The organism is Methylomonas sp., from assembly GCF_023228165.1.
Classification (GTDB): domain Bacteria; phylum Pseudomonadota; class Gammaproteobacteria; order Methylococcales; family Methylomonadaceae; genus Methylomonas.
In genome coordinates this window covers 172,762-230,432 of record NZ_JALOBS010000003.1, presented here as the reverse complement: position 1 = coordinate 230,432, position 57,671 = coordinate 172,762, and the positions used below count along the sequence as shown (strand labels likewise).

The 57,671-nt window shown below is 50.9% G+C and carries 50 protein-coding genes (2 of these 50 only partly in view); 33 read left to right on the top strand and 17 right to left on the bottom strand.

The window, feature by feature from the left end; all coding sequences use genetic code 11:
- The 5 genes in view from cobT to M0R33_RS03715 are tightly spaced (at most 7 nt apart) and all read right to left on the bottom strand, a layout consistent with a single transcriptional unit that may run on beyond the window.
- On the bottom strand, nt 1-524 hold the 5' portion of the coding sequence (gene cobT, locus M0R33_RS03735; protein ID WP_292565256.1) for a nicotinate-nucleotide--dimethylbenzimidazole phosphoribosyltransferase. The gene continues 520 nt to the left of window position 1, outside the view; 524 of the gene's 1,044 nt are visible here — the first part of the coding sequence; the start codon lies at nt 522-524; its stop codon lies beyond the left edge, outside the window.
- Nucleotides 525-1,046: a bifunctional adenosylcobinamide kinase/adenosylcobinamide-phosphate guanylyltransferase gene (cobU, locus tag M0R33_RS03730; RefSeq protein WP_292565254.1), complete on the bottom strand. Its 522-nt coding sequence runs from the start codon at nt 1,044-1,046 to the stop codon at nt 525-527.
- Nucleotides 1,039-1,479: a universal stress protein gene (locus M0R33_RS03725; protein ID WP_292565251.1), complete on the bottom strand. Its 441-nt coding sequence runs from the start codon at nt 1,477-1,479 to the stop codon at nt 1,039-1,041. The genes cobU and M0R33_RS03725 overlap by 8 nt, the downstream gene beginning before the upstream one ends.
- 7 nt (nt 1,480-1,486) lie before the next feature.
- Nucleotides 1,487-1,999, bottom strand: coding sequence for a hypothetical protein (locus tag M0R33_RS03720; RefSeq protein ID WP_292565249.1), 513 nt, complete (start codon nt 1,997-1,999; stop codon nt 1,487-1,489).
- Between the two features lie 3 nt (nt 2,000-2,002).
- Complete coding sequence (locus M0R33_RS03715) at nt 2,003-3,892, bottom strand: ATP-binding cassette domain-containing protein (RefSeq protein WP_292565246.1); 1,890 nt, start codon at nt 3,890-3,892, stop codon at nt 2,003-2,005.
- 556 nt (nt 3,893-4,448) lie between these two features.
- Here M0R33_RS03715 and M0R33_RS03710 point away from each other — a divergent pair.
- Both M0R33_RS03710 and M0R33_RS03705 read left to right on the top strand, forming a co-directional pair.
- On the top strand, nt 4,449-4,619 hold the full coding sequence (locus M0R33_RS03710; RefSeq protein WP_292565244.1) for a hypothetical protein: 171 nt from the start codon (nt 4,449-4,451) through the stop codon (nt 4,617-4,619).
- Between the two features lie 149 nt (nt 4,620-4,768).
- Entirely contained in the window at nt 4,769-5,287 is a 519-nt protein-coding gene (locus M0R33_RS03705) for a transposase (protein ID WP_292565241.1), read from the top strand.
- Nucleotides 5,288-5,410: 123 nt separating this feature from the next.
- Here the strand turns inward: M0R33_RS03705 and M0R33_RS03700 are convergent, their stop codons facing one another.
- On the bottom strand, nt 5,411-7,579 hold the full coding sequence (locus M0R33_RS03700; protein WP_292565239.1) for a zeta toxin family protein: 2,169 nt from the start codon (nt 7,577-7,579) through the stop codon (nt 5,411-5,413).
- Nucleotides 7,580-7,711: 132 nt separating this feature from the next.
- A complete protein-coding gene (gene hemF / locus M0R33_RS03695; protein ID WP_292565238.1) occupies nt 7,712-8,626 on the bottom strand; it encodes an oxygen-dependent coproporphyrinogen oxidase in 915 nt (304 codons plus the stop codon).
- A gap of 100 nt (nt 8,627-8,726) precedes the next feature.
- Between hemF and M0R33_RS03690 the strand changes: the two genes are divergently transcribed.
- The 5 genes from M0R33_RS03690 (at nt 8,727) to M0R33_RS03670 (ending at nt 14,856) form a co-directional block, all read left to right on the top strand.
- The gene (locus M0R33_RS03690) at nt 8,727-9,314 is read left to right on the top strand and encodes a DUF3365 domain-containing protein (RefSeq protein ID WP_292565236.1); all 588 of its coding nucleotides are present in this window, start codon (nt 8,727-8,729) and stop codon (nt 9,312-9,314) included.
- A 294-nt stretch (nt 9,315-9,608) separates the two neighbouring features.
- Nucleotides 9,609-10,049: a hypothetical protein gene (locus tag M0R33_RS03685; protein WP_292565234.1), complete on the top strand. Its 441-nt coding sequence runs from the start codon at nt 9,609-9,611 to the stop codon at nt 10,047-10,049.
- Nucleotides 10,050-10,341: 292 nt separating this feature from the next.
- Nucleotides 10,342-13,098 (top strand): DNA polymerase I, encoded by a 2,757-nt coding sequence (gene polA / locus M0R33_RS03680; protein ID WP_292565231.1) that lies wholly within the window; start codon nt 10,342-10,344, stop codon nt 13,096-13,098.
- A gap of 15 nt (nt 13,099-13,113) precedes the next feature.
- Complete coding sequence (locus M0R33_RS03675) at nt 13,114-13,956, top strand: HDOD domain-containing protein (protein ID WP_292565229.1); 843 nt, start codon at nt 13,114-13,116, stop codon at nt 13,954-13,956.
- 12 nt (nt 13,957-13,968) lie between these two features.
- Nucleotides 13,969-14,856, top strand: coding sequence for an MBL fold metallo-hydrolase (locus tag M0R33_RS03670; protein ID WP_292565226.1), 888 nt, complete (start codon nt 13,969-13,971; stop codon nt 14,854-14,856).
- Here M0R33_RS03670 and yihA read toward each other — a convergent pair.
- Nucleotides 14,853-15,470 carry a ribosome biogenesis GTP-binding protein YihA/YsxC gene (gene yihA / locus M0R33_RS03665; RefSeq protein WP_292565224.1) on the bottom strand — a complete coding sequence of 206 codons (618 nt, stop codon included), beginning with the start codon at nt 15,468-15,470 and terminating at the stop codon, nt 14,853-14,855. The two genes, M0R33_RS03670 and yihA, sit on opposite strands and share 4 nt — an antisense overlap.
- 110 nt (nt 15,471-15,580) lie before the next feature.
- Here yihA and M0R33_RS03660 point away from each other — a divergent pair, with 110 nt between their 5' ends.
- The 6 genes from M0R33_RS03660 (at nt 15,581) to M0R33_RS03635 (ending at nt 23,064) form a co-directional block, all read left to right on the top strand.
- On the top strand, nt 15,581-16,264 hold the full coding sequence (locus M0R33_RS03660) for a c-type cytochrome (RefSeq protein WP_292565222.1): 684 nt from the start codon (nt 15,581-15,583) through the stop codon (nt 16,262-16,264).
- Nucleotides 16,265-16,328: 64 nt separating this feature from the next.
- Entirely contained in the window at nt 16,329-18,317 is a 1,989-nt protein-coding gene (locus M0R33_RS03655; RefSeq protein ID WP_292565219.1) for a cytochrome c biogenesis protein ResB, read from the top strand.
- A complete protein-coding gene (ccsB, locus tag M0R33_RS03650) occupies nt 18,298-19,494 on the top strand; it encodes a c-type cytochrome biogenesis protein CcsB (protein WP_292565216.1) in 1,197 nt (398 codons plus the stop codon). The genes M0R33_RS03655 and ccsB overlap by 20 nt, the downstream gene beginning before the upstream one ends.
- Nucleotides 19,494-20,099, top strand: a complete 606-nt coding sequence (locus M0R33_RS03645) for a thiol:disulfide interchange protein DsbA/DsbL (RefSeq protein ID WP_292565213.1) — start codon at nt 19,494-19,496, stop codon at nt 20,097-20,099. Before ccsB ends, M0R33_RS03645 begins: the two co-directional genes overlap by 1 nt.
- Nucleotides 20,100-20,212: 113 nt before the next feature.
- The gene (locus tag M0R33_RS03640; protein ID WP_292565210.1) at nt 20,213-21,736 is read left to right on the top strand and encodes a GGDEF domain-containing protein; all 1,524 of its coding nucleotides are present in this window, start codon (nt 20,213-20,215) and stop codon (nt 21,734-21,736) included.
- Between the two features lie 11 nt (nt 21,737-21,747).
- On the top strand, nt 21,748-23,064 hold the full coding sequence (locus tag M0R33_RS03635) for a GGDEF domain-containing protein (protein WP_292565206.1): 1,317 nt from the start codon (nt 21,748-21,750) through the stop codon (nt 23,062-23,064).
- 11 nt (nt 23,065-23,075) lie between these two features.
- On the opposite strand, the gene M0R33_RS03630 is transcribed toward M0R33_RS03635, so the two are convergent.
- Both M0R33_RS03630 and M0R33_RS03625 read right to left on the bottom strand, forming a co-directional pair.
- Nucleotides 23,076-23,762 carry a hypothetical protein gene (locus tag M0R33_RS03630; RefSeq protein ID WP_292565202.1) on the bottom strand — a complete coding sequence of 229 codons (687 nt, stop codon included), beginning with the start codon at nt 23,760-23,762 and terminating at the stop codon, nt 23,076-23,078.
- A 214-nt stretch (nt 23,763-23,976) separates the two neighbouring features.
- The gene (locus M0R33_RS03625) at nt 23,977-25,680 is read right to left on the bottom strand and encodes an exo-beta-1,3-glucanase (RefSeq protein WP_292565199.1); all 1,704 of its coding nucleotides are present in this window, start codon (nt 25,678-25,680) and stop codon (nt 23,977-23,979) included.
- 236 nt (nt 25,681-25,916) lie between these two features.
- On the opposite strand from M0R33_RS03625, the gene M0R33_RS03620 reads away from it, so the two are divergent.
- Complete coding sequence (locus M0R33_RS03620; RefSeq protein WP_292565196.1) at nt 25,917-27,644, top strand: multicopper oxidase domain-containing protein; 1,728 nt, start codon at nt 25,917-25,919, stop codon at nt 27,642-27,644.
- 76 nt (nt 27,645-27,720) lie between these two features.
- On the opposite strand, the gene M0R33_RS03615 is transcribed toward M0R33_RS03620, so the two are convergent.
- On the bottom strand, nt 27,721-29,397 hold the full coding sequence (locus tag M0R33_RS03615; protein ID WP_292565192.1) for a multicopper oxidase domain-containing protein: 1,677 nt from the start codon (nt 29,395-29,397) through the stop codon (nt 27,721-27,723).
- 235 nt (nt 29,398-29,632) lie between these two features.
- Between M0R33_RS03615 and M0R33_RS03610 the strand changes: the two genes are divergently transcribed.
- Together M0R33_RS03610 and M0R33_RS03605 are read left to right on the top strand one after the other, a co-directional pair.
- The gene (locus M0R33_RS03610; protein WP_292565189.1) at nt 29,633-32,266 is read left to right on the top strand and encodes a UPF0182 family protein; all 2,634 of its coding nucleotides are present in this window, start codon (nt 29,633-29,635) and stop codon (nt 32,264-32,266) included.
- A 78-nt stretch (nt 32,267-32,344) separates the two neighbouring features.
- On the top strand, nt 32,345-33,169 hold the full coding sequence (locus tag M0R33_RS03605; RefSeq protein WP_292565186.1) for a hypothetical protein: 825 nt from the start codon (nt 32,345-32,347) through the stop codon (nt 33,167-33,169).
- Between the two features lie 76 nt (nt 33,170-33,245).
- On the opposite strand, the gene M0R33_RS03600 is transcribed toward M0R33_RS03605, so the two are convergent.
- The 3 genes from M0R33_RS03600 to M0R33_RS03590 all read right to left on the bottom strand — a co-directional run bounded on the left by M0R33_RS03600 (nt 33,246) and on the right by M0R33_RS03590 (nt 35,206).
- Nucleotides 33,246-33,629 (bottom strand): hypothetical protein, encoded by a 384-nt coding sequence (locus M0R33_RS03600; RefSeq protein WP_292565183.1) that lies wholly within the window; start codon nt 33,627-33,629, stop codon nt 33,246-33,248.
- A 156-nt stretch (nt 33,630-33,785) separates the two neighbouring features.
- On the bottom strand, nt 33,786-34,622 hold the full coding sequence (locus tag M0R33_RS03595; protein ID WP_292565180.1) for an SDR family oxidoreductase: 837 nt from the start codon (nt 34,620-34,622) through the stop codon (nt 33,786-33,788).
- Nucleotides 34,619-35,206, bottom strand: coding sequence for a DUF4124 domain-containing protein (locus M0R33_RS03590; protein ID WP_292565177.1), 588 nt, complete (start codon nt 35,204-35,206; stop codon nt 34,619-34,621). The genes M0R33_RS03595 and M0R33_RS03590 overlap by 4 nt, the downstream gene beginning before the upstream one ends.
- A gap of 254 nt (nt 35,207-35,460) precedes the next feature.
- Here M0R33_RS03590 and ileS point away from each other — a divergent pair, with 254 nt between their 5' ends.
- The 4 genes from ileS to M0R33_RS03570 all read left to right on the top strand — a co-directional run bounded on the left by ileS (nt 35,461) and on the right by M0R33_RS03570 (nt 43,146).
- The gene (gene ileS / locus M0R33_RS03585; RefSeq protein ID WP_292565174.1) at nt 35,461-38,292 is read left to right on the top strand and encodes an isoleucine--tRNA ligase; all 2,832 of its coding nucleotides are present in this window, start codon (nt 35,461-35,463) and stop codon (nt 38,290-38,292) included.
- Nucleotides 38,285-38,764 carry a signal peptidase II gene (gene lspA / locus M0R33_RS03580; protein ID WP_292565341.1) on the top strand — a complete coding sequence of 160 codons (480 nt, stop codon included), beginning with the start codon at nt 38,285-38,287 and terminating at the stop codon, nt 38,762-38,764. Before ileS ends, lspA begins: the two co-directional genes overlap by 8 nt.
- Nucleotides 38,765-38,855: 91 nt before the next feature.
- Nucleotides 38,856-40,868: a DNA helicase Rep gene (gene rep / locus M0R33_RS03575; protein WP_292565171.1), complete on the top strand. Its 2,013-nt coding sequence runs from the start codon at nt 38,856-38,858 to the stop codon at nt 40,866-40,868.
- A gap of 202 nt (nt 40,869-41,070) precedes the next feature.
- A complete protein-coding gene (locus tag M0R33_RS03570) occupies nt 41,071-43,146 on the top strand; it encodes a GAF domain-containing protein (RefSeq protein WP_292565168.1) in 2,076 nt (691 codons plus the stop codon).
- A 72-nt stretch (nt 43,147-43,218) separates the two neighbouring features.
- On the opposite strand, the gene M0R33_RS03565 is transcribed toward M0R33_RS03570, so the two are convergent.
- Nucleotides 43,219-44,568 carry a DegQ family serine endoprotease gene (locus M0R33_RS03565; protein ID WP_292565166.1) on the bottom strand — a complete coding sequence of 450 codons (1,350 nt, stop codon included), beginning with the start codon at nt 44,566-44,568 and terminating at the stop codon, nt 43,219-43,221.
- A gap of 141 nt (nt 44,569-44,709) precedes the next feature.
- Between M0R33_RS03565 and M0R33_RS03560 the strand changes: the two genes are divergently transcribed.
- Nucleotides 44,710-46,038, top strand: coding sequence for a cyclic nucleotide-binding domain-containing protein (locus M0R33_RS03560; protein WP_292565163.1), 1,329 nt, complete (start codon nt 44,710-44,712; stop codon nt 46,036-46,038).
- A 65-nt stretch (nt 46,039-46,103) separates the two neighbouring features.
- Here the strand turns inward: M0R33_RS03560 and rpmG are convergent, their stop codons facing one another.
- Nucleotides 46,104-46,259 carry a 50S ribosomal protein L33 gene (gene rpmG, locus M0R33_RS03555; RefSeq protein ID WP_013816853.1) on the bottom strand — a complete coding sequence of 52 codons (156 nt, stop codon included), beginning with the start codon at nt 46,257-46,259 and terminating at the stop codon, nt 46,104-46,106.
- Nucleotides 46,260-46,270: 11 nt separating this feature from the next.
- Nucleotides 46,271-46,507, bottom strand: coding sequence for a 50S ribosomal protein L28 (gene rpmB / locus M0R33_RS03550; RefSeq protein WP_292565339.1), 237 nt, complete (start codon nt 46,505-46,507; stop codon nt 46,271-46,273).
- A gap of 139 nt (nt 46,508-46,646) precedes the next feature.
- Here rpmB and gshB point away from each other — a divergent pair, with 139 nt between their 5' ends.
- From gshB to M0R33_RS03490, 12 genes are all read left to right on the top strand, one after another.
- On the top strand, nt 46,647-47,609 hold the full coding sequence (gene gshB / locus M0R33_RS03545; protein ID WP_292565153.1) for a glutathione synthase: 963 nt from the start codon (nt 46,647-46,649) through the stop codon (nt 47,607-47,609).
- Between the two features lie 2 nt (nt 47,610-47,611).
- Nucleotides 47,612-48,502, top strand: coding sequence for a TonB family protein (locus tag M0R33_RS03540; RefSeq protein ID WP_292565150.1), 891 nt, complete (start codon nt 47,612-47,614; stop codon nt 48,500-48,502).
- A gap of 17 nt (nt 48,503-48,519) precedes the next feature.
- Nucleotides 48,520-49,086: a YqgE/AlgH family protein gene (locus M0R33_RS03535; RefSeq protein ID WP_292565147.1), complete on the top strand. Its 567-nt coding sequence runs from the start codon at nt 48,520-48,522 to the stop codon at nt 49,084-49,086.
- Entirely contained in the window at nt 49,079-49,525 is a 447-nt protein-coding gene (gene ruvX / locus M0R33_RS03530; protein ID WP_292565144.1) for a Holliday junction resolvase RuvX, read from the top strand. Before M0R33_RS03535 ends, ruvX begins: the two co-directional genes overlap by 8 nt.
- A 98-nt stretch (nt 49,526-49,623) precedes the next feature.
- On the top strand, nt 49,624-50,142 hold the full coding sequence (gene pyrR, locus M0R33_RS03525) for a bifunctional pyr operon transcriptional regulator/uracil phosphoribosyltransferase PyrR (protein WP_292565141.1): 519 nt from the start codon (nt 49,624-49,626) through the stop codon (nt 50,140-50,142).
- A 2-nt stretch (nt 50,143-50,144) separates the two neighbouring features.
- A complete protein-coding gene (locus tag M0R33_RS03520; protein ID WP_292565138.1) occupies nt 50,145-51,110 on the top strand; it encodes an aspartate carbamoyltransferase catalytic subunit in 966 nt (321 codons plus the stop codon).
- Nucleotides 51,107-52,393 carry a dihydroorotase gene (locus M0R33_RS03515; RefSeq protein WP_292565133.1) on the top strand — a complete coding sequence of 429 codons (1,287 nt, stop codon included), beginning with the start codon at nt 51,107-51,109 and terminating at the stop codon, nt 52,391-52,393. The genes M0R33_RS03520 and M0R33_RS03515 overlap by 4 nt, the downstream gene beginning before the upstream one ends.
- Before the next feature lie 116 nt (nt 52,394-52,509).
- Entirely contained in the window at nt 52,510-53,226 is a 717-nt protein-coding gene (locus M0R33_RS03510; protein WP_292565130.1) for a TIGR00730 family Rossman fold protein, read from the top strand.
- Between the two features lie 47 nt (nt 53,227-53,273).
- Entirely contained in the window at nt 53,274-54,254 is a 981-nt protein-coding gene (locus M0R33_RS03505; protein WP_292565127.1) for a MoxR family ATPase, read from the top strand.
- 75 nt (nt 54,255-54,329) lie between these two features.
- Nucleotides 54,330-54,806: a CreA family protein gene (locus M0R33_RS03500; RefSeq protein WP_292565123.1), complete on the top strand. Its 477-nt coding sequence runs from the start codon at nt 54,330-54,332 to the stop codon at nt 54,804-54,806.
- A 3-nt stretch (nt 54,807-54,809) separates the two neighbouring features.
- Entirely contained in the window at nt 54,810-55,727 is a 918-nt protein-coding gene (locus tag M0R33_RS03495; RefSeq protein ID WP_292565120.1) for a DUF58 domain-containing protein, read from the top strand.
- 87 nt (nt 55,728-55,814) lie between these two features.
- On the top strand, nt 55,815-57,671 hold the 5' portion of the coding sequence (locus tag M0R33_RS03490; RefSeq protein WP_292565117.1) for an EAL domain-containing protein. The gene runs 2,196 nt beyond the window's last position; 1,857 of the gene's 4,053 nt are visible here — the first part of the coding sequence; the start codon lies at nt 55,815-55,817; its stop codon lies off the right edge, out of view.

Below are 57,671 nucleotides of genomic sequence, written 5' to 3'. Positions count from 1 at the left end.
GCTATGCCCATTTCGCCGCCGATAAAAATATCGGCCTTCCCGACCAGCGCCCGGCTGACGGCAGCTCTGCCCGCCGCCAGGGCAATCTGCAGTTGCGCCTCGCTCATCGCCGGCTTGATTTTGAAGTTTTCGGTACCGGCACCGGCCCGTTGCCTAATCACGCTGGGCAGCTCGACGGGATTAAGCAACCCCACATCCACCACTTCAAAGTGGGCATTGAGCTGTCTGGCCAGTACATTGACCGCCGCGCCGCCGGCAGCGAAATTTTTCACCATCTCCGCTGTCACGGCCTGCGGAAATGCCGACACGGCTTCGGCGGCGATACCGTGGTCGGCGGCAAAAATACTGATATGGATGTTATCCAGTGCCGGTTGGTCGCGGCGCTGCAAGGCAGCCAGCGCAACCGCTAGCTGTTCCAGCCTGCCCAGCGAACCGGGCGGCTTGGTGAGTTGCGTTTGCCTGTGCAGCGCCCGCCGGTAAAACTCCGCATCGGGGGCAGCAATCGGTAGGAAAAGTGTTTGCATTTATTTAAGCCGTTGCGGCAAACCGGCGGTGACCAACACCACCCGGCCGCAAATTCGCGCCAGATCCTGGTGCAAAAAACCGGCTTCGTCGACGAAGCGGCGGGTCATGGTATCGGCCGCCACCACACCCATACCGACTTCGTTGCTGACCATGATCACTCGGCCCCTGCAATCCCTCAGCGCCGCCAGCAAGGCGGCGCGCCGGGTCGCAAACTGCTGCTCCTGGATGCTGCCGTGCCGATCGAACAACACATTGCTCAACCACAGCGTCAGGCAATCTATCAACAGGCAGCGTTCGGGATTGGCGTGGGTTTGAATGGCGGCAGCCAATTCAACGGGCTCTTCCAGGGTTTGCCATTCGGATGGCCGCCGTTGTTGGTGATGGGCGATACGAGCCCGCATTTCGGCGTCACCGGCTTCCGCGGTGGCCAGATAAAGCACCGGTAATCCGCAGTGAATCGCTTGTTGCTCAGCATAACGGCTTTTACCGGAACGCGCTCCGCCCAACACCAGTTCAATCATCGGTCAGGCGCACCGCCAATACATCGCATTTGGCATGATGCAAGACGCCGTTGGCGGTGGAACCCAGCAGCAAAGCCAAACCATGCCGGCCATGCGAACCCACCACGATCAAATCCACGCCGTTTTCTTCCGCTACCCGGACAATTTCCATTTTGGCGCTACCCATTTCCAGCCATTGCTGTTGTTCCGGTACGCCCAGTTCGATGCCCATTTTGCCCAGCCGTTCCTTGGAGGCATCCAGCCATTCCTGGGTCAGATCGACATCGAACGGAATCGGCCCATAGGCGGCATCGGTGATGGGCAGGTTTTCCACCACATGCACCAGACTCAATTTGGACTGATTGCGTTGCGCCATATCCAAAGCCTTGCTCGAGACCTGTTTGCCGTGTTCTGAAAAATCCACTGCCAATAAAATATGTTTATAGTTATTCATAATCACCTCATTGCGGAGAACCGGTAATTTCCGGAAACAGCGCCGCCATTATTTGGGACGACAACATGATATACAAAAGCGCCAGCCCCAAACCGAAAAACAGGGAGCGGTCCAACGCGTGCCGTATGATATGCCCGCTGACCAGCCAATGCCACAACACTAAAGCCAGCATGGCAAAATAGGCCAAATCGTTGGCATGGGTATTCAGGGTGGCAATGGCGGGCAGGGCGAAAAAGCTGATCACCACATCGGTGCCCAGCATGGCCGCCAGGGTTTGCGGAAAGCGGGCGATTTTGCCGGACGTATACAACAACGGCCAACTGAACAACACGATCAGCCCGAAATCCACCCCGATCTGTAGCACCGCCGTCGAGTGCGCGCTATTCAAAAATAAAATCAAATAATTAATCGCCACATAGGCCGGCAACAACAGCCGTAACACAAACGGCGACGCCGGTACGTCCTGCGGGCCTTTTTGGAAGGTGGCGATCTGAAAAAACAACAGGATCAACTCATACATGTATTACTCCGCTTGGGACAGATTTTCTTCGGCAGCCATCCAGTCGAGTTCGGCCTGTTCCAGCGCGTCATCGACCTGGGCTTTCCGACTTAACAGTTTTTTCAATGCGTCCTTGTTTTCTTCGCTATAAATAGCCGGATCGGCCAATTGCTGTTCCAGTTCCTGCTGGGCCTTGTGGTATTTTTCCACCGCCGCCTCGGCCTTTTTTACCGCATCCAGCAAGGGTTTCAGGCGCTGGCGGCGTTCGGCATCCTGCTTGCGCTGATCCTTGCGCGATAGGTTATTGCCGGCGGCAGCTTGGGTATCCGGCTCCTCGCTGCCTTTCTTTTGTTCCGCCAGCCATTGTTTGTAGTCGTCCAGGTCGCCATCGAACGGCTGCATCTTGCCGCCCGCCACCAGCAATAGCTGATCGGTCACCGAGCGCAGCAAATGCCGGTCATGTGAAACCACCACGATGGCGCCCTGGTATTCCTGCAAAGCCACGCTCAAGGCATGGCGCATTTCCAGATCCAAATGGTTGGTCGGCTCGTCCAGCAGTAGTAAATTGGGGTTTTGATACACCAATATCGCCAGCACCAGCCGGGCTTTTTCGCCACCGGAAAATGGCCCGATGGGGTCGTTGACCTTGTCGCCGCGAAAATCGAAACCGCCTAAAAAATTCCGCAAATCCTTTTCCAGCGCCTGCTTATCCAGTTGCTGCAAATGCCACAACGGCGATTCGTCCAGCCGCAATTGCTCTAATTGATGCTGGGCGAAATAGCCGATATGCAAATCCTGCGCATTGGTTAACTTACCACGCAATGCCGGCATTTGCCCGGACAACACTTTGATCAGGCTGGATTTACCGGCCCCGTTCGGCCCCAGCAAACCGATGCGGTCGCCGGGCGCAATGGACAGCGAGGCGTTATGTACCACCACGTTTTCGCCATAGCCGATGTCGGCTTCTTCCAGTTTGATTAACGGATTGGGCATTTTTTTCGGCGGCGGAAAACTGAAGCCGAACGGCGAATCCACATGGGCCTGGGCAATCAATTCCATCCGCTCCAGCGCCTTGATGCGGCTTTGGGCCTGACGGGCTTTAGTAGCCTGAGCCTTGAATCGATCCACGAAGCTTTGAATATGGGCGATTTCGCGTTGCTGCTTTTCGAATGCGGTTTGTTGCTGGGCCAGTTTTTCGGCCCGCATCCGTTCGAAGTCGGAATAGTTACCGGTGTAAATCTCGGCCTTGTTTTGTTCGATATGCACGATGTGGTCGGTGATGGTATCCAGGAAATCCCGGTCGTGCGAGATCAGCAACAGGGTGCCGGGGTATTTCACCAGCCAGTCCTGCAAATAAATCACCGCGTCCAAATCCAAATGGTTGGTGGGTTCGTCCAGCAGCAACACATCGGAACGGCACATCAAGGCCTGGGCCAGATTCAAGCGCATCCGCCAGCCGCCGGAAAACGAACTGACCGTCCGGCTTTCCTGTTCGGTGCTAAAACCCAAACCGTTCAACAACCGCGAGGCGCGGGATTGTGCCGTGTAGCCGCCGGCATGCTCCAATGCCACATGCAGCTCGGCCAGTTTCAGGCCGTCATGAGCCTGCTCGGCATCCTGCAATTGCCGTTGCAAGGCTCGCAACTCGCGGTCGCCGTCCAGCACGTAATCGATGGCCGAACATTCCAGCGCCGGGGTTTCCTGCGCCACATGCGCCACTTCCAGATTCGGCGGCATGGAAAACTCGCCCTCGTCGGCATGCAACTCGCCGCGCAGCATCGCAAACAGACTGGATTTGCCGGTGCCGTTGGCTCCGGTCAAACCGATCTTCTGGCCTTTATGAATCGTGAAAGAAGCCTCGCTAAACAGCAAACGGCTGCCGCGACGAATGGCGATATTTTTGAAATTGAGCATGGTGTCGGTTAAAAAACGGTTGAATTGGGGTCAAGGCAGTTAGCCCGGCAATGCGGAATTTTAACGCGGCCGGGTTTTTCGGGTGCGATGAATTTTGGCGGGGTTGGGTTGTTATGAGGAATGGCTGTCTGCTAGGCTTTGCGGCATAGCTGGGGTGATAGACCACCTTTCAAAAAGCCCCGACCTGCTTTTTGGGCCGCCTGAAATATTGTTTTTACTCGCCCGTCAGGTTTTTTTATGCAAAATCTCAAATTTACAATTACTTACATTTTGTCGGCCTTTTTAGACGACAAATGCGCCAAAATATAAAACAAGTTATGTTGCATATATCATTTTAGGTGCCTCAATGCCAACGATACCCAAACATTGGAGCTACTTTCTAGTCCGGTAGGTCACGTTGCCGCAATCGCGGTTACGTGACAATTCGGAGCTCATGGCGTTGAATTTGTCAGGGAACGCTATCGCGCACCCTGACCTACGTTCTAAACTACTGGGGTTGGTTATTTTGATAGCATCACACCGAGTATGATTTCAAAATTCACAATTGAGGGTAAACATGAAGGCCACAGTTCAGTTACACAACGGCGACGAACGCACATACGAACAGGCGGATCACGTTGCAGAAAAAGACAAGTATTCTATTTACATCTATGGTGAGGACAATCGAGTTTTAGCTATCCTCAATAAGGACGATATTAAAAATCTTCTCACAGATGAAACACCATAGCCCGGTAGGTCACGTTGCCGCGATAGCGGTTACGTGACAATTCGGAGCTCGTGGCTTTGAGTTTGTCAGGGAACGCTATCGCGCACCCTGACCTACGTTTGGTTTATATTCGCGGCTTCTTATTATTTCAAAATGTTCCCTGAATACCCATGACCGAAATTCGCAGATACCCCGCCGACAACCGACCGGTTTTCATTACGGCGGTTTGTCATCAACGAAAGCCTATCTTGGCGAATGCGTCGGAAAAGGAATTGCTGCTTTCAGTAATGCGGGAGGTAAAAGCGGAAATGCCGTTTCGGCTGTTAGCTTATGTGATTCTTGACGATCATCTTCATTGGCTGATCAAGCCGGAACCGGACGTTGCGTTTTCAGCTATTGCGCAGTCGGTCAAACTGCGTTTTACCCATCGTTACAAACGGGCGCAAAACTTAACCCAACCCGTCAAGCTTTGGCAACGGCGGTTTTGGGACCACCTGATTCGCGATCAAGACGATGTGCATCGTCACATGGATTACATTCATTACAATCCCGTAAAACACAATCTGACCAGCGATCCTGCCAGCTATGCATGGTCGTCATTTATAACCTACCGAGCCAAGGTCAGCTATCCAAGCGGCTGGGGCGCTGCGCAGCCGCCCGACGGCATAGAAAACCTGAATTTCGAATAGCCTTAGCGGCAGGCGGCCCGAATGGATCTTTGCGGATCGGGTTAAAAGTATCTTCCCAATTGATTCCCGTATTTCGCTGCGCTGCATACAGGCTACCGATTGCGATTTTTAAATTACCGGGCCTTACTCCACCGTGCCCTGCAGGCGGGTAACCCAGGCCTGTTTGGCCTGCGGGTCGACATGAAAACCCAGCGCCCAGGGTTTATGCAGCAAGCCGTCCTCGCCGGAGGCATTGGGGTTGAGCTGGCGTTTTTGCACGAAATCCACCATGCGCCTAAGATTGTAGATGGCCAAAACCCGGTTGTGCTCGCTGCCCCGATACACCAAATAGCCGACATTGTCCTCGCTCAAAGACGGGTTGCGGTCGATCAGGGCCTTTAAGGCACCATCGTAATGCTGGGCCATATTTTTCAACACCGAGTCGTGATGGCGACTCATGATGGTTTTAAAATGCGGCGCCAAGCTGCCGGCAATTTGTTGCTCGTGCAGATGTTCGATGTCTTCGTCGTACATTAAAAAACTTTCCGCCACCAGATAATGCTGGTCGCGCTCGCCGTCGTTGGCGAATAGCGACAGTTTCGCCAGAGCGTTGTCTTGCAAAGCCAGCAGAAAAGCCTGCGGCGACCGGATGTGCTTGTCTATGGTCACCACCCACGGCAGGGCGCGGCCGGTGGCTTCGTAGCGCGACTTGACGCTACCGATCACGCCGGCCCGCGACAATTCTTCTTCCCGCCCGGCCGGTTTGACCAAAAACGCATCCACGGCGGTGATTTGGGTATGAAAGCCGGCGCTTTGAAACTGGCTAATCACGGTTGAATAACGCGGTTGATACGGAATGCCGGTACCGTCGTATAACAGGTTGATGCGATTCTGGCGGGCATGGTCGGCCACCAAGTCCCGCAAACGGTTGGCGAACGGCTCTACATAGACGTAATCGTCGCTATGGTGATTGGCGGCGGTCAGCAGGCAGTACAGGTCGCTAAGTTTACGAAACTCGTCCAGCGAGGCCACCACAAAATTGTCTCCGCACTGTGCGCGGGCAATTTCCTCCACCGCGGTTTTACCGGCCCCGGCCCCGCCCATGCACATGAAAAGTTTCGGCCTATCGACGGCGGTTTTACCGTTAAAAATGTTTTTTAGCGCGGTTTGCAAAGCCAGGTTGATTTTACCCAAGCGTTTATAGGCAATTTCTATGGTGCGTTGCAAACGGCTTTCGCCGTAGGTGGCCGCCAGCATTTTGTGTTTTAAGGCCGGATTGTCGGCCAGCACAAATACCTTGGCCTGTTCGCCGGCAAATTGCCTGATCAAATCCAGCAGCTCGGCATGACTGGGCGGACGCAAGCTGGTCAGCATGTTGATGTCCAGGCAGAACAACGGCGCCACGCCGTCCCCGCGAATCGGGATGGCGTCGATTTCGGTTTTGCCGGGCGCGCGCAAATCCTCTGTGCCGGGCAAATAACCGATGATATGCTCAGATACGCTTAACGAGTTATCGGCAAAATGCTGACCGGTAATAAATTGATCGACCTGAATACTTTCCAGCGGCACCAACCCGCCGGTAACGGTAACCAGGCAATCGATGCCATCCGCTGTGGTATGGGATAAAAACGGAATCCCCTGCAAAAAACGCTTGTTTTCCGGCCATTTGCCATAGCCGTTGGCATTGTTGATCAGACTATGGGTGCGGGTGGGATCGAGTGCATGACTAAACCCTAGGGTGATGTCGGCATGGTCGCTGTCCGGATCGTGCAAGGCAACCGCATCCGCATGCGTCAGACGGCGAAAGTCTATGCCTTGTTCGTATACGGCTTTGAAAGCCGGCAAATTTCCCAATGCGGTAATAAAAAGATCCAGGGTAATGCGATTGCCGAAGGAGTAGGGGCGAATGACTCGTAGTTCCTGATAAAAACTGGCCAGACGGCCGGCAATGTCGTCGCATTGCATGACAAAACCGTTGTTGTCGAAAATCGCACTGTCCTGATTGCTGTCGCCATCCAGCACCAGGCGTTCGATGGCAATCCGGAAGCGTTTGCGCTTTTCCTTCTCCAGCATGGTACCCGGCCTGTGGTTGACCGTGATCTGCTCCTTCCAGTCGCTGAACATCTCCCGATGGATACGGGTGTACAATTCGGTCATGTAGGTGACGCGCTTGGTCTGGTCGTGGGAGACGGTGGATTCCAGTTCCTGCAGCAGCCGCGACAACAGCCGGCTGCCTTGGGCGATGGCTAAAGCGGTTCGTAAACGCTTTAACTGCCGGTAGCCTGGTATACCTCGATTCGGGTTTCGGTTCATGGTTATCCCTCTGCATTGCTGGCCCTGCTCTTGAACGGCGGGCTCCGCTGGTTTTAATAATTTTTATGCCGGCCTTTTCCTTGGCCCTTTTTGCTAGCTAATGGCCGCACCGCGCCGGCCCATGCTGCGCCATTACATGTTCAACCAATTTTGCGGTTTCAAATAGCTGTCGTAAAGTTCCGCTTCCGGGCTGCCCGGCTCCGGTTGCCAATTATACTGCCAGTGAGCGACCGGCGGCATGGACATTAAAATCGATTCGGTTCTGCCGCCCGATTGCAAACCGAATAAGGTGCCCCGGTCATAGACCAGATTGAATTCGGCATAGCGGCCACGCCGATACAGCTGAAAATTGCGTTCCCTTTCCCCGTATGCAGTATTTTTGCGCTTTTGCACAATCGGCAAATAAGCCGGAATGTAGTGATTGCCGACACTTTGCATGAAACCGAATGCCGAGGCGAAATCCGGCTCGCTCAAGTCGTCGAAAAACAGACCACCGACACCGCGAGTTTCGCCGCGATGTTTCAGGAAAAAATACTCGTCGCACCATTTTTTATAGCGGTCATATACGTCCGCGCCGAAAGGCTGGCAAGCCTCGCGGGCGGTCCGGTGCCAATGCACCACGTCTTCCCGGAACGGATAAAACGGCGTTAAATCAAAACCGCCGCCGAACCACCAGATGGTGGGTTCGGCGTCTTTTCTGGCGACGAAAAACCGCACATTGGCATGCGAGGTGGGCACATAAGGGTTGCGAGGGTGAATCACTAATGACACCCCCATGGCTTCGTATTGGCGATTGGCCAATTCCGGGCGTTTAGCGGTCGCCGAAGGCGGTAAGCTGAAGCCGGAAACATGGGAAAAATTCACACCGCCCTGCTCGATCACCTCGCCATTCGCCAACACCCGCGTGCGCCCGCCTCCGCCTTCTTCGCGCCGCCAGGCATCCTCCACGAAGCGCGCCTTGGGTTCTGCCGTTTCCAATGCTGCGCAAATTTGATCTTGCAAATTCAGCAAATAATGTTTGACTTGGGTAATATCGTTTTCGGTCATGATAAGGCTGGGTATTGTCGGTGATCGTCTAAGCGGGCGAAACTAACAGCTTTTGCAGGGCTTGCGCAAATTTTAGCGCCATCAGGGTGAGGAGAAGGCCATGAAATCAAAGTTTACCTGTCGTTTGTTACCGTTGTTGTTCGTTGCGGCGCCGGTGCTGGCTGTTGCCGCCGATAATTCGGACTATTTACAACAAAGCCGCCGGATTGCGCAGACGTTCATGCAGCGTTTAGGCGGCACTTTGAAAAGTCAATTGGCAAGCGCCGGTCCGGCCGGGGCGATCGGCGTTTGCAAACTGGTCGCGCCGGCCCTGGCGGCGGAATATTCCCGGGACGGTTTTCTGGTCAGCCGGGTATCGTTGAAAACCCGCAATCAGACGCTGGGCAGCCCCGATGCCTGGGAGCGTAACATGTTGGAAAAATTCGACCGACAACAGACGCAAGGCACCGCGCCGACGGAGATCAGCGAGGTGATCGAACAGGCCGATGGCCGCTGGTTTCGCTATCTGAAAGCCATACCGACCCAGCCCATGTGCCTGCAATGCCACGGCCAGCCGGCTGACATGACCTCCGAAGTCAAAACAATGTTAGCCAGGGAATATCCGCAAGATCAAGCGGTCGGCTACCGAGTCGGCGATATTCGCGGTGCCATCACTATCAAGCGCAAGCTGGGGGATGCGGACGAATAAGCGGTCATTATGAGTGCGCGGGATGGCATACATGAGGGTACTCTTTCGAACCAGCCCGGTAGGTCACGTTGCCGCGGTTAGCGGTTACGTGACATTTATAGCCATGAACTTCGATTTTGTCAGGGAACGCTCCGCGCACCCTGGCCTACCGTCTGTGCGCCTAAAAATCCAGGTGACAGCTGTGATTTTTCCGATATCATCGCATTGTGAGCCGAAGGGCAACAGACCGAGGAAGTTCTTAACCAGCGTTCAAGCATTTTAAGCTATAGCTGACCAACAAGTGGGAGAGAAAAGATGGCGTTTGAAGCAGATTTTTACATTCCGGAAAACATAATCGGGTATACGGGAGACGTTGACCAAAAACCGACGGTGTATTTTAAGCGGGTTGAACCAAATGGGACGATAACCTTCGGACATATTACTCAAAACTGGTTTGACGGGACGTTCGGTAAAAGTAATAGTCCTAACGTCGGCAGAGAAGTGTTGCGGAACGCCGACGACTACACCATCGAGAATGTGAATGGCGCCATGCTGGAGCAAGCGCCCAGTATCGGCTTCCGTCATCCGTCGCGAAACCAGATCACCTTGCTGGATAGAGCCACGAAAGCAAGTACCCGCTATAAGTTGGGTCTTGCAATTGCAAACTTCACCTGTCAGAAACATTGGGAACGTCTCACGGCAGACGAACAAGAACAATTCACTAATGGCGCAAAATACCTTTATAGCAATGAATAAAGGTGTCATAAGCTAGGTAGGTTACGTGACATTTTAAGCCGCGAACTCCGATTTTGTCAGGGAACGCTTCGCGCACCCTGACCTACAGGCTCCGGACTCGGACGGCATGCCGGCAATACAATGGGGCTGTTCATCACGGCAAACCATTTTATGCGGGTTATTTTTAAGCTCATGACCAACATGGCATCAACAAAACTTTAACCGTAGCATTGTTTGCAAAAGCCATTCTTTGCTTGCAGCTACCGGGCTCGAACTGTATCGTTGCCGATTTGAACATTATGCCGCAACCCGCATGTCCGAACATTCCGCAAACAAACTGATTCTGGTCGACGGCTCGTCGTTTTTATTCCGCGCCTTCCATGCCGTGCCGCCCTTAAGCAATGCCCAGGGCCTGCCGACCAATGCCGTTTACGGCGTCTCCAACATGCTGCGCAAACTGCTCAACGACTACGACACCCCCTATGTCACGGTGGTGTTCGATGCGCCCGGCAAGACGTTTCGGCACGATTTATACGATCAATACAAGGCGCACCGGCCGCCGATGCCCGACGATTTGCGGGTACAGATTCAACCCTTGCACGAGCTGATCCGCTCGCTGGGTTTACCGTTAATTATCGAACATGGCGTGGAAGCCGACGATGTGCTGGGCAGTCTGGCGCAAAATGCCGCCCGCCAAGGCTTTGAAGTGGTGATTTCCACCGGCGACAAGGACATGGCGCAACTGGTTACCGAACAGATCACGCTGGAAAACTCCATGACCAATACCCGCATGGATATTGCCGGGGTGGAGGAAAAATTCGGCGTCAGACCGGAGCAAATCATCGATTATCTGGCCCTGATGGGTGATGCGGTGGATAACATTCCCGGCGTGCCCAAGGTCGGCCCGAAAACCGCCGCCAAATGGCTGCAACAATACGGCACGCTGGACAACCTGGTCGCGCATGCCGACGAAATCAAAGGCAAGATCGGCGACAATTTGCGCGAGGCCTTGCCGCAACTGCCGCTGTCGCAGGAATTGACCACCATCAAATGCGATGTGGCGTTGCATTACAGCCTGGCCGATTTGAAACGCCGGGAACCGGATATCGCCGCCTTGAAACAGCAACTGGGCAGCCTGGGTTTCAACAGCTGGTTGAAGACGTTGAATGGCAATGGCTCACCCCCCTCTACAGCCGGAGAGAGTGAGAAAAAAACTTCTTACCCTGCTTCCTCAACGGAGCAGGAGCCGGCTTCCGCATTAAGCCGCGATTATCAAACCCTGCTCAGCCAGACCGATTTCGACGGCTGGCTGGCAACACTTCAACAAGCCGAATTGTTTGCTTTCGATACCGAAACCACCAGTCTGAATTACAGCGACGCGGAGATCGTCGGCGTCTCGTTTGCGGTAACCGCCGGGCAGGCGGCCTATGTACCGTTGGCACACGATTATCCGGAGGTGCCGACTCAACTGGACAGACAGACCGTGCTCGACGCTTTACGGCCGCTGCTGGAAGACCCTGACAAACCCAAACTGGGTCAAAACCTGAAATACGATGCCCACGTGCTGGCTAACCACGGCATCAGCCTGCGCGGCATCCAGCACGACACCATGCTGGAGTCTTATGTTTTAAACAGCACGGCCAGCAAACATAATATGGACGATCTGGCCAAGCATTATCTGAGTGTCGAAACCATTCATTATGCAGATGTGGCGGGCAAGGGCGCCAAACAGATCGGCTTTCAGGAAGTACCGATCGAACAGGCCGGCCAATACGCGGCGGAGGATGCCGATATCACCCTGCGCTTACATCAAACCCTGTCGGCCCAATTGCAACAGCAGCCGCGTTTATGGGATTTGTACCGGGAAATTGAAATTCCGCTGATCGATGTGCTGGTACGCATCGAGGCCAACGGGGTTTTGATCGATAACGCCATGCTGGATCAGCAAAGCCTGGAATTGGCCAGTCGCATGGCAGGCATAGAGCAGCAGGCTCATGATCTGGCCGGCTCGGCGTTTAATTTGGGCTCGCCGAAACAAATTCAGGAGATCTTGTACGACCGTCTAAATTTACCGGTACTGAAAAAAACCCCCAAAGGCCAGCCGTCTACCGACGAATCGGTATTGCAGGAACTGGCGCTGGATTATGCCTTGCCCAAGCTGATCCTGGAATTTCGCGGCATGAGCAAGCTGAAATCCACCTATACCGAAAAACTGCCGCAACAGATCAACCACCGTACCGGCCGGGTGCATACCTCTTATCACCAGGCGGTAGCAGCCACCGGACGCTTGTCGTCGTCCGACCCCAACTTGCAGAATATTCCGATCCGCAGCGAAGAAGGTCGCAAAATACGCCAGGCATTTATCGCTCCGCCGGGTTACAAAATCGTCGCCGCCGACTATTCGCAAATCGAATTGCGGATCATGGCGCATTTATCCGGCGATGCCGGTCTACTGGCGGCATTTTCGCAGGGGGTGGATGTACACAGCGCTACCGCCGCCGAAGTATTCGAAGTGGATCTGGATCAAGTTACCCATGATTTACGCCGCTCCGCCAAGGCCATCAACTTCGGTTTGATCTACGGCATGTCGGCTTTCGGTCTGGCTCAGCAACTGGGTTTGTCGCGGAATCAGGCTCAAGCTTATATTGATCTATACTTCAGTCGCTACCCCGGAGTGAAACAGTATATGGATAACATTCGCGAACAGGCTAAACAGCAGGGCTATGTAGAAACCATTTTCGGCCGCCGCTTGTATTTGCCGGACATCAATGCCCGCAATGCCGCGCAACGCCAATATGCCGAGCGCACCGCCATCAACGCGCCCATGCAAGGCACTGCCGCGGATATTATCAAACTAGCCATGATTGCCTGTGATGCATGGATTCGTGGTAGCGGCGCCGATCTAAAAATGATCATGCAAGTGCACGATGAATTGGTGTTTGAAGTGGCCGAGCCGCAACTGGCCGATTGCATGGCCAAGATTCGCGACCTCATGTCGGCCGCGGCCGATTTGCATGTCCCGCTGCTGGTGGAAGTGGGTTACGGCGAGAACTGGGACCAAGCGCATTAAACGGGGAATAATATTTTGACCAACCTAGATGAAGAACAACTCTTAGTATTCGTCGACAAAATGCCTGCCTTCCGCAGCAGTGTGCAACGCTTGCTGCTGTTGGCGGCCGATCTGAATGCCGATGGCCGGGAAATCGTCCAAGTTATCGAATCCGACCCGCTAATGACAGTAAAAATTCTGAAGGTGATCAACTCGCCGTTCTATGGCTTGGCACAAAAAATCAGTTCCGTCCAGCGCGCCGTCGTACATCTGGGTATCAACACCATTAAAAATCTGGCTCTGTCGGTTGCCGCCATCGGTGTTTTGCCTACCAAAAATCAGGCCGGCTTCGATACGCATGCTTTTTTATTGCATTCGTTGACCACCGCGGCTCTGTGCAAATTGTTGGCCGACCGCCTGAAGGTCCCGCTCATGCAAGGCAGCGATTATTTCGTGGCCGGTTTATTGCACGACTTCGGCAAAATCGTGTTCGCGGAATTTATACCCACTGCCTACAAACAGGTTTTGGATACCGCCAAAGAACAGGAGATAAACCTGTTTCAAGCCGAGCTCGATATTTTAGGTACCGATCATAGCCAGGCCGGCAAGTTACTGGCCGAACACTGGGGACTGGCCAATGAGTTGGTTGAGGCCATCGATCATCACCACAGCGAGCATCTGCATACGCAACTGGGCGATTGTCTGTTTGCCGCCAATCAAATCAGTAAAAAGCTGGGGTTCGGTTTTGCCGGCAACCCGGTGGTCGATGAGTTACCGCCCGACACTGCACACGTTTTTGGCATGAATTTGGAGGATTTGATCATCGATCTTGGTGATTTATCAACCATTAAAAACGAAGCGCTGGCGTTTATTGATTAGGTAGGCATGGCGATGAAATTTAAATTTTGGGGTGTCAGAGGCTCCATTCCAACCCCTGGCCCCCGAACAGTCAAATACGGCGGCAACACCACTTGTATAGAAGTTAATAACGCCAGTAACGACCTGTTGATTTTAGATGCCGGCACCGGCATCTTTGCCCTGGCGCAAACCTTGTCGGGCCAATCGCCCATCGTGGCCCACATTGTGATTACCCATACGCATTGGGACCATATTCAAGGCCTGCCGTTTTTCCTGCCTTTACTGTCCCCGCAAAATCAAATCCATCTCTACGGCGGCTTGGATCCGGTCACCCAATTGGGTATTGAACGGGCTTTAACCGTGCAATTACAATACAGCTACTTTCCCATCATAGAAGCGCAAGTAAAAGCCAGGGTTCACTACCACACCCTCAGGCCAGGCGAACCCATTCAAATCGGCAGCACCACGATAACCCCGATAGTATTAAATCATCCGGTGTTGAATTTCGGCTATCGGTTGGAGGACAGCGATGGCAGTTCGTTGTTTTTTACCGGCGATTACGAAACGCCCAGCAATCCCTATTCCGCCGATGATCCGGATTATGCGTCCAATCAACAATTTATCGACGCCAAATTATTTGAAGTTCACGCTACCATGCAGGGCGTTGATGCGCTGATCGTGGACTCTTCCTATACCGACGCCGAATACGCAAAAAAAGCCGGCTGGGGACACAATACCTATGGAGGAGCCTTAGAACTGGCCCGGCAGGTACATGCTAAGAAACTGTTTCTGACCCATCACGAACCGACCCGCGACGACCGAGAACTGGAAACGATTTTTCAGAATGTCCTGACCAAAGCCGGCGCGGTGGATTTTGAAGTTTATCTGGCTCGGGAAGGCATCGAGCATATATTGCGCTAAGCCGGTTGTTCAGCCGCATTAAACCCAAACCATTCGTCCAGCAGTTGGTGAATATCTTCGATTCCGGTTTTATTTAAAGCGGAAAACAATTGCAAGGTCACTACAATACTCGCCTGACTCAATTCCCGCTGCACAGCCAATAAGGTGTTTTTGGCGGCACCGAATTTTAATTTGTCCGCCTTGGTCAGCAAGATATGCAAAGGTTGCCCGGTATGCTCGCACCATTCCACCATTTGCCAGTCGAATTCGGTCATGGGATGGCGGATGTCCATCACCAGCACAATCCCACACAGGGCTTTGCGGTTCTTTAGATAATTTTCCATCATTTTTTGCCAATCGCGTTTAACCGCCACCGGCACTTTAGCGTAGCCGTAGCCCGGCAAATCGACCAACTTACGTTGCGCATCGATTTCAAAAAAGTTCAGCAACTGGGTACGACCCGGGGTTTTACTGACTCTGGCCAGGGCATTCTGTTGCACCAACGTATTGATGGCGCTGGATTTACCGGCATTCGAACGCCCGGCAAAAGCGATCTCCATACCTTGATCGGGGGGGGCATCTTGCAACCTCGGCGCACTGTTGATGAATTTGGCCTGGTGGTACATTGGATTCATCGCTATCTCGCTTAAGGGTTATAAATCGGTTAGAATCCGGTCATTATAGCGTCTGGCAGAGCTTTTAAGACTGCTTGTCGTCGATTAACCTTCCTGAACAGGGGCCCATAATGATAAAAAAACTGCTGACTGTTTCCATTACCTTGGCGCTTGCCACCAGTACCAATTTCGTTTATGCACAGGCTAAAGCGGGCGTAGGCAAGGAAAAAGCCGCATCTTGCGCGGGTTGTCATGGCGAAGACGGCAACAGCATGATGCCGGGCTTTCCAAAACTTGCCGGCCAACACCAGGGCTATCTGGTCAAGCAATTAAAGGCGTTCAAAAAGGGCGAACGTATCGCACCGATGATGGCGCCCTTGGCCATGGGGCTTGACGAAAAAAGCATGACGGAAATTGCCGCCTATTATGCCGCACAAAAAATTTCGGCCAATCCCGCACCGTCTTTGCCTGCAAACGATGATGAAGACGATGAGCAGCCGACAAAAACCGATGACGAAAAGAAAGCCGAGCTGGCTAATTTGATCGCGCAAGGTAGCGATTTATATCGAAACGGTAACATCAGCCGGGAAGTATCGGCTTGCGTGGCCTGTCATGGCCCTTATGCCGAAGGCAATAAACCTGCGGATTATCCTTCTTTGCATTCGCAACATGCGGACTATGTGATTAAAACGCTGACCGATTTTAAGAACGGCGCTCGCAGTAATAATCCTGAAAACATGATGCACATGATCGCAAAAAAAATGACCGACGAAGATATTAAAGCGGTTGCTTACTATATCTCGAGTTTGAAATAACCGGCCCGGCTTGCTGGTTCCGGCAGGTTAAGTAACCTGCCGGAACTTAATCAATTACTGTTCCGTGCAGCGATTGCAAGATATTCCCTTCCTCATGCCGCAATCGACATTTTCTATCCTGCTACGCTTTTTAGGTTCGATGAACCTGGCGATTACCTTGTTGGTGGCCATTGCGGTGGCCGCGGTGATAGGCACTGTTGTGCAACAAAACCTGCCTTACCCCGATTATGTGTTGAAATTCGGACCTTTCTGGTTTGAAGTGTTTAAAAGCCTGGATCTGTTCAATGTGTATTCATCGACCTGGTTCCTAAGCATAATGGGCTTTTTGGTGTTATCCACCAGCGTCTGCGTCTACCGCAATCTGCCGAAAATACTGCGCGATGTTAACGATTACCGCGAACACAGCCAACGCCATGCCCTGTTAAAGCTGCCGCATCACTACAGCTTTACCGATGTCCGCGACCATCAAGACAATCTGGCACGGATTTCAGCGTTATTGAAACAGCATCGTTACCGTTTCAGACTGAGTAACGATCAAGGCAGTTTGCTGATTGCCGCCAAAAAGGGCAGCGGCGGCCAGCTGGGGTATCTCTTCAGCCACGTTGCTATTATCGTGATCTGTATCGGCGGCCTGATGGACGGCAATCTGCCGTTAAAATTGGCGGAGCTGCAAGGCAGGATTGCCGTGGAAACCCGCCGGATCCCGGCTAGCGCTATTCCTACTATCAGTACTCTATCGACCGACAATGCATCGTTTCGCGCCAATGTGGATATTGCCGAAGGCGGACAGACCAACCTGGCCTTTATCGATTACAAAGACGGCTATCTGTTGCAAAAGCTGCCGTTTACCATTCAAGTCGACGATTTTCGGGTTGAACATTATCCTAGCGGCCAGCCCAAATCCTTTGAAAGCGATTTAACCGTCCTAGATGCCAGCTTGCCGCAACCTTTACGGCAAACCATTTCCGTTAATCATCCGTTAACGTTCAAAGGCTACACTATTTATCAAAACAGCTTTGGCGATGGTGGTTCTAAGCTGCGTTTAAAAGCTTGGCCTTTATTGACCTCGGCTGCCCCTACCGACCTTGAAGCGACAGTCAAACAATTTACCCGGGTCGATAATCAACAACTGGAGATCTCCGATTTCAGGCCGTTCAATGTCAAACCGGATCCCGATACGCAGAAAAAATTCATCAATTTTGGCCCCAGCTTTCAATACAAGCTCCGTCATCCGGACGGCACCGCCAACGAATACCTTACCTACATGCAACCCATCGTGCAGGAGGGTCGTTGGTTTTATCTGAGCGGTATGCGTAGCAAAGTCTTCGAGCAGTTTAATTATTGGTTTATGCCGGCCGACAGCGAAAGACGCCTAAACCGCTTTATGGCGTTTTACCAAGCACTCAACAATCCGGATACGCTGCAAGCCATCGCACTGGCAACCGCCGGCTCTACCGAAAGCGGAAAACAGTCCACGCTACAAGAGAGGCAGGCAGTCGCGCGATTTATGATGGCGCTGGCCTCGCAATTTGTAGCAGGCGGTTATGAAAATATCTCCGCCGGCATTGCGCAAAACATAACAGAGGAAAAGCGCCAGGAAGCATCCGAAGTGTATGCCACGGTTCTGCAACGCTTGTTAAAAAATCTGTATTTGCACGTACTACAAGAAGAAGGCGTCGATGCGACTCAACCGCTATCCGGATTTGACGGTCAATTTCTGGCGGATGCCATAGCGGCGGTAAATTCGGCGCATTTTTACGCCGCTCCGGTATTTCTGGAGTTGGAAGGTTTTCAACACATTGAGGCCACCGGTTTGCAAATTACCCGCTCTCCCGGCCAATGGCTGGTTTTTCCCGGCTGTTTGTTACTGGTTTTAGGGGTGTTCTGCATGTTTTATCTGCCGCAACGCCGTTTGTGGGTAATGATTGAAAAGTACGCTGCCGGCTCTGCTATCTTGTTGGCCGGCAGTGCGCTGCGCAACCGCTACGACTTCGACGCGGAATTTGAACTTATCAAACAACAACTCGCTCAACATGCCTCTTCCGTTCAGTGAAACCGCCATGGATAACGCTTTGCCACATACCTACCAGCAACCTGCCTATTTCCAATTGAGGACCGTCTACGACTGGCTATGGGCAGTCGCCGTCCTGACCGGCTGCGGCTATGTATTCAGCCAATATCATGCGCTGATGGATGGTTATGAAGCGGGCATTTTATTGGTTACAGCCCCTTTATTGATCTGGTTGGGCTGGAGCTGGTCCGGCATTAAAAGCTTTGGCTTATGCGTGGCGGCATTCAGCTTATTGGCTATTTCGCTTTATGGCAGCGATTTGAGCCGGGGTGAAAATGCCTTTTTGTTGAAATACCTATTCGCCAGCCAGTCGGCCATCATGTGGATGAGTGCCTTATACGTAATGGCAACCGCCACTTATTTCGGCTTGCTGCTATCCGGCCGCGAATTTGTCGGTAAAGTGGCCGCGTCCCTAACCTGGAGCGCTACGGTCATGGGCATGACCGGTTTGATGGTCAGATGGCGGGAATCCTATTTAGTGGGGGCGGACATCGGTCATACCCCGGTCAGCAATCTGTATGAAGTATTCATCCTGTTCGCCATTATCACGGCCTTGCTCTATCTGCATTACGAGCAACATTATAAAACCCGCAGCCTGGGAGCGTTTGTGCTGTTAGTAATCAGTGCGGCGATCGGCTTTTTGCTTTGGTATACCTTCGACCGGCATGCGGATGGCATTCAACCGCTGGTACCGGCCTTGAACAGTTATTGGATGAAAATCCATGTGCCGGCCAACTTCGTCGGTTACGGGGCATTTTCGCTGGCGGCCATGATAGGCCTGGTGTATGTGCTAAAAAGCCGGGCACAGGCTGACAAGCCGGAAGGATTGTTATCAGCCAGACTACCTGACCTGGCTTTGCTGGACGATCTGATGCACAAAGCCATTGCCCTGGGTTTTGCCTTTTTTACCCTGGCGACTATTCTTGGCGCACTCTGGGCTGCCGAAGCCTGGGGCGGCTATTGGTCCTGGGACCCTAAAGAAACCTGGGCATTAATCGTCTGGCTGAATTACGCCGCCTGGCTACACATGCGGCTCACCAAGGGCTGGAGCGGTAAGCCCATGGCCTGGTGGGCGATTATCGGCTTTTTCGTCACCTTGTTTGCGTTTTTGGGCGTGAATATGTTTTTATCTGGTTTACATTCTTACGGAGAACTTTGATGTTGAAAAAAATCGCATTTCTGGCGCTGTTTTGCATAACTGGCTTAGCCCGCGCGGAAGGCGGCTACGAAACCGTATCGCCTGCCCAACCGGTACAAAATCCGGACAAAATCGAAGTTATCGAGTTTTTCTGGTATGGCTGCCCGCACTGCTACAGCCTGGAACCCTCTATGGTTGCCTGGTTAAAAACCAAACCAGCCAATGTCGAATTCATTCGCCAACCGGCCGTATTCAGTGATTTATGGGGCAAGCACGCCAAGGCCTTTTTTACCGCCGAAGCCCTGGGTATCGGCGAGAAAGTCCATGCCGATTTTTTCAACGTCATCCAAAATAAAAGACAGAAACTGACCTCGGAAGACGAATTGGCTAAATTCTTTGCCGACCACGGCGTGAAAGACGCCGATTTCCGTGCCGCTTACAATTCATTTATGGTCGACGCTAAAATGCGCCAAGCTGAAACCATGGCCGCTCGCTATGGCATCACCGGCGTACCTGCAATCATCGTAAACGGCAAGTACAGAGTGACTGCAAGCACTGCCAAATCACAAGAAAACATGATCGCTGTCACCAACCAACTCATTCAGCAAGAAGCACAGGCTAAATAAACCTGTCGGTTTTATTGCCACGTTTTGCCGGTCACTCTTTGTAACCGGCAATTCAGCATTAGTAGACTATAATTACCGATTAATTGCCGTTTATTCCGAGGTAATATTGCTCCATGAGCTTTTTCAAAAATAAGGACGACACACCGGTCAAGTGGAAGGAAAAATACTTCGACTTGTTGGATGGTCAGGAAAAACTTGAGAAAGAGTATAAAACCAGCCAGGATTTGCTGTGTAAGACGATTATTCGCTTCGCACTGGCAGTCAAGGGGCTTAGCAAGACGCTCGACCCTCATTTGGATCGCATCCGCGATTTATTAAAAGCCGGTTTAAAAAGTCAGCAATTACGTACAGAGCTTGAAGTGTTTTCCAATGCCTTGATGGCGATGGAAGACAATTCAAGCAGCCAACTTGATGCCACGCTATTATTTGACTATTTACATGCTCATTTTGCTGACCGCGTAACAGAGCTACAGAAGATTAAGCAGCGCTATGAAGCACACGAATTTATTAATCCGCAACGCTTATTTATAGCCTTGGCGGAAATTCTAGGGGATGATGACCGACTAAAAACAGATGATTTTGCCAACGAGCTGGCATTGGCGGACACTAAAGCGATCGGCCATCATCTGATCATATTGTTGGAAAACGCCGACTTACCCTTGGAATTTATCGAAGAGGGCAAAACCCTAAAACGCCGTTTACAAACCGGCCAATCACTCGGCCCGGTATTTGAAGATGCCGTTAACCTGTTGTTGACCATTAAAAAACATCTACTGCTTGAACAGCAGGAAATGGCGGATTTTCTGTCGACTTTAACCGAAGAGCTGGCTGAACTGGGCTTGATAACGGCAGGCGTGAACATCGCCACAGAAGATGCGGAAAAAAATCGCAGCCGTCTGGACCAAGATGTGTCTGCGCAAATAACTGATTTACAAAGAAAATCCGCCGGCGCCACTCAATTAGAACCCTTAAAACAGCTGGTCAGCATCCGTTTGCATGGCATCAACCAGCAACTGCAATCGTATGCCTTGCAAGAGCAAGCCGAACGGGAGAAAACGCAAAAGGAATTAAGAAATATGCTGCAAAAAATCAGGGATATGGAGACGGAAACGACCGAACTGCAATCCATGCTCGAGGCGGCTCAAAGCCGAGCAGCGCGAGACCCGTTAACCAATTTACCCAACCGACTTGCGTTCGAAGAGCGCTTGACCGATGAAATCGCCCGTTCCCACCGCTATGGCACTGCATTAGCTTTGGCCGTATGGGACATCGATTTTTTTAAAAACATTAATGATACTTATGGTCATAAATCCGGAGATAAAGCCTTGATGGCGATTGCCAAGTTGCTCTCTAAACATTGCCGGGAGGCTGATTTCGTGGCTCGGTTTGGCGGCGAAGAATTTGTAATGCTGTTACCGGAAACCCCGCCACAGTCTGCATTGAAAATGGCGGACAAGTTACGGGAAAACATTGAGAAGAGTAGTTTCCACGCCAACGGCGAAAGGATATCCATTACCCTGTCCTGCGGGATTACTCAATATATACAGGGAGATGACAATGAATCCATTTTTATCCGAGCAGATAATGCCTTGTATCAAGCCAAACAAAATGGCCGAAATCAATGCATAGCAGTGTAAGCTGACATGTAATGAGCACTCTGCCACCTCCAAATCCCGATCAAGAAAAACTGCTTTATAAGCTGGTTATCCAGTTTTTAATTTTCTGCCAGGGCAGTCATAAATTATTAGAGCCGCATTTGCTGCAAATAGGCAAGCGCTTAAAATCGGGCGCCGTCTTGACCGAGTTAGCGCCTGAATTACAGGCAATTTCCAAAACCTTATTACATATCTCCAAACAAACCGACCTCGACAAAAAGGATAAAGATGCGGACCAGCAAAATAATTATTTATTGCAACGCATTGATGAGCTATTAGCCAATAGTGATGTGCCGCTACGCTTTCAACAACAGAAAACCGTGCTAAGACAACGCGTCAAATCTAATGTGGACGACCAAACCTTTAATAAGGTCATAGATTCCGCAATGGCTTTATTGGTTGATATCAAAGATTATGCCGTGTCGGAACAGAAAGATATTGGGGGCTTTTTAACCCAGCTTTCCACACAATTAGGCGAACTTGAACAACATGTGGAGATTGTCGGCCAGTCTAGTCAACGTTCCTTTGATCAGCGCCAAAATCTCGATTTGGAAATTAATCAGCAACTGGGCGATATCAAGGACAACACCCATCAAGCCGACGAATTAACCACATTAAAAACTATTACCGGCGACCATCTCGACCGCTTGATGATGCAATTGATGGAACACAAGCAGCAGGAAGGCGAAAGGCAACAGCAGGCGCAACAGCAAATTGCCTTAATGTCGGAAAAACTACAGGCTCTGGAAATAGAAACGGAAGCCCTGCGCACCAAACTTAAAATCGAACATGATCGCGCGCTGCGCGACACCCTAACAGGCCTGCCGAACCGACTGGCGTATAAAGACCGGGTGGAAATGGAAGCCAATCGCTGGAAACGCTATCAAGCGCCTTTATCACTATTGGTTTGGGATATCGATTATTTTAAACGCATTAATGACAATTACGGCCACAAAGCCGGGGATAAAACGCTGAATCTCGTCGGCCAACTGCTGCTGAATAATTGCCGTTCGACCGATTTTGTTGCCCGCTATGGCGGTGAAGAATTTGTGATGCTGATGCCCAATACACAAACATGCCAGACGCTTGCAATGGCGGAAAAAGTGAGAGATTTAATCGAACATTGTGGTTTTAACTACAATGGCGACAAGATAGATCTAACCATAAGTTGTGGTATTAGCGAATTCACTTCCGGCGACCAGCATGATGATGTGTTTGTGCGCGCCGACCGAGCTTTATATCAAGCCAAGCAGGCCGGCCGCAACCGTTGCGTGGTTTATCAAAACGAATCCATTCCGCCTGCGGTCTGAAGGATTAAATATCAACGGCCCGAGAACTCGGGCATATTAACCCAACGCTCATGTTGCGGGGCTGATAAACAAGCATCAAATATAGAGATCGCTTCATCGCAACTAATAATTTCCTGTCGGCTGTCCAGAATAAAATGCGCCAAACTCCGAATGCATCTCCAATGTCGAGGATTGTCAATAAACCGATAGGCCTGTGCGAGTAATTCCGTCAATTTTTGTTCGCGATGAGGCTTGGAGGTAATAAAATATTCCAAATAATATTGCGCTCTCTCCAAATCGCTGTGCCCGCCATAATGCCGTAAAGCTTCCAAGTTCATCAGCTCCAGACTAAAAATTTCTCCATCGCTGCTAGCAACATGCTTGGCTTCCGCTAAAGGCCCTACCAACAAGTTAACGACATCGGCTTCGTAAGCGCGCTGACAGCTATGCAACCCGGTATTGGTCAAAGAGGAAAAACTCTCAATTACCGCAATCGGCAGATTTTGAATCAGATTGCCATCCACCACTTTGGCAAAAAACTCAACTTCGCTTGATTGAGGTCTTTTAACTTGAATTTCGAAGAATACTGGCGGAAGTTGTTTTTGTCGGTTTCGAATATGAATAGCGGCGGCATGCCCGGCTTCGTGGTAGGCGGTACGGCAATGCAGCTCATCCGGATGTACGAATGCGGAAGTGGCCACTTGATAGTTTCTTTCCATAAAGATAACCTCGTCCAAAAAAAGATGCGGCATTGAGCCGCATTTGAGGAAGGATATTAAAACTCTTTCCCTTAGGAGAGGGAGCGCATACAAGAGTTGCACATAGTTTAATAAACAAGTTGACGTTTGAAAATGTGACAAATTGCCGCGCATTAAACCGCCAGCAAGGCAAAAGGGACGCGGGCTAACGTCCAACTCACCTCTCCGCCTGAATTTAGGTCTTGGCTCTATTGCCGATATTCGACCAAAAAGGCAACCCTAAAACCACCAAACAGGCCAGCCACATAAGTAACTGTTGATTATATAGGGTGTATCCAAAAGCGAATGGCAAACCTTCCGATAAGCCCGGATGGGCTTGAATAAAATCGCGGCCATCCATAAAAGCTTTGGCTTCACCTAGTATCATGGCAATCGCTGCAAAACTTAACCCATAAGCAATTACCCGGTCGCGTCGCCCTTGTATATTCCAGCCGCATAAATAATTAAAACTTAAACTATCAGCATTGATTTTACGGTTGATTAAGTATTGGCAAACCAGAAGACCGAAAATACCAATTACGGGAAGCGCAAATTGCTCGACCGGAAAACTCAGATAACGTCCGCCAACCGCTAAACCATAAGTTTTATAGAGCGCCAGCATTATAAAGAACAAATAGCCATTTCTGAGTCGGCGCGCCAATATTTCGTTACCCGGCTTATCATTCAGAATATCCAGGAAACGTTGAAGCAACAACGCCGTCAATACCATGTTTGCAACCAGCATAAAAATGGTATATCCACGCTGTATTGCACTGTAACTGGTGTACCAAAGAAAATGCGCCAATGTCACCAAACAAACGATAAATAGTTGGGTAAACACTAAAAAAACCAGCAATCGCGACCAGGAGAAAAAGCTGATTTTCTTGAAACAAGCTACGATTATCAATAGCCATACTAAAGTCGCCGCCGCCAAATGGATAATCCAATCCGGATTTTCATAGACCGGACCGGTCAAAGGAAAAACCGGCTTTCTATCGGCCGAAAATAATCCCCAATTGGCGCCCACCACACCTTCTAAATTACTTTTCCAAGGCTGATTAAACGCCTCAACGATGTTGTAATCAAAACCGTGTCGCGTAGCGATTTGTATCATGCCCCGGATAAATTTGGCTTCGTTGACAACGCCGGGAACCGCCAAACCACGCTGACGTCCCGCGCTGGGCCAGCCGGATTCGCCTATCAATATCGGTTTACCGGGCGCAATGCCTCGTGCTTCGTCTTCGACCTGTTTAACGATCTTTTCCAGATGTTCCGATGCATGTTCCACCGAGATCGGTTCATCTTCCCAATATGGCAAAATATGGATGGTGATGAAGTCCACTTCCTTAATCAGTTGCGGATGCTTCATGTACATCGACCAAACGTCAGCGTAGGATACCGGTTGTTTAACGGCCCGTTTTACTTCGCGGAGATAGCCAATCAGACGGTCGACATCCATATCGCCGCGTAACAACACCTCATTACCGACAATCACCCGTTTGACGACATCGGGGTTAGCGTTGGCGGATTTTATCAGCGCGGCCATTTCCTTTTTATTATCCATGTAGCCATACCCGAGCCACCCACCCTGAATCAGACTTAATCCATATTTCCGGGCCAGTTCGGGCGTTTTTTCCAATCCGCCCCCCAAACTGGAATAGGTACGGACGCTATGCGTCTTATCCGCCAACAGGCGTAAATCCTCTTCCACATGCTCCGGCAATGGAAAAACCTCTTCCAGGGGACTATAGCCTTCCCGAAAGGGTGCAAACGATAAGCTCATTAACTTGCCGGACGGCACATCAACACCGGCATCCTCGGGCCGATTAACAAGCCAGGCAAAACTAGTGTGAACTAATAGCACCAATAAGGTACAAAGCAATAATCGGGCTGAAGGCATAAATGTAAACTGGAGTTTGGTTGGCGATCGTTTAAGGTTAAAAACCCGTAGACAGGATTATAACGATTTTCCCGAATAGACGCGTTTTACCGAGTCTCGGCCGTATTCCGAAAGACAATTTTCGAAATAATTTCTGTACTTTACCTATGGGTTCTGGTTACAGTATTGGGCTTTCCTGATGTTGGAACCGTAATTCGTTATCCAATAGACTCGTGTCAATTTTTATGAGGCTTTCTATGCATAAAAAAGTTTTTCCCATTCTGTGTGGGGCCATGCTGCTGCCTATGTCACCCTTGGCCACAGCCGTAGCCAACCAATTGCCTGCTTCCAGCAATGTCACAATGGGTACGGCAGAAGAAGTGTGCTCTGATTTTACAGACCCGAAGTGGCGCGATGCTCAAGTCATTGATGGCGTGGAGATTCAGGAATCAAGGATGTGCAACCCTGATAATCCTGCCGATATTGCAGCATTCGTTAAAGGCACCAACAATATTTCCATGGACACGCTGATGAAAACTCAGCTGGCTGCCGACGCCATTACGGTAGGCAACGACATGGATGGTGACGGTGACCCCGATCATTACATCATTAAACTGGAAATTGCCGAATTAAACGGACATTCACCCGATTCGCAGTTACCTACCACTACCTTCGACATTGCGCCTGGCATTCAGCCAACCTTTTGGGTCTACGCCCCCAAAACACGCGACATGTCCACTCTAAGCTTGTATGAGCCGGTTGCCAACTCCTTGCTGCGCGTTCCTTCGCCGGTTATTCGGGTCGAGCAGGGCGATATTATTTGGTTGGTATTGGAAAATAGCCATTATTTGCCGCATTCCATCCATTTACATGGCGTGGACCACCCTTACATGGACCACAGCGGCGAAGGTAATGACGGCGTCGGCCAAACCGGTCAGATGGATGTCATGCCCGGCAGCAGCAAAACCTACGTCATTAAACCCCGTCAACCCGGCACGCAGTATTATCACTGCCACGTACAACCCCATACCCATATTCCCATGGGCTTACAGGGTATTTTTGTAGTTGAGGAAAACCGTCCTAATAACTGGGTACAGGTTTTCAATGTCGGCGCCGGCCAGGTCAGACACCCATCGGTGGCCGTCAAGGAAAAATACGCCTACGAATACGACATGCACTATCAGTCCGCCGACAAGGAACTGCATGAAATGGCCCGCTCGGCCAATGACCCGCGTCTGATCGGCAAGCGCTTGAATACGGAATACGACATCACCGATTCCTCTCCCGATTATTTCATGCTGAATGGCCGCTCGTTCCCTTATACATTGCGGGAATCGCTGATCGTCATGGAAGAAAACAAAAAAGCTAAATTACGCATATTCAACGGCCATGAAGAAGCCTTCGCCATGCATATTCACGGCCATAAACCCATGGTGACTCATTACGATGGCGTCGACAACGGCCCTGCCAGCTATATTAAGCGTGACGTACATGCCATGGTCCCCGCGCAGCGGCTGGATTTGGAAATCAGCGGCGTCGACGATGGCTTGAATAGTTTTGGCCAGGGCGTGTGGATGTTCCACGATCACGTCGAGAAGTCGTTTACCACAGATGGTATTGGCGAAGGCGGCGATATCAGTCTATTGGTATATAAAAACTTTTTGGATGAAAAGGGTATTCCCGAAGTACACGGCATGAGTTTGCTGCCGTATTTCACCAAAGAATTCTGGCAAGGCAAATATGCCGCCTGGCAGGATTACGACAAATGGAAAAGCTTGGGTTTTCCTGAAATAAGAGCAACCAAGGAAAAGGCTTTTGTTATACCGCCTCCGTCCGCCAATCCAAGCAATGGCTCAACCAGCCAATCCAGTAGCGCCAACAAAACTTCGTTTATCGGTCAGTTGTTTTACGGCTTTGTGTTAGGTTTGCTGGGCTATACGCTGTACATCAAACGTAAAGAGATTTTGGCTCTGTTCGGCAAATAGATAACCATTATTGTGGCGATTAAAAAACCGCGCTAACCTCAGTTAGCGCGGTTTTTTTGTTTAGCCGTCTTACTGGCTATTCCACCAAGAATTGCCGCATCATACCCAAGTCTTCATGCTCCAGATTGTGGCAGTGGTACAAAAACAGGCCTTTGTAATCCTGAAAAGGTTTGATGATTTCCACTTCTTCGCCCGGCATCACCAACACGGTATCTTTCCAGCCGGAGTCGATGAAACCGTGTTTGACCGACGCATAGTCGGATTTCACCATCGAGGTAACTCGGCGCAACACTTGAAATTGCTGACCGTGCAAATGAATGGGGTGAGCCATATCCATCATGCCCATTTTTCTTCCTTTGCCGTGCTCCTGTCCAGCCTCATCCATGCTCCTTTTCATGCGCATGCCGCGCATGGGGTTCTCCGCCTCAACTTTTGCAGTATGCTTCATACCCCCGCCAGCCGGCATTTCATGATCATGAAAGATTCGAATTTTTTTGATTGTCCCTAACGCAACCCGCTCAAATTCCAAAACCTTGTCCATTGCAAAGCTTTTGCGGTTCAATAATGGCCGCATCGGCTTCATGGAAATTCCGATAGGTATTGGCTTATCGGCGTTATCGACATCAGTCTGACTCAGGCGTTGAAATGGTACAAGCACCTCGGGCAGCTTGATTGAATCACTGACTTTTTCGGTTACTTTGAAAGTGGCAACGGCAAATTCGACACCTTGCGCCAAGCGCTTATGCATCATGCCCATGCCTTTTCCGTTCATTCGCTCAGTCATTTTAGGCTGCGTGCCGGCAAAGGGCAGGCTGTTCATAACTAACTTACTGCCAACCGCTCGACCGCTGAAATCCAGCCATAAGTCCACCCGTTCACCCGGCGCCAGCATGATGTAAGGCCGGGTTTCCGGCTTAGGCAACAGGCCGCCATCGGTACCGATGGCCGTCAATGGCGTCCCATCCTCCCAACCCAGCTTGTATATCCGCGAATTGGAGCCGTTTAGCGCCCTGAAGCGATAGGCAGAAGATTTGACATTGAATTCCGCATTCAGCTTGCCATTGACCAGAATACTATCGCCCAAAAAACCCTCCATGCGCTGGTGCATCATCCGCACATATTGCAGTTGATTGTTGTCGCCGAAACTGCGGTCTTGAATCACTAACGGCATATCGAACTCGCCGGACGGCAAATCCAATTTTTGTTCGTCGCTATCCGTCACGATAATCAAACCCGCCAACCCCCGGTAAACCTGTTCCGCGGTCAGGTTGTGCGAGTGCGAATGATAAAAACTGCTACCGGCACGATTCATGACTTCGAATTCGTATACAAACTGCTCGCCATGTTCAATCGAATACATGGGGTGGCCGTCGCTGCGTTGCGGCACATGCAAGCCATGCCAATGAATGATGGACGGCTGATTCAGCGTATTTTTGAAAAACACTCTTACTTTTTGGCCTTGCTGAAAATTCAGAACCGGCCCCAAAAAGCTATCGGCTATTTGCTGCAGGGTTTGCTGCGGGCCCTTGATTAGCCTTGCGGAATACTTTTGCACTTGCGTGGCGGGGCCGGCGGCCAAAATTGCAATCTGTGCTGTATGTGCAGTAAATTCAATCTCCACATCGGCTTTAAAACCGGGCGTAGCGGCAGTTTTGATGCTACCTTTTTTAGCCAGTAGCAAACTCGGAAACGAGGCGATCGCCGCACTTACTGCGGATTGCTGGATAAATCGACGTCTATTGAGTAATGTCATGCGTTCCCCCTCGGTGTTGTCTTGTTGATATAAGCTTCTAATTTGTGCTTTGAACATACTCCCATTCTAACCGATGTTCAGCGCTGAACTTAAAACCGGTGTCTGGTGCCTACAACAAATGACGGGCAATCATATTCCGGGTTTGGGTGATAGAATGTCGAAAAACTAACGCCGAGATGTGAGGCCGGCAGGCACAATGCCCTGCCGGCTAAAATTCTAAATTTAAGAGGAAAATATGCGTAACCGGAAACTGTTACCTGCGTTGGCAGGCGCAACTATCGTAGGCGCCATTGTCTTGTATGTTGCATTCTACTTCGTGTTTCTCGATTTTTTCGTGGATTTATGGTGGTTCAGATCGCTAGAGTTTGAGGGTTATTTCTGGCTACGCTTGTTATACCGGTTTATTTTCTCCGGCGCGGTGACAATATTTTTCTTTGCCGTCTTCCAATTCCATTTCTGGATTGCCTCTCGCTATCTGGGCTTAAACCCGCCCGACGAAGTATTGCTGGACGACAAAAAGCGTCGGCGCTTTCAGCGGTTTGCCGATGTATTCATGTCCGGGTCGGTCAAAGTTTATACTTTAATATCGCTGATCTTGGCCATTGCCATCGCGGTGCCTTTTTATCTGCAATGGGAAGACGCCTTACTCTTTTTCTTTGGCAGTGAATCGGGATTCACCGACCCAGTATACGGAAACGATATTAGTTTTTATCTGTTTTCCTACCCCATCTACATGCTGATCCAAAAGGAGTTGTTATTCACCGCCATACTGGTATTTTTGGCGACAGGGCTGTTGTACTGGATGGAACATATCTTTATCCCAAATCAGGGCAAGGAGTTTCCTTTAGGGGCAAAAATCCACCTCAGTGTGCTTTTTGTGTTTGTAGCGCTATTTGTGATCTGGGGTTACATGCTCGATCGCTTTACATTGCTATATTCAAACTCGCACGAACCGGTATTTTTTGGGCCTGGCTTTATCGATTTACGCTTTCATCTACCGCTGATCTGGCTATCCATAGTGGCCTTTTCAACCATAGTATGCTCCATCCTGTTTTATGTGTTTTCGGAACGGCACCGCAGCAAAACGCCCATTATCATCTCGGTATTAAGCTTCATCGCCATAACGGGTCTACAAAACTCGAATGCGCTACCCATACTGATCGATAAATTCATTGTTAAACCCAACCCAACCCGAACGGAAGGCCCTTTTATGCGTTATAACATTGACGCTACACTGGGAGCCTACAACCTCAACAATATTACCACCATCGATTTCCCCATTAACCTGGATCCCACCAAGGACATTGAGTCGTGGTCGACTAGAAAGCATTTCGAAAACATTCCGGTCTGGGACAGAGAATTTTTAATTGATAGTTATCAGCAATTACAGGCCATCAGACCGTATTACCGCTTCACTACGGTAGATGAAGACCGCTATTTCATCCACGGCCATCTGCAACAAGTCAATCTCGCGGCGCGCGAGGTCAATATCAAGAAATTACCGCGAGAGGCGCAAAACTGGGAAAACACTCACTTGCGCTATACCCACGGTTACGGAGCGGTTATATCGCCGGCCGCCCAGGATGCGGGAATTCCGATAGTCTGGTATTTACGCGATTTGAATATGAGCTCGGATGTCGGCTTTTCGGTTAAAAATCCCGATATTTATTACGGCCAAGAGAAATTCGCATACGCCATTGTGCCCAACAGCTTGGTGGTTAAGGACATTTCCAGCTCCGATCAAGACGGATCGCAGTACTATAAGGGCGACTCCGGCATCCCTATTCCGTCGTATTTCAGAAAGCTATTGTTTGCCTTTTATTTTAGAGATGAAAAAATATTTTTCTCCCCTAATATCACCACCCAAAGCAAACTGCTGATTCGTCGTAATATCGACGATAGAATTTCGAGACTGACACCCTTCCTGCATCTGGATAAAGATCCTTATTTGGTGGTGGAAAAAGATCGGCTGTATTGGATACAGGATGCCTATACGCTATCCAATATGTACCCGGTGTCCCAACCGGCGGCCGACGACTTTTTGGATGGGGAACATAAATTCAATTACATCCGCAATTCGGTAAAGATCATCGTTGATGCCTATGACGGCGGTGTCGACTATTACATTTCCGAACCGCATGACCCGATTATCAATGCCTATAACCGGGCGTACCCGGGGCTGTTTAAGTCTCTGAAGGAAATGCCCGACGCGTTGTCAAGCCATTTGCGTTATCCGCGAGATTTGTACTACATGCAAATGAAAATCTACGCCAAATACCACCAAAACAGCCCGGAGTTGTTTTATGAGCAGGCGGAAACCTGGCAATATGCCTCTGTAGATGGTCAGCCTGTTTTACCGTATTTCATCACCATGGATTTCGACCGCTGTAACGATCTGGAAGAGTTTGTGATGGTCAACCCAATGACGCCTGTACACCGGGATAATTTAAGCGTGGTTGGCATTGCCGGCACCATGGATTCCAGTAAATGCGACAACACTTATAAACCGGGCATTACCATTTTCAAATTCCCCAAGGCCGTACAAGTCAATGGTCCATCCCAGGTGAATGCCCTGATCGACCAAAACCCAGAAATTGCCGGTCAATTTACGCTGTGGAATCAACTAGGTTCGGAAGTTAAAAAAGGTCGCATGATCATTCTGCCCATGGGTAACTCCATTTTGTATGTGCAACCCATTTACATGCTAGCCACCAAAACCAAAATGCCTGAATTAGCCCGGGTTATCGTTTCCATTGGCAATCAAGTAGTCATGGATAAAACCTTGCTGGCCGCATTCGATCGTCTGAAAAATATGTTCGTCAACCAAGCAACCGGCTCCACTTCAGGCACATCCGGCAAAAATCCTTAACCGCAACAAAACAACCTGCCTGGGGCTTGATGCCGCTCTCCCCAGGCTTTTATTGCCTTCCTTTATTTATTTTTCCGTTTGAAAAACTCAGCCAGTATATTTATCTTTTGTGCCTTGTCCTGTGAAGCGAAACCGCTCATTAAGGCCTGGCAACTGAAAAAACGTTCCGACGCCAATCATCCATTTACTATCTACTCGGACCCAGCTCGAGTCATCGTCATCACCGGCATGGGCAAGGTTGCAATGGCGGGTGCGATTGGCTACACAATGGCTTTATTTGCTAATCCCACCATGCCGATCATCGTCAATTTGGGAATAGCAGGACATCGCCATTTTGCGCTGGGAAGCCCGATATTGGCGGGAAAGATCATCGATTCGGAAACCAATCGCGGCTTCTATCCGCAACTACCGTTTGCCACGCAATATCCAACTGCCACAATAGCAACCCACTCCCATCCGCAAGTCCAATATTTGGAAGATTATGTATACGATATGGAGGCAACCGGCTTCTACGAAATCGCGGTTAAATTCAGCTCCTGCGAATTGATTCAAGTGGTAAAAGTTATTTCCGATAATGCGCAATCGCCTATTTCCGTGATTACCGAAACAGCAGTGGAGAGCTGGGTTAATTCGCAATTAGCCAACATACAGAAATTGATTGAACAGTTAACGCATTTGCGCTCGCTTTCTCTACCGGGTGACATAGAGCGAATCCAGCAACAATTGTCGGAACAATTTCATCTTACGGTAAGCCACTCAATCAAACTCAAGGCGCTATTACACCGCTGGCGATTATTGAAAGGAGATGCCGAGCTGAATTGGGTTGATGCACGCCCCAAAAACGCTAAAGAATTGCTTAGTTGGATAGAAGCCGAACTTGATAGAATGGACTTCTATCTTTAGAGATGGAACTTTAATTCCAGGATGAAGAATAATTAGCAAAAAACGGGGTGCTTAGCCAGCACCCCGGCGCAAAACCTTATAGGTAACCTTTCAAACCTTCGTTAGCTTTTTTAGCTTTTTCCAAGTGCTCTTTTGCACCTGACAGATCAGCAGTTTTGGCTGCGGATTCAGCATTTTTCAAATGAGTTCTGACTTTAGCTGTTTCTCTTGCCACTTTGTCGTTGGCATTCAATTCTTTAGTAAAATCCCGTGCTTTTTTGATCAATGCTGCAACGTCAGCATCTTCAGCACCATTATTGATCGCAGTAAAGGCCTCATCAATACGGGAATTTACTTCTTTAATTACATCGATTGGAGCATGGGAAACTCTACCTGGATCCTCAGCAACTGCAGCAGTTGAGAAAGAACCCATGGCAACGGTTAAAGAGAAGGCAATAGCTGCGCTTTTTAAAATTTTCATGTATTGGAACCTCACAGTTGTTTTTATAAGAAACATACAACCACCAACAGCATTTAATGGGCTATATGTTGAAACCGATAATATCATAGTTCATGCGGTTTGATAGCATGATTGTTACCGGATTAAGACGTTTTCCGGCAAAAACGTCTTAACGGCCTACTCTACGCTAACTAAAATTTTGTCCAACCAGGAAGTCGGTAGTATCCGTTTAAGCCAGGCAAACAAATGGGTAGGGAGGGTAACCGGGTAGCGGGACTTTGGCCGCCTGGATTCCAGGGCATGAATGACTTTTTCCGCGACGGCCGTGGCGGGCAAAGTAAACGGCGCGGCTGGTCCGGTTTTTTGCAATCGCGCCTCCATAGCCTTATAGGTTTGCCGGTGCGAACTTATATCAGGATTTATATACGCTTGATACATGGCAAAAGCATTTTGCCGAAACCGGCTTTCTATGGGGCCTGGCTCGATCAAAACGATATGAATACCCGACCCGCGCAGCTCCAAGCGTAAGGTATCCGCCAAACCTTCCAGCGCAAATTTGCTGCTGTTATATGCCCCGCGGTATTTCATGGCCACAAATCCCAACACCGAACTATTATAAATAATGCGGCCGCAGCCCTGCTTACGCATCAATGGAATCAACAAATTGGTCAGTTCATGGGTGCCGAAAAAATTGGTCTCGAATTGATTTCTTAACGCATCCCGACTGAGGTCTTCAACCGCACCGGGCTGTCCAAAGGCGCCATTGTTAAACAAGGCATCCACCTTCCCGCCGGTCATATCGATTAGTTTTTGCACAGCTTGTTGAATGCTGTCCGAATCGGCCAGATCCAACTGCAGGCTTTCAAAACCCTTGCCTATCAAAACCGCGACGTCCTCAGGCTTTCTAACCGAACAAATCACCCGGTGGCCGCGGTTTTTTAAGCTGACGGCAGTGGCATAACCAATCCCCGAAGAACAACCGGTAATAAAAACAGTTTGCGGCTTGCTGTTCATTCTTGCAGCTCGGCCTCATTAAAGTAATAAGTAGCACCGGAACTACAATTCACCAAAAATACCAATTGCTCCTTGGTACTTTTGGCGTTGAGTTCATCAGCTTCCACCCGCAGGCATTTACCGGTAGCCAGTGCTTTTTGAGCGGCAAGGCGGCGGAATTTTTCGATATCCGGCAGTCTCGTTTCAAACGGTCGGATTCCAGCCGGCAAATTATCGGGGTCATAGGGCGGTATGGCGAAGGCTGAGAACTGCATGGGACTGCCTTTAATCAGAGCCAAAGTCAAATCGCTTTGCGCCTTGGCCAATTGCTTGCGCTCCGCAATGACATCCAATCGAGCTTGTTCTTCCGCCTGTTTTTGAGCTTCAATTAGTTTTTGCTGTTCAGTTGCCTGAACCTGCCGGTTTTCCAGCTCATTAAGATCCACTTTGCTGCCGGTTTTTGTGTTGATCTGCACCGCCTTATGATCTTCAGTGCAAGGCGAGGATTGATAATCCGTGCGTCCTTCCACATCAGTACATTTGTAAACTCCGGCCCAACTGTAAAGCGGCCAGCACAGTGTAAAAAGTAAGATTAGATTTTTCATGATATTCCCTACCTCTAGAGCAATCGGTCAATCATTGCCTAGTATTGCTACTAAAAATTATTTTTGTCGGCTCAACCGGCCCATGGCATGGCAAGCTTTAAGTTTTATAGCGTGCGTCAGTTGATGATAGAATCCAAGTTTTTATTAATATAGAGTCATACGGCAATTCGGCACAACCATCAAAGACATGGATGATCTTAATTTGGCCGGCATTGTTCTAACTGACGAATGCATGCAGCGCTCACCATACCATCATGACCACGGATTATAAAACGACACTTAACCTTCCCAAAACCGAGTTTGCGATGAAAGCCAATCTGGCTCAACGCGAACCCGAGATGCTGAAAAAATGGAACGAAACCCTGCTGTATCAAAAAATCCGCGAGCATTGCGCCGGCCGGCCTAAATTCGTGCTGCATGACGGCCCTCCATACGCTAACGGCGCTATCCATATCGGCCATGCGGTCAATAAAGTATTAAAGGACATTATCGTCAAATCCAAAACCTTGGCCGGATTCGATGCACCTTATGTGCCCGGTTGGGATTGTCACGGTTTGCCGATCGAATTAATGGTTGAGAAAAAAGTCGGCAAAGCCGGGGTTAAAGTCAGTCCGGCGGAATTTCGTAAAGAATGCCGCGCTTACGCCAAAAAACAAGTCGAAATTCAAAAAGAAGAATTCATTCGCCTCGGCGTGTTGGGAGACTGGGACAACCCATATTTGACCATGGATTTTGCTTTCGAAGCCGACATCGTGCGCGCCTTAGGTAGAATCGCCGCCAAGGGCCATCTTAGCAAGGGCGCCAAACCCGTACATTGGTGTACAGACTGCGGCTCTGCATTGGCTGAAGCGGAAGTTGAATACGAAGACAAACATTCCCCCGCCATCGACGTACGTTTCGAAGTACTCGACGAACACTCATTCATGGCCTGCTGTCATCACGCACCGGAACACCAAGGCAAAGGCCCGCTGTCCGTTGTTATCTGGACCACCACCCCCTGGACCCTGCCCGCCAATCAGGCAGTCGCTCTAAACCCGGAACTGGAATATGCCGTCGTACAGTGCGAAATCGATGGTCAAGCCGAACGCTTGGTTTTAGCCGAATCACTCCTCAAAGATGCCGTGCTGCGTTATGGCATTGGCGAACACCATATCATCGGCTACTGCAAAGGCAGTGCGTTGGAAGGCCAATTACTGCATCACCCATTTTACGACAGACAGATCCCCGTCATTCTGGGCGATCACGTCACCACCGATGCCGGTACCGGCGCGGTACATACCGCACCCGGCCATGGCCAGGAAGACTATGTGGTCGGCATGAAATACAACCTACCGGTGGACAATCCGGTCGGCAGCAACGGGGTGTTTCTGCCCGGCACCGAGCTGTTTGCCGGTCTGCATGTATTCGGTGCCAACGAGAAAGTCCTGGATGTACTGCGCGAACGCGGCAAATTGGTGCACCATCACGCCTTGCTGCATAGCTACCCGCATTGCTGGCGCCACAAAACCCCGATCATTTTTCGCGCCACGCCGCAATGGTTTATCGCCATGGAAAAAAACGGCTTGCGCGATACCGCATTGAACGAAGTCAAGCGGGTGGACTGGATACCGGATTGGGGACAAGCCCGCATCGAAGCCATGCTCAACAATCGCCCGGATTGGTGCATTTCCCGCCAACGTACCTGGGGCGTGCCGATCACCTTCTTTGTACACAAGGAAACCGGCGAATTGCACCCTAATACGGCTGACTTGGTCGAGCAGATCGCCAAACGCATCGAACAGCAAGGTATCGATGCCTGGTTTGAACTGGATGCCGCCGAATTGATTGGCCGCGATGCCGAGCAGTACGACAAAATGAACGACACCCTGGACGTCTGGTTCGACTCCGGCGTCACTCACGCCGCCGTGTTGGAACGCCGCGAACAATTGCGCTTTCCGGCGGACTTGTACCTGGAAGGTTCCGACCAGCATCGCGGCTGGTTCCAGTCTTCATTGCTGACCTCGGTGGCCATGAACGATGTAGCACCGTATAAGGAAGTATTGACCCACGGTTTCACGGTCGATGCCGAAGGCAAAAAAATGTCCAAGTCCAAGGGCAATGTGGTGTTGCCGCAAACCGTGATGAAATCGCTAGGCGCGGATGTGTTGCGTCTGTGGGTGGCAGGTACGGATTATCGCGGCGAAATGACGGTATCCGACGAAATTTTAAAACGCACCTCCGATGCTTACCGCAGACTGCGTAATACCGCGCGTTTCCTGCTGTCTAACCTGGACGGCTTCGAGCCCGTGCAACACAAAGTCGCCAATACCGACTTACTGGCGCTGGATCGCTGGGTGGTCGACAAAGCCTGGCAACTACAAGCCGAAATCAAAACAGCGTACAGCGCTTATCAATTCCAGGCGATTTATCAAAAAGTACTGAACTTCTGCAGCATCGACTTGGGCGGCTTTTATCTGGATATCATCAAAGATAGACAATACACCGCCAAGGAAGATTGCCTGGCGCGTCGTTCCGGGCAAACCGCGATGTACCACGTTATCGAAGCCTTGACACGCTGGCTGGCGCCCATCGTCAGCTATAGCGCCGACGAGATTTGGCAAGTGATCCCAGGACAACGCGGCGAATCCGTGTTTCTGGAAACCTGGTACGAAGGCCTATTCCCGCTGGATGCCGACGCCAGCATCCAGCGTGGCACTTGGGAAAAAGTCATGGCTGTACGGACCGTGGTCAGCAAGCAGCTCGAAGCGTTGCGGAAAGACGGCGCCATCGGCGCTTCCTTGAATGCCGAAGTGGAATTGTATTGCGACGAAGTCTACGCCAACGAGCTGAATAAACTAGCCAGCGAACTGCATTTCGTGTTCATTACCTCTAATGCGGGCGTGGCCGGCATGCAATTCTGTCCTGACGATGCAATTGCCACCGAACTGGAAGGCGTGAAACTGAAAGTATCGGTATCCACGCATAAGAAATGCGTGCGCTGCTGGCATCATCGTTACGACATCGGCGAGCATGCCGATCACCCGGAACTATGCGGTCGTTGCGTGGAAAACGTGGCGGGCAATGGCGAGACCCGTCATTATGCTTAAGTGGCTATGGCTGTCGTTGCTGGTTCTGATTCTGGATCAGGCCAGCAAATTAACGGTGGATGCGTCGATGCAGCTGTTCGAGTCCATCCCGCTGTTACCCGGCTTTAATTTGACTTATGTGCATAATACCGGCGCGGCTTTCAGCTTTCTGGCCCAGGCCGGTGGCTGGCAACGTTGGCTGTTTGCCGGACTGGCCGTGGTGATGAGCAGCATCATCGCAGTCTGGCTGCTACGCCTGCAAAAACACGAAACGCTGATGGCTATCGCCCTGTCCATGGTTTTAGGCGGCGCGGTCGGCAACCTGATTGACCGGGTAGCTTACGGCTATGTCATCGATTTTCTGGACGTGTATTACCTGGACTGGCATTGGCCGGCCTTTAATATTGCCGACTCTGCTATTTGCGTCGGGGTTGGCCTGATGCTGCTGGAAAGTTTCGGTATTGGCCGTAAGACGGTTGACGCATTGGAATAATGCTTACTTATGCAGTAGACGGGTTTTGTCCGGCGCCAAATCAATAGACTACGGCAAAAATTGTAGTTTTCGCATCACCTCTTAATAATGAATGTCAGCCAAACTTAATCCGCAACAACAAGCCGCTGTTAAAATCATCGACCACCCTTTGCTGGTGCTGGCGGGCGCCGGCAGCGGCAAAACCCGGGTAATTACCGAGAAAATCGCCTATCTGGTGCAGCAGGGTACACCCGCCCGCCACATAGCCGCCGTAACCTTTACCAACAAGGCGGCTCGGGAAATGAGAAGCCGGGTCAGCCGCTTGCTGGACGACAAACAAAGTCGCGGCCTTAGAGTATCAACGTTTCATTCCTTGGGTCTGGATATACTGCGCGCCGAACATAAAACCCTGGGCTACAAAGCCGCGATTACCTTGTTCGACGAACAAGACCGGCTGACTCTGTTGCGCAATTTAATCAGCCATGGTCTGAAGGATTGCGACATCGACCAGGTCGATCCATACAACTGGCAAATCGGCCAATGGAAAAACGCCTTCGTCACACCGCAACAAGCCGTCAGCCTGACCGATGCCGATGCTGCAAATCCAGCCGCGGCCTTACTTTACGAGGCCTACACCCGCAGCCTGAAAGCCTATAACGCCGTCGATTTCGATGACCTGATTTTATTGCCGGTATTGCTGTTTCAACAACATCCGGCCCTGCTGGAAAAATGGCAAAACAAAATTCGCTACCTGCTAGTAGACGAATATCAGGACACCAATATTACTCAATACCAATTGGTGAAACTTTTAGCCGGTAACTTGGGCCGCTTTACCGTGGTGGGCGACGATGACCAGTCGATTTATGCCTGGCGCGGCGCGCAGCCGGAAAACCTGGCCCAACTGCAAAAGGATTACAGCCGTCTGCAGGTGATCAAGCTGGAACAGAACTATCGTTCCGCCGGACGAATTTTAAAGGTGGCCAACCAATTGATCGCCAACAACCCGCATACCTTCGAAAAGAAACTCTGGAGCGAACTGGGTTACGGCGATCGATTGCGGGTATTGAGCCATAAGTCGGACCAGCACGAAGCCAAGCAAATCGCCGCCGAAATTGTGCATCATCGTTTCAAGCATGGCGGCAGTTATGCCGATTACGCCATTTTGTACCGCGGTAATCACCAGTCCCGCTTGTTTGAAAAAGAATTACGCGAAAACAATGTGCCGTATTTCATTAGCGGCAGCACCTCGTTTTTCGCCTATGCGGAGATCAAAGACCTGCTGGCCTACCTGCGCTTAATGGTCAACTCCGGCGACGATGCCGCTTTTTTGCGCATCATCAATACCCCACGCCGGGAAATCGGCCCCACCACTTTGGAAAAGCTGGGTGCTTACGCCAACGAGCGGCATATCAGTTTATTCGCTGCCTGCTCGGAATTCGGTTTACAACAACGCTTGTCGGAAAAATCGGTACAGCGTTTGAGTAAATTTTGCGACTGGATCAACGATACCGCGCAAAAAATCGAACGCGAAGACAGTTTTAAAGTGATCCATCAGCTGCTGGAGCAGATCAATTACCAGCAATGGCTGCAGGAAAACAGCAAAACGCCGGCGGCTGCCGAACGCCGCATGAGCAATGTATACGAACTGATCGAATGGCTGCAACGCATAGCCGGCAACGAACAAGGCGAGGAGAAATCGCTTGCGGACGTGATCGCCAAGGTCATGCTGATGGATATTCTGGATAGGAACCAGGAACAGGAAGCCGGCGACCAGGTCAGTTTGATGACGCTGCACGCCGCCAAGGGCCTGGAATTTCCGCATGTGTTTTTGATCGGCATGGAGGAAAACCTGCTGCCGCATCAAAACAGCATCGAAACCGGCAATATCGAGGAAGAACGCCGCCTAGCTTATGTCGGCATCACTCGCGCCCAAAAAACCCTTACCTTCAGCTATTGCACACATCGCAAACGCTACGGCGAAATCAGCGAATCCGAACCCAGCCGGTTTTTAAACGAGCTCCCCGAAGAAGACCTGGAATGGACCAACAAAAAACAACTTCCGCCTGAAGAAATCAAGCAACGCGGCAAGGCCAGCTTGGCGCAATTGCGGGAAATGCTGGCTTAACCGGTTATCAAATCCGCCGCCTGCCGTAATCCATTATGGGGCTCATAATCAGCAGACCCATCAATATCAAATACCCTCAGCCTGTTTACCAGTCCGACTGGTAATTCAATTGGACTAGGATATACTGCCTTTGTATTCTGATTAAACCCCCGCATCTAAATTTATTCGAATTCGGCACCTCATTTTCTGCGATTTTACCGACATGGAAAAGGCTAATAAATTAACACTCAAACTGAGCCGACCTTTCCTGGTACAGTTCCTAAAAACTTATTTATTTCTGGCTTTACTGACCTGCGTAGGCGCTTACTGCTTTTACTACAGCATTCAAGAGCGCATTTCCCTTCGGGATAAAGCACGTGAAAGCATTGGCGTTGAACTCGAAAGAGAAGCCGTCGGCAATGTGTTTCGGGAAATAAATCGCGACCTTCGCCTGATTACTGATCATTACCAGCTAAAACGTATCCTCGAGCATCCGTCACCCGAAGCGCTGCATGACTTCGAGCTGGATATGCTTAACCTATCGGCCGCGACTAAAACGTATCACCAAATTCGCTGGATAGACGAATCCGGGCACGAGCGGGTACGCATCGATTTTAACAATGGCAAGGCCTCGCCGACACCCCCTGCGGAATTGCAAGATAAAAGCGGCCGTTATTACTTTATGGAAACCGCCAAATTAAATGCCGGGGCCGTTTACGTTTCGCCCCTGGATCTAAATATCGAACATGCCGCCCCGGAATTCCCTCACAAGCCCATGCTGCGTGTAGCATCGCCTGTATTCGACAGTCGCGGCGGGCGGCACGGCATTGTAGTTCTTAATTATTTTGGAGCCGAATTAATGGCTCGCTTCGAAAAAGCCAGAGCGGAAATTGAGGGCCACTCCTTGCTACTGAATCCGCAAGGCTTTTGGTTAAACAGCCCTTTGCCGGACAAGCTCCGTGGTTTTATTTTTACGCCCACAACCCCCAGCTTTTCTCTTCAGCACCCTAAAATCTGGAAGCGGATCAATCAAACCGATCACGGTCAGATTGAGGATGCTGAAGGGGTTTGGACCTTTAGTACGGTATACCCCAACTCGGATGATAACGCAGCACTAAAAAGCATGCCGAGCGCCAATACCTGGAAAATCGTCTCGCTGTTGCCTTCCAAGACCCTGTATGGCAACCGGACTTTATTCAAGCCTATCTTGGCTGCGTTGCTGACGCTTCTGCTTTTGGAAGCTATCGGTTGCTGGAAACTGGCCGGTAATCGCCAGTCCAGAAAGCAACTGCAACATGAACTGCGGCAATCCAATCAAAATCTGCAAACGCTGATAGCGGAACGCACCTCCCAATGGGAAGCCGATGTGCTGTTGCGAGAACTGGCTGAAAACCAATTACAACTGCTTAATGCCGCTCTCAAGGCGGCAGCGAACGCCATCGTCATCACCGACAGTCATTCCATTATTCAATGGGCCAATCCAGCTTTTGCCGCCCTGACCGGTTTCCCCTTGGAAGACGCCATCGGTAAATACCCAAAGGAGCTGATCCGCTCCGGCCTGCAAAGTAAGGCGTTTTATCAGGCTTTGTCTATCAGCATTCTCAGCAAACGAGTTTGGCGCGGTGAAATTGTTAATCAACACCAAGACGGCTTTTTATATACCGAATCACTGACGATCACCCCGATTGGCAATCACGATAGCGACATCACACATTTCATTGCGGTAATGGAGAATATTTCCGACCGTAAGCAAGCTGAAACACGCTTAACCAGTTTAACCCGCGTCTACACCATGTTAAGCAATATCAATCAGGCTATCGTGCATATCCGCGATATCGATATGCTGTTAAAGGAAGTATGCCGCATTGCCGTGGAAGATGGCGGCTTTAACATGGCCTGGATTGGTTTGCCCGATGCCACCGGCCAGACGCTGTTTCCAGCCGCTTTCGCCGGCATTGACCTGGAGACCTTGGAGCAATTCAATAACTTGCCGGCCCCCGGCGCTCAAGACAACTATCCGGCAAATGCCGCCTACAATCAAGCCTGCAGTGTCGGCAGCAATGATATCGAGCACGACCCGCGCACCAAGGCTTGGCGACATAAGGCGTTAGCCTTGGGCTACCGTAGCGTGCTTGCCCTACCTATCAATATCAAGGGCGAGGTGCGCGGCGTGTGTTCGATGTACGCTCCCGCAGCCAACGCGTTCGCCAATCAGCAGATCAAGCTTCTAAATGACATGGCCGATAACATCGCCTTTGCACTGGAAACGGCGGAGACCGAGCAGCGCAGGCGAGGCTAAGCCCAATAAGCGTCGAGAGCCGTGGGGCGTTATTTTGATGCCGGCGGGGTTTCAACCGGCATCTAGCCGGCATTATTGCAGCACTACGAAAAAACCTTCTCCATTACGTTGCAAATTGATCAATAACGCGGATTGCGGATTAACCACCTGTTTAAACTCATCCAAATTTCTAACCCGATAGCGATTGGCACTGATAATAATATCGCCGGGCCGCAGCCCGGTTTTCCAGGCATATGATTTAGGCTCTATTTTTTCCAGCAAAACCCCTTCGATTTGACCTTTACCGGTTACCCCTAAGGTAACGCCTTTCAGGATTGGGTGTATTTTGTCGCCCGCGATTTCAGGCCGCTTGGGCTTGCCTATCACGGCTTGCAAACTCAACCGGCTGTCGCTTCGCATCACCTCGATATCGGCGGTGTCGCCCACTTGCAGCAAGCTGATGGCGGTACGGATCTGACTGCTACCGTTCCTGATCTCTTGCCCATTAACCGCCACGATGATATCACCGGGCTCAATGCCGGCTTTTTCCGCCGGCGAACCGGCCTCAACGCGGCTGACGACTGCGCCGTGTTGGCCTTTTAAATTAAAGGCCTTTACCAGTTCCGGGGTCAAATCTTGGCTAGTCACCCCCAACAAGCCACGGCGAACTTCGCCATGTTGAACCAAAGATTCCATTAATTTGATGGCCATATTCGACGGAATGGCAAAACCAATACCGACATTGCCGCCGCTGGGCGCCAAAATAGCCGTATTCATACCTACAAACTCACCACGCAGGTTTACCAGCGCGCCTCCGGAGTTACCCGGATTAATCGAGGCGTCGGTTTGAATGAAATCCTCGTACCCCTCAATACCCAACCCGGAACGTCCCAGCGCGCTGACAATGCCGGAAGTAACGGTTTGCCCCAAACCGAAGGGATTACCGATCGCCACAACGAAATCGCCTACTTTTAATTGGCTGGAGTCGGCAATCTTCAGCGCGGACAAATTGTCGGCCGGAATCTGGATCACCGCCACATCGGCCTCGGGATCGGTGCCCAACAATTTGGCATTTAATTGCCGGCCATCGCTAAGCGTGACGGTAATTTTGTCGGCTTTATCGATCACATGATTATTGGTCAGCACATAGCCTTCATCCTTGTCGATAATAACCCCGGACCCCAAACTGTTGCGTTGCCGTTGGCGTGGATTATTGGGAATGCCGAAAAAATGCCGAAATACCGGATCGTTCAGTAAAGGATTATCCTGTATCCGTACGTTGGTGGAGGTGGAAATGTTAACCACGGCAGGCATGCTGCGCTCCAACATCGGCGCCAGGGTAGGTAATTGTTCACCTTCCACTTGCAGCGGCAATGCGGCATGCACTAACGGATTAGCAAAAACGCATAAAAAAAACAGCCCTATTTTTGTCGTGTTGATCATAAATGTATTTCCAGCAGTAAATTTGCCAGCATGGACAAGCCGGCCGTAAAAATGTTTCACTAAAAAATATTAACTCAATATCGTCTATGATAGATGCTTTTGCTCCCTGCATTTTAATTCGCACTCATCCCGCATCAAACCATGGCTGTCGATACCCAGTCCGAAGAAGCCCGCGTCATCCGGCAATTGATTCCATTATCAACCTTGCCGTCGCAAACGTTTATTAGCTTGTGCGCGCAATTAAATCTTGAGTACGCCGAACAGGGCACGATTTTATTCAAACGCGGCGACGAAAACGATAGTCTTTATTATCTGCTGGACGGCTCGATTAATTTGCAAACCGAAACTTTCACTATAGAAACCATCAAGGCCGGCAGCGATTCGGCCCGCTTTGCGATCGCTCATCAAGTGCCTAGAAAAGTTGATGCAGTTGCCAATAGCAGAATTCAGTTTTTGCGTTTGAATGCTGATATGATGAAAATGACCCCAGAAACAGCTTATGAAGAGAATGAAAGCACTATGACGGTTGACGAATTGGACGATAACGACGATTGGATGACGACTTTACTGAAGTCGCCGATTTTTCGTGCGCTTCCACCCGCCAATCTGCAAAAACTACTGATGAGCTTGCAAGAAATCACCTGCGCTCCCGGTGAGGCCATCATACGGCAAGGCGAGCCCGGCGATTATTACTACATCATCAAAAAGGGCCAGGCTATTATCAGCCGCAAGCCGTCACCCAATGCCAAGGATATTAAATTGTCCAAACTGGCAGACTTGGATACCTTTGGGGAAGATGCCTTGATTTCCGGCGAACCGAGAAGCACCTCGATTACCGCCATTACAGACCTGACATTGTTACGACTGGGTAAAGAGCAGTTCATTAATCTGATCAAACTGCCCACGCTCAAATACATCGGCATTGATGAACTGTATGTTCAAATGAGCCAAGGCGCGGAATTAATCGACGTGCGCGGACACGATGAATTCAAAATCAGCCATCTGCCCAGAAGTATCAATGTGCCGTTTTTTTCGCTACGCATGTATCTGAAAACGCTGAATCGCCACCATCCGGTCATCGTCGTTTGTAAAGACGGTAAAACCAGCGAAATGGCGGCCTTTATTCTGCAGCAGAATAAATTCAACGCACTGATTTTGAAAAATGGTATTGCCGGCCTTAACCAAGATCAACTGCGCACCGAGCCTGCCTCGTTTAGCATTGATGATGGAACCGAAACCGGCAACCTCGCCGGTCCTCCAGGCGAATCATCCAAGTTGACTCTAGCAGAACAACCGGAAACTCCAGCGGAGGAGGCGCTTACCGACGATCTTAGACAGGCGATTCAGCAGCTCAAAGCAAAATGCCGGTCGCTGGAAGCTGAGAAAATGACTTTGGAATTGAAATGCTCGTCATTAGCCAGACAGCTGGAGAAATTTAAAACCGAGCTGGAAAGAATGCGGGGAAAATGACTACAGCGGCGGCTAGCGCAAGCGGAATACTTGACTAGCCTATCGCTTTTACCGCAAAAAGCCGATTATTTGATTTTGGCTTCTTTGTACATCACATGCTTGCGAACGACGGGATCAAATTTCTTGATCTCCATTTTCTCGGGCATGGTTTTTTTGTTTTTAGTGGTGGTGTAGAAATGGCCTGTGCCTTCGCTAGAAACCAATTTGATTTTGTCACGCATGTTAATTCTCCTTAGACTTTTTCGCCGCGGTTGCGGATGTCAGCCAAAACTGCATCGATACCGTTCTTGTCAATAATACGCATGCCTTTGGAGGACACTCTCAGGCGAACCCAACGGTTTTCACTTTCAACCCAAAATCTGTGATGATGCAGATTCGGCGTAAAACGTCTTTTGGTTCTGTTCATTGCGTGTGAAACGTTGTGCCCGCTGACGGGACGTTTACCTGTTACTTGGCATACTCTGGACATGACTACCTCAATGCGAGCTTTTGATTCAAAATAGCCGAGCTTTATACCAAAAATTCTTTTGTCGGTAAACAACATTCTTAAAAATAAATTTGTTAAAATTTTACAATTATCTTCTGATACTTATTAAAACAGGACGCGAATGACGCTTAAATTCGGCATGGTCATGGACCCCATCGGCCAGATCAACATCAAAAAAGACACCAGTTTCGCCATGCTGCTGGAAGCGCAAGCGCGCGGCTGGGAGTTACATTACATGGAACTAGGCGACCTGTTTTTACAAAACGGCCAGACCCATGCCCGGACACGCCTGCTGGATGTCGAACGGAATCCGCAACAATGGCACCGTTTCCTGGGCGAACAGCAAATAGCCCTGTCGGAATTGGACGTTATCCTGATGCGGAAAGACCCCCCCTTCAATCAGGAATACATTTATGCCACCTATATGCTGGAACAGGCCGAGCGACAAGGCGTTTATGTGCTGAATAAACCGCAATCGCTGCGCGATGCCAACGAAAAAATGTACACCGCCTGGTTCCCGCAATGCTGCACTGACACCTTGGTGGCGCGCGATCCGCAAAAGATCCGGCATTTTTTACAACAACAGCGGGAAATCATTCTGAAGCCGCTGGACGGCATGGGCGGCGCATCGATTTTTCATGTCCGGGAACACGACCCTAACCTGAGCGTGATTTTGGAAACCATGACCGAGCATGCCTCCCGTTACATCATGGCGCAAAAATATTTGCCCGCCGTTAAAGACGGCGACAAACGCATCTTGATGGTGAATGGCGAACCGGTGCCCTACTGCCTGGCCAGAATTCCGGCCAGCGGTGAAACCCGCGGCAATCTAGCCGCCGGCGGGCGAGGAGAAGGGCGCGAACTCAGCGAACGCGATCGCTGGATTGCACAGCAAGTTGGCCCGACTCTGCGCGAGAAAGGCCTGATTTTCGTCGGCCTGGACGTAATCGGCGACTACCTGACCGAAGTCAATGTCACCAGCCCCACCTGCGTGCAGGAACTCGACCAGCAATTCGGCATCAATATCAGCGCGCAACTGATGGATCATATCCAGGACCAGCTAAAATCGAAACAGCAAAACTAATCATGCAAGATCAGCCTATTACCAGCTCGCCACTTTCCAACGACGATTCGCTGCTATTAGCGGTATTCGTTGCGGCGGTGGTGCACGTTGGCATTTTATTGGGTATCAATTTTAAGGCCCCTCATGCGCCGAGAACCAATAAGTCGATCGAAATTACCTTGTCGCACGCGCCATTGAAAAAAGCGCCCAAGCAAGCCAAATACTTGGCCCAGGATCATCAGCTTGGCGCGGGGGACGCCACCCAAAAACCCGAACCCATCAAACAAAGTTTACCCACGCTGCCCATTCAGGCGGCAGCACCTGTCCGGGCTGAACCGCCCAAACAGCCCGCTCGGGAAACCAAAAAGCCGACGCCACAAAAACTCGTCACTCAAGCCAAGGCACCGGTAAAAGTCGTCACCCCCGTGGAAACAGTCGAAGAGCCCGTGGAGGAAATTACCGAGGAACAACCCAAACTCACCGCCGAAGCCTTGCAGCAACAAATCGCGCAACTGGGCGAACAAATACGCAATACCCGACAGAGCGCCGAAGACAGTAAAATAAAATTCGTCAAATCCGTCAGCACGCATAAATATTTAGCGGCACAATATGTCAAGGACTGGGAGGACAAAGTTGAACGTACCGGCAATCTCAATTATCCTTCCGCCGCGAAAAAACCGGGTTCGTCCCAATCACTAACCATGGATGTCGGCATCAACGCCGACGGCAGCATTTATAGCATGCGTATCGTCCGCTCATCCGGCAACGCCTCCCTGGATGAAGCCGCCAAACGCATTGTCAAAATGAGCGCTCCTTTTGCAGCTTTACCGACAGACTTACTCAAAGAAGTGAACGTTTTAGTCATTACTCGGGTCTGGAAGTTTTCAGACGAAACCGGCATGACCGCACGCTAGCCTAACCCAGCATAGTTATGACAGATAACACTTACCTGAATAATCAATTTTTGATCGCCATGCCCAGCTTGTTCGATCCGCATTTCTTTCATACCGTGACCTACCTGTGCCAACACAACCGGGAAGGCGCGCTGGGGATCGTCATCAACCGCCCCACCAACATGAAATTGAAAGATATTTTCGAACAAATGGGCATAGAAACCGACTTTGAAGACGTGCTGAACACCCCGGTTTTTGCCGGCGGCCCGGTACAGCAGGAGCGTGGCTTCGTGATTCACAGCCCCTGCGAACAATCTTGGGATTCCAGTATTTCAACCGCCGACAATATCAACCTAACCAGCTCTCGCGACATTCTGGAAGCGATCGCCAAGGGCCAGGGACCGGCTCACTACTTGATTGCCTTAGGCTATGCCGGTTGGGGCAGTGGACAACTGGAAAAGGAAATTGTCGAAAATGCCTGGTTAAATACCCCTTGCGGGGAAGCGATTTTGTACGAAACCCCGATCAATCAACGTTGGAATGCCGCCGCCAGCCAGCTGGGCATCGATATCAACCGCCTCACCACCAGCGCCGGCCATGGTTAGACCCGATCCCTTGGCAGTCAAATTCAGCAGCGACGCATATTTGGGGTTTGATTTCGGCAATAAAAAAATCGGCGTGGCCGTGGGGTATGCGGATACCGGCATCGCCAGCCCCTTGCAAACGATACGCTCGGTAAACCAAGTGCCGGATTGGAATATTATCGGCAAACTGATTGCAGAGTGGCGTCCCTTGGGGCTGATAGTCGGCATTTCCCGCCAACAAGACGGTTCGGACAACATCATCACCCCGCGCATGCAAAAATTTTGCCGCCAGCTCAACGGTCGCTACAATCTGCCGGTACACCAAATCGACGAAACCTTGACCACCTTTGCCGCCAAACAAATGTTATTTGATGATCTCAAAGTCAGTGCTGGTAAACTGTGGGAAGTTCAGGATCAACTTGCCGCGCAAATAATTCTGCAAAGCTGGTTCGATAGCTAGAGGTAAGAAATACGATGGAAGCACAATTCGCTTTATCTCGCATAGCCTTTCGCCCTGTAACGGTCTCTTAATTATTAATTCCAAACTGCTAATCGCTCATGCCGACATCAACGCTCAATATCGCTGAATTGCTCGACACCCTCGAAGCCGATATCCGCCAACAAATTCAAAGCCGCAAGCTGAACAACCCCTTGTTGATCGGCATACACAGCGGCGGCGCCTGGATTGCCGAACACATCCACAAACGCTTGAGCATTACCGAACCGCTAGGATTGCTGGATATCACTTTTTACCGTGACGATTTCTCCCAAATCGGCATACATCCCAATGTTAAAGCCAGTCAACTGCCGCCGCAATTAGAGGGCCGGGATATCATCCTGATTGACGACGTGTTTTATACCGGCCGCACCATCCGGGCCGCATTGAATGAAATTTTCGATTACGGCAGGCCCAACCAAGTGCTATTGGCCGTACTCATCGAACGCAATGGTCGGCAAATACCGCTACAACCCGATTGCCGCGGCGCCCGCATCGACTTACCGGAAGGCCAGCGCATCAAACTGACCGGTCCCGACCCCTTGGGCATAGACCTGCAAACCTTAGCTTGCGCGGCCTGATTATGCATCAACACCTGCAACTCACCGAACAAGGCAAACTCAAACATTTTCTCAGCATAGAAGGCTTGAACAAGCACTTGCTGACCGAAATTCTGGATACCGCCGAATCTTTTACCGGCATTTCCGAACATCAGGTCAAAAAAGTACCGTTATTGCGAGGCAAGACCATCGTCAACCTGTTTTTCGAAAACAGCACCCGCACCCGCACCACTTTCGAGCTGGCCGCGACCCGTCTTTCGGCGGACGTGTTAAATATCAATATTGCCACCTCAGCCACCTCCAAAGGCGAAAGTCTGCTGGATACCATCCGCAACCTGGAAGCCATGCATGTGGACATGTTTGTGGTGCGACATGCCTTGAGCGGCGCCGCCCATTTCATTGCGCAGCATACCGCCCCTCACATCAGCGTCATCAATGCCGGCGACGGCCAACATGCCCACCCCACCCAAGCCATGTTGGACATGTTCACCATCCGTCAACATAAAAAACAATTTGAAGGATTGAAAGTCGCCATCGTCGGCGACATTCTGCATTCCCGGGTAGCCCGCTCTCAGATTTTGGCACTGAATACCCTGGGGGTTGCCGAGGTGCGGGTGATTGCCCCTAAAACCCTGTTACCCGCCCATGTCAGAAGTATGGGCGTGATTCCTCTGCACGACATGAGTGAAGGCTTGAGCGATGTCGATGTCATTATCATGCTGCGTTTACAAAAAGAACGCATGAATTCTGCCTTTCTACCCAGCGAAAGCGAGTTTTTTAAATGTTACGGCTTGACGGAAACCAAACTGCTACGCGCCAAACCCAACGCTATCGTCATGCACCCAGGCCCTATTAACCGCGGCGTGGAAATCGCCTCCAACGTGGCCGACGGCCCGCAATCGGTGGTGCTGGAGCAAGTCAGCAACGGCATTGCCGTACGTATGGCCATCATGACCATGACGCTGGGCCATCATGGAGGTACAGCGTGACCAAAATTCTGATCGAAAACGGCCGCATTATCGATCCGGCCAATGCCATCGATGCCGTGGGGTCGCTGTGTATTGCCGACGGCAAAATACTACAGGTGTTGAATCCTCCCGCCGATTTCACCCCCGACCTCACCATCGACGCCAAAGAACACATTGTTTGCCCCGGTTTCATCGATTTGAGCGCCCGCTTGCGCGAACCCGGCCACAGCCACAAGGGTAGCATCAAAAGCGAAACCCGGGCCGCGTTGAGCGCCGGCGTCACCTCGCTGTGCCTGCCGCCCGATACCAAACCCTGTATCGATAGCCCCGCGGTGGTGGAATATATCAAGGACAAAGCGGAGGCCGCCGACTATCCGCAAGTCCTTAGCATAGGCGCCTTGACCCAGCGTCTGGACGGCACCGAGCTCAGTTCGATGTTCGCCTTGAAACAGGCCGGCTGCATCGCCGTTAGCAATGCGCATGCTCCGTTGGGGAACTTGTTGATTTTGCGCCGCGCCATGGAATACGCCAGCAGCCACGGCTTGCTGCTGATGTACCGTGCCAATGAAGCGGCCCTGAGTGGTAAAGGCTGCGCCCACGAAGGCGCCATGGCCAGCCAATATGGATTGCCGGGCATACCTGTCGCGGCGGAATCCATCGCCCTGGCCCAAGCGTTGGAGCTGGCGCAATTGACAGGCTGCCGCATGCATATCAGCCAAATCAGCTGCAAGCAATCGGTGATCAAAATCCAGCAGGCCAAGAAATACGGCTTGAACGTCACCGCCGACGTAGCTATCCACCAGCTGCATTTGAGCGAAAACGATGTGCGGCCATTCGACAGCCATTACCATGTGATTCCGCCTTTCCGTAGCGAGGAAGACGGTCATTATCTGCGTGAAGGCTTGTCCAACGGCACTATCGACGCCATTTGTTCCGATCATCAACCACACGACCTGGATGCCAAATTAGGCGCGTTTCCGGAAACCGAACCCGGCATTGCTTCGCTGGAAACCTTGCTGTCGTTGACCCTGGAATTAACCACCCTGCATCGCATCGGCCTGAATAAAGTACTGGCCAGCCTGACCCAAAAACCCGCGGCGATTTTAGGACTGCAAGCCGGCGCTTTAACCCCGGAATTTAGTGCCGACGTCTGTATTTTCGACCCCAAGTTGCATTGGGAGGTCAACGAACAAACCTGGCACAGTACCGGCCGCAATACGCCGTATTGGCAGCAAAGCTTGATCGGTAAAGTAACCCACACTTTACAGGGTGGCCGGTTGTTATATAAATTCCGAAACCGATGAAAACTGTGAGGTAGATTGTCACGTCGAAGAGGCAGGGATAAATCGACAAGCACCCAACCATCGTTTAACCTTAAACCAATCTAACTCAGTTAAGCGCGAACATTAAAGGAACCCAAATGGCCTGCATCAAAAACCGCTCCACGACGGGCTCAGCCTCGCCCAGCATCATCGATGACTTGAAAGGCGATCAGTCCTGGCGGATTTTTCGCATCATCAGTGAATTTACCGAAGGTTTCGATGAACTGTCCGGGCTGTGCGATGCGGTTTCCATTTTTGGATCGGCGCGTTTGCCGGAAGAGCATTTTTATTATCGAAAAACCGTGGAACTGGCGGAACTGCTCAGCAAAGAGGGCTTCGCCATCATCAGCGGCGGCGGCCCCGGTGTCATGGAAGCGGCCAACAGGGGGGCGCACCAGCAAAACCAGCTCTCCATCGGCTTGAATATTGAACTGCCGATGGAACAAAAAGCCAATGCCTACCAAAGCCTGTCCTTGAATTTTCGCTATTTCTTCGTGCGTAAAGTCATGTTCGTACGTTATTCGATGGGTTATGTCTGCATGCCGGGCGGCTTTGGGACTTTGGATGAGTTTTTCGAAGCGCTGACCTTAATGCAAACCCACAAGGCGTATCCATTGCCGCTGGTGTTGTTCGGTAGCGATTTCTGGGGTGGACTGATTGATTGGATGAAAAATAAAATGCTCGAATACCAGACGATATCCCTGAAGGATTTGGATTTAATTACCGTTACCGACGATCCTGACGAGGTAGTCACTATCATGTCGGCCCACCGGGAGTGGAAAAATCAGCAACGCCATCATCATCCCACACCTTAGCTTACGATTCGATCATCACCCTTTTTCAAACAGAAAATTTGCACACCATGACCGATTTAACCCTGGCGCAAACCGCGCTACACCAGCTTAAAGATCACATTAACACCCAAATCATCGGCCAGGACATACTGGTGGAAAGAATGCTGATCGCCTTGCTGGCCGACGGCCATTTACTGGTGGAAGGGGCGCCCGGTCTGGCGAAAACCCGTGCCATCAACGTGTTGAGCCAGGGGGTAGAAGCCGATTTCCACCGGGTACAATTTACCCCGGATTTACTGCCGGCCGATTTAACCGGTACCGAGATTTACCGTCCGCAACAAGGCAGTTTTGACTTCCAGAAAGGCCCGCTGTTTCACAATTTAATTCTGGCGGACGAAATCAACCGGGCGCCGGCTAAAGTGCAAGCCGCGCTGCTGGAAGCCATGGCGGAACGACAGATCACGGTTGGCAAAGCCACCTATCTCTTACCGCCGCTGTTCATGGTTATGGCCACCCAAAACCCTATCGAACAGGAAGGCACTTATCCGTTGCCCGAAGCCCAGTTAGACCGTTTTTTGATGCACGTTAAAATCGATTATCCCAATGCCGTGCATGAAAAAACAATACTGCATCTGGCCCGCGCCGAAGCCCGCGGTACGCTGAAAAACGGCAGCGGCATCGCTGAAAAAGTCAGCCAGCAAACCCTGTTTACGGCCCGCAACGAAGTACTGGACATATACATGGCGGAAGCCTTGGAACAATATCTGTTGCAAATTATCTTGGCCACCCGCACCCCGGCGGCCTACGGCGAAGATTTGGCCAAATGGCTGGAATACGGCGCCAGCCCACGCGCCAGCATTGCTCTGGATCGTTGTGCCCGCGCCAAGGCATGGCTGGACCGGCGCGACTTTGTCGATCCCGGCGATATTCAGGCGGTGGCTTACGACGTGTTACGGCATCGATTGATTTTGTCCTACGAAGCCGAAGCCGAAGGCGTCACCAGTGACGACGTGATTAAGCAATTAATTTCACGAATTGCTGTACCCTAGTCAAGCTCGCATTCTCCCGGACAGACCGCCATGCAAACATGTCCTTATTTCGCACTACCAAAAGGTAATCCGACCATGAAAAAAAATTTGCCTCTCGCCATGTTGCTAATGGTGATCTCGGCCGGCGGACAAGCAGAAACCGTTGGCTGCGTTACCACGGCCTGGAAACTGATAGGTGCCAACCACAAAGTCTGCGTCGAGGCCTTTGCCGACCCGAAGATCCCCGGCGTCACCTGCCATGTCAGCCAAGCCAAAGCCGGCGGCGTTTCCGGGACCCTCGGCTTAGCAGACGATCCGTCGCAATTTTCGTTGGCCTGCCGGCAAACCGGCCCCATAAGCTTGCCCGCCAATTTACCCAAGGATGAAGAGGTATTTTCCGAAGGCACTTCCTTTTTATTCAAGGAAACCCGGGTAATGCGCTTATGGGACCATGCGCATAACACGCTGATCTATCTGGCCATCAGCCGTAAATTGATTGAGGGCGCGCCCGTAAACAGCATTTCCACCGTACCGGTTATGCCTTGGGGGATAAACAAAACCGGCGACCAATAAGTCATGAAGGTTTCCCCCTCTCACGAAAACGAACGCATAGCCGTCAGTTTAAAAACCCTGGTGGATTTGGCCAAACCCGCCGCCACGCTTAATCTTCGCCCCAAGCAAATCCGGGCCGCGCAAAGCGGCAATTATGTGTCGCATTTCAAAGGCCGCGGCATGGCGTTTGCCGAAACCCGGCTTTATCAACCGGGCGACGATGTAAGGCGCATGGATTGGCGGGTCACCGCCCGCACCGATAAACCGCACAGCAAAATTTTCTGCGAAGAACGCGAACGTCCCTTGTTCATTTCCGTGGACTACCGCCCCGGCATGGCCTTTGCCACCCGCGGGGTATTCAAATCCGTGCAGGCCGCCAAACTGGCTGCACTACTGGCCTGGGCAGCCCAGCAACAAGGCGACCGCATCGGCGGACAAATTTTCAGCGATGCAGGTTGTCTGGAATTAAAACCCCGTAGTGGAAAATCGGCATTGCTGCGGTTTTTCAATACGCTGGCTCACCCGGTTTATCCGAGCGCCGCCGCTAGCACCTTGACCGAAGCCTTGGCCAGACTGCAACATCACGCCCACCCGGGCAGCCGGATTTACGTTATCAGCGACTTTCGCGGTCTGAACCAACTGGCGGAAAATCATTTGGCCTTAATAGCCCGGCATTGTGAAGTGGTTTTGCTGCACATTTTCGATCCGCTGGAAAGTCAGCTCCCCGAAAAAGGCCGTTACCGGTTTACCGACAAAATTCGCGACATCATTTTAGACACCGGCGAGATTAAGCAGCGCCACGAATATCATCAGCGCTTTCACGCGCGCCAACTCCATTTAAAACATCTCTGCCAAAAACTACGCATGACGTTATTGCCCTGCAGTACCAACCAATCGCCAGTCGAGGTTTTAAACTTAAACCGCTCATCCGGAGCAGGATAAAGGCCGATCGAATGTTAATAGCCGCTCTCCTAAACTGCTTTGCTTGTATTTTGCAGCTTGCGGAATGACAGTAAACCCCGAATGAACATGGCGCGCTACTTTTATCGCCTGGTGTTTTTAACCGCCTTGATATGTCTGGGTGGTTGGCTAGGTTTTATGATGATCATTGCCCCTATCTATTCAAGCCCTTTGTGGCCGCCGGCCGGCCTGGGCTTGGCCGCTCTACTGATTTGGGGGAATTCGGTATTGCCTGCGGTTTTTTTGGGCGCCTTGGCCAATAACCTGTTCGTCACCTTCCATACTGCCGGCCAGTTGCACGCTAACGTGGTCATCTGCGCAGTCCTGATTGCAGCGGCCAGTACCTTACAGGCCCTGATCGCCAAGCAACTTTCCGAAAAGTGGCTCCAACCCGGCGTGCCGGCCCTGGATGGCCCGCGTAGCATACTGCTGTTTTTTCTGATAACCGGGCCATTGGCCAACCTGATTGGCGCCAGCCTGGGGGTAGCTTGTCTATGGTGGTTTGCCATGGCACCGCCTCCTTTACTGGCAGCATCCTGGCTGAATTGGTGGATAGGCAATAGCCTCGGTGTAGTAATCATCAGTCCGCTGATGTTTTGCCTGTTCGCTCAACCGAGAAAACTTTGGGCGGCCAGACGACAAAGGGTGGCTTTACCGTTAAGCATTACCTGGTTGGCACTGACGATTACCTTCATGCTGGTATACCGGGCTGAAAATGATCGCATCCAGCTGGATTTTGATAGCCAGGCCAAGATGATTAGCCGGCAACTGGTCGAGTATGCCGAAAATGCGGTCGACAATAGTCTGGCTTTACGCGACCTCTATGTAGCCGCCGGCGCGATAAATCGGCAGCAATTTGCCCGCTTTTCGCAGTCGTTGCTGGCCAGACACCCCGAGCTGCAAGCCTTGGAATGGCTACCCAAGGTTCTGCGCTCTGAATTGCCCGGTTTCGAAAGTCGGATACAAAATGAAGGATTTCCGAACTTTCAGGTGTTGGAACGCGATGGTAACGGCATGTTAATCCCGGTCCAAGCCCGCGATGAGTATTTTCCCGTTACCTTTGTCGAACCGATGCAAGGCAATCAGCGCGCCTTCGGACTGGATTCGACCGCCAGTGCGGCAAGCCGGGAATCCAAACTGCGGGCGCTTGCCAGCGGCCAAGCGAGTGCCAGTAACGCTTTGACCTTGATACAGCGTAAGGATGCCGAACCAAGTGTTTTATTGTCTATTCCGGTTTTTGCCGACTGGACCCGCCGTTCCTCTAAAGATCTGACCGGTTTTGTTTCGGCCGTGATTTTGCCCAGACGCTTGGTTGAAACCGCCTTAAAAGATCTCGATCTACACGCATTCGCCATCCAGATAACGGATACCGGCACGCCTGACGAGCGTTCAGTTCTGTACCGAAAAAGTGTCGCCCATCCCATCAAAGCAGGCACCGGATTACATCCTTGGCAACAGGATTTTTGGTTCGCCGACCGGATCTGGCGGCTTAGCATCGTTCCAGACACCGGCTTTATCAAGGAGCAAAGTTCGCTGCTACCCCGGCTTACCTTATTGAGCGGCTTGGGCTTCACCAGCCTGCTCAGCGTTTTACTGCTGACAATCAGTGGACGCACGGCCCAAATCGAAACCTTAATCGATAGCCGCACGCGTGACCTGCAAAAAGCCAATTCTGAACTACGAACCGCCGAACGGCATGTGCGTGAATCAGAAGCCTATCTGCGCACCATCCTGAATTCGGTACCCGAGTGCATCATGTTGATCACTTACCAGGGTGAATTGTTGGAGATAAATCCCGCCGGCTTGTCCATGCTGGGTGCCGATAATCTGGAACAAGTCAAAAAATTTAAACCCTTAAATTTACTGCTACCCTCGTCCCGGCAGGCTTTTTTCGCGGCTATTGAAGCAGTCTTTGCAGGCGAAAGC

What these genes read in the sequence shown, in the direction of transcription:
- M0R33_RS03705 (WP_292565241.1), top strand. Translation starts at nt 4,769, where the DNA reads ATGACCGAAATTCGCAGATACCCCGCCGACAACCGACCGGTTTTCATT.
- cobU (WP_292565254.1), bottom strand. Translation starts at nt 1,046, where the DNA reads ATGATTGAACTGGTGTTGGGCGGAGCGCGTTCCGGTAAAAGCCGTTAT.
- M0R33_RS03725 (WP_292565251.1), bottom strand. Translation starts at nt 1,479, where the DNA reads ATGAATAACTATAAACATATTTTATTGGCAGTGGATTTTTCAGAACAC.
- M0R33_RS03660 (WP_292565222.1), top strand. Translation starts at nt 15,581, where the DNA reads ATGATAAAAAAACTGCTGACTGTTTCCATTACCTTGGCGCTTGCCACC.
- M0R33_RS03565 (WP_292565166.1), bottom strand. Translation starts at nt 44,568, where the DNA reads ATGATCAACACGACAAAAATAGGGCTGTTTTTTTTATGCGTTTTTGCT.
- M0R33_RS03700 (WP_292565239.1), bottom strand. Translation starts at nt 7,579, where the DNA reads ATGAACCGAAACCCGAATCGAGGTATACCAGGCTACCGGCAGTTAAAG.
- M0R33_RS03595 (WP_292565180.1), bottom strand. Translation starts at nt 34,622, where the DNA reads ATGAACAGCAAGCCGCAAACTGTTTTTATTACCGGTTGTTCTTCGGGG.
- rpmG (WP_013816853.1), bottom strand. Translation starts at nt 46,259, where the DNA reads ATGCGTGACAAAATCAAATTGGTTTCTAGCGAAGGCACAGGCCATTTC.
- M0R33_RS03540 (WP_292565150.1), top strand. Translation starts at nt 47,612, where the DNA reads ATGCAAGATCAGCCTATTACCAGCTCGCCACTTTCCAACGACGATTCG.
- M0R33_RS03685 (WP_292565234.1), top strand. Translation starts at nt 9,609, where the DNA reads ATGGCGTTTGAAGCAGATTTTTACATTCCGGAAAACATAATCGGGTAT.
- M0R33_RS03620 (WP_292565196.1), top strand. Translation starts at nt 25,917, where the DNA reads ATGCATAAAAAAGTTTTTCCCATTCTGTGTGGGGCCATGCTGCTGCCT.
- M0R33_RS03610 (WP_292565189.1), top strand. Translation starts at nt 29,633, where the DNA reads ATGCGTAACCGGAAACTGTTACCTGCGTTGGCAGGCGCAACTATCGTA.
- M0R33_RS03535 (WP_292565147.1), top strand. Translation starts at nt 48,520, where the DNA reads ATGACAGATAACACTTACCTGAATAATCAATTTTTGATCGCCATGCCC.
- rpmB (WP_292565339.1), bottom strand. Translation starts at nt 46,507, where the DNA reads ATGTCCAGAGTATGCCAAGTAACAGGTAAACGTCCCGTCAGCGGGCAC.
- M0R33_RS03625 (WP_292565199.1), bottom strand. Translation starts at nt 25,680, where the DNA reads ATGCCTTCAGCCCGATTATTGCTTTGTACCTTATTGGTGCTATTAGTT.
- M0R33_RS03505 (WP_292565127.1), top strand. Translation starts at nt 53,274, where the DNA reads ATGACCGATTTAACCCTGGCGCAAACCGCGCTACACCAGCTTAAAGAT.
- pyrR (WP_292565141.1), top strand. Translation starts at nt 49,624, where the DNA reads ATGCCGACATCAACGCTCAATATCGCTGAATTGCTCGACACCCTCGAA.
- rep (WP_292565171.1), top strand. Translation starts at nt 38,856, where the DNA reads ATGTCAGCCAAACTTAATCCGCAACAACAAGCCGCTGTTAAAATCATC.
- M0R33_RS03500 (WP_292565123.1), top strand. Translation starts at nt 54,330, where the DNA reads ATGAAAAAAAATTTGCCTCTCGCCATGTTGCTAATGGTGATCTCGGCC.
- M0R33_RS03510 (WP_292565130.1), top strand. Translation starts at nt 52,510, where the DNA reads ATGGCCTGCATCAAAAACCGCTCCACGACGGGCTCAGCCTCGCCCAGC.
- M0R33_RS03570 (WP_292565168.1), top strand. Translation starts at nt 41,071, where the DNA reads ATGGAAAAGGCTAATAAATTAACACTCAAACTGAGCCGACCTTTCCTG.
- gshB (WP_292565153.1), top strand. Translation starts at nt 46,647, where the DNA reads ATGACGCTTAAATTCGGCATGGTCATGGACCCCATCGGCCAGATCAAC.
- ruvX (WP_292565144.1), top strand. Translation starts at nt 49,079, where the DNA reads ATGGTTAGACCCGATCCCTTGGCAGTCAAATTCAGCAGCGACGCATAT.
- M0R33_RS03520 (WP_292565138.1), top strand. Translation starts at nt 50,145, where the DNA reads ATGCATCAACACCTGCAACTCACCGAACAAGGCAAACTCAAACATTTT.
- M0R33_RS03720 (WP_292565249.1), bottom strand. Translation starts at nt 1,999, where the DNA reads ATGTATGAGTTGATCCTGTTGTTTTTTCAGATCGCCACCTTCCAAAAA.
- M0R33_RS03590 (WP_292565177.1), bottom strand. Translation starts at nt 35,206, where the DNA reads ATGAAAAATCTAATCTTACTTTTTACACTGTGCTGGCCGCTTTACAGT.
- M0R33_RS03560 (WP_292565163.1), top strand. Translation starts at nt 44,710, where the DNA reads ATGGCTGTCGATACCCAGTCCGAAGAAGCCCGCGTCATCCGGCAATTG.
- M0R33_RS03715 (WP_292565246.1), bottom strand. Translation starts at nt 3,892, where the DNA reads ATGCTCAATTTCAAAAATATCGCCATTCGTCGCGGCAGCCGTTTGCTG.
- M0R33_RS03495 (WP_292565120.1), top strand. Translation starts at nt 54,810, where the DNA reads ATGAAGGTTTCCCCCTCTCACGAAAACGAACGCATAGCCGTCAGTTTA.
- M0R33_RS03640 (WP_292565210.1), top strand. Translation starts at nt 20,213, where the DNA reads ATGAGCTTTTTCAAAAATAAGGACGACACACCGGTCAAGTGGAAGGAA.
- M0R33_RS03635 (WP_292565206.1), top strand. Translation starts at nt 21,748, where the DNA reads ATGAGCACTCTGCCACCTCCAAATCCCGATCAAGAAAAACTGCTTTAT.
- yihA (WP_292565224.1), bottom strand. Translation starts at nt 15,470, where the DNA reads ATGAATCCAATGTACCACCAGGCCAAATTCATCAACAGTGCGCCGAGG.
- M0R33_RS03645 (WP_292565213.1), top strand. Translation starts at nt 19,494, where the DNA reads ATGTTGAAAAAAATCGCATTTCTGGCGCTGTTTTGCATAACTGGCTTA.
- hemF (WP_292565238.1), bottom strand. Translation starts at nt 8,626, where the DNA reads ATGACCGAAAACGATATTACCCAAGTCAAACATTATTTGCTGAATTTG.
- M0R33_RS03600 (WP_292565183.1), bottom strand. Translation starts at nt 33,629, where the DNA reads ATGAAAATTTTAAAAAGCGCAGCTATTGCCTTCTCTTTAACCGTTGCC.
- lspA (WP_292565341.1), top strand. Translation starts at nt 38,285, where the DNA reads ATGCTTAAGTGGCTATGGCTGTCGTTGCTGGTTCTGATTCTGGATCAG.
- M0R33_RS03630 (WP_292565202.1), bottom strand. Translation starts at nt 23,762, where the DNA reads ATGGAAAGAAACTATCAAGTGGCCACTTCCGCATTCGTACATCCGGAT.
- M0R33_RS03670 (WP_292565226.1), top strand. Translation starts at nt 13,969, where the DNA reads ATGAAATTTAAATTTTGGGGTGTCAGAGGCTCCATTCCAACCCCTGGC.
- ccsB (WP_292565216.1), top strand. Translation starts at nt 18,298, where the DNA reads ATGCCTCTTCCGTTCAGTGAAACCGCCATGGATAACGCTTTGCCACAT.
- M0R33_RS03710 (WP_292565244.1), top strand. Translation starts at nt 4,449, where the DNA reads ATGAAGGCCACAGTTCAGTTACACAACGGCGACGAACGCACATACGAA.
- M0R33_RS03690 (WP_292565236.1), top strand. Translation starts at nt 8,727, where the DNA reads ATGAAATCAAAGTTTACCTGTCGTTTGTTACCGTTGTTGTTCGTTGCG.
- polA (WP_292565231.1), top strand. Translation starts at nt 10,342, where the DNA reads ATGTCCGAACATTCCGCAAACAAACTGATTCTGGTCGACGGCTCGTCG.
- M0R33_RS03615 (WP_292565192.1), bottom strand. Translation starts at nt 29,397, where the DNA reads ATGACATTACTCAATAGACGTCGATTTATCCAGCAATCCGCAGTAAGT.
- ileS (WP_292565174.1), top strand. Translation starts at nt 35,461, where the DNA reads ATGACCACGGATTATAAAACGACACTTAACCTTCCCAAAACCGAGTTT.